Origin of the sequence: Streptomyces sp. NPDC007095, from assembly GCF_040634475.1 — a bacterium.
Lineage (GTDB): Bacteria > Actinomycetota > Actinomycetes > Streptomycetales > Streptomycetaceae > Streptomyces.
Genome location: NZ_JBEYFS010000062.1, coordinates 1 through 54,820, shown reverse-complemented (window position 1 = coordinate 54,820; position 54,820 = coordinate 1). Strand labels below are relative to the sequence as shown.

Below are 54,820 nucleotides of genomic sequence, written 5' to 3'. Positions count from 1 at the left end.
CACCAGCCCCGCCCCCCGACACCCCGTCGGCAAACACCAGCACAAAAAGGACACCCCTCGACCCGAAGAACCGAGGGGAAACCTTTAATTTCAAGTTTAAGAGGCGCGACGGTCGACGGCCGGAACCCACTGTGCGGGGGTTCCGGCCGTCTTGCTGTCTACCCGTCATGAACTGCAAAGACGTCCTGGATCTGGCTGAATTTCACAGGGCTATGGGAACACGGCGGGAACACCGGCGCTACATTCCGCGCATGGCGAGCGTAGTTCCACGGAATAACAAGGCCGGGAAGATCACCAGCTACCAGGTCAAGTGGCGAGACGGCGGCTCGAAAACCGGCGACTGGCAGACCGAGCGATTCGACGACGAGCCGTCAGCGACGGTCTTCAAAAAGGCCGTCGACGAGGCCGGCCAGAACTGGCCTCCCGGCTGGGTGAAGGGCAAGGGCTACATCGACCCGGCGACGGCCGACGAGTTGCGTTACCGCTTCGACCGCTGGGCGGTCGAGTCCGTCAAGAACCGCACAGCGAGCGAGCGGTACAAGAAGACGCGCATCCGGTCGCTGGAGATGTACCTTTTCCCGACCTTCGGTAACTGCGACATCCGGTCCGCCGACCACTTCTCCAAAGCCACGATCGGCGCGTGGATCAACAAGATGATGAAGACGAAGGTCAAGCGCGGATCGAAGGTGAAGGACATGTCACCGGAGACACTGCGCGGCCTGCACGGTCTGTTCTCCTCGGTGCTCAAGGAGGCGGTCGTCGCCGAGCCGCCGCTGCGGGACCGAAACCCGTGCGACTTGACCCGGCCCCCGAGCAACGACGACTGGGGCGTCGATGACGAAGAGTCCAGCGACGAGATGGAGTTCATGACTCCGGAGGAGATCGCCGGCCTCGTCGATTGCTTCCCGCGGCCCGAAGACCGGATGCTCGTGCGGATGACCTACGGAACTGGCATGCGCTGGGGGGAAGTTATCGCGCTCGCACGCAGGCACGCGCGCAACACGCAGGACGGTAAGTACGAGGCGCGTGTCACCCGGGCGTGGAAGATGAATCCGGGCGAGCCCTGGTTCCTGGGGCCGCCGAAGACCAAAGCTGGCCGACGCACGATCGAGTTCACGGCCGGACTGTGGCAGGAACTCCGGCCTTGGGGACCAATGGGGCAGTCAGTATCGGTGAGATTGACCTTGAACGGTCGCGGCGGCCCGGTAGCGCATCCACTGGCGTCGTGAGCCTCCGATTTTCCTCATCAAAGAGTGTGGTGCGGTTCTTGAACGGCTTTGGGACAGCGGTACAGCGGTTAACGCTAAGCCGGTGATCATGAGCTTGATGCAGGCGGGAGCGGGGCTACCGCAGCTCGGCGTTCGGGTGAGACTGGGCCTGGAGCCGTTCGCGCAACTCGATCTCCTCAGCGGTGAGCGGCTCTCCGGGCTGGCGGATGCGGACGGGCTTGGGCCGGAGCGGCAGGCCGTCGTCCACCGCGGCGGCCTCGGCTTCCGCGAGGGCGCGGTACAACGAGGCGACCGAGGGGGACCTGCCCGCATTCTTCCCGACCTTGATGGTGAGCTTCTTCGCGATGTCGGGGACGGCACATCGAGGGGGTCCTCGCCCAGGAACAGCCCCACGTACCGCGCCGTGCACATCTGGAGCGCGAACCCGAGCTGGTGATGCTGCGTACGCCGCAGCGCGATCAAATCCCGGTTCACGTCGTCGAGGAAGAAGAACCGCTCCAGCTCGGGCTGTGTCGGCTCCTCGGTGAACTTCCCGTACGCCTCGGCTTGCTCATCAGTCAAGAACTCCACTGGCATGCGCCGGACGTAACCACCTGCCCGCCAGTGACCGTGGATCTTTCAGCGAACATCCGTACGTAACAGATCGCTTGTGCTAGTGGATCACGACGAGCCAACCTTGATCGTTCTCACCGATACTGACTGTCCCGTTGGTCCCCAAGGCCGAGGTGGTCCTGGCCAAGATCAACCGACCGCCGCTGCGAGCACACGTCAAAACGACCCACGAAAACCGTTGGTACGGCGCTCGCAAGATCCTCTGGTGGCTCGAGACCTTCCCTGGAGTGACGTGGCAGGAGCGATGGCAAGCCAGCCCGGCGAGCATGCTGGGCCTGAAGTGGACCGACGTGGTGCTGCCCTGGGTGACCGAGCGCGGAGATAGCGCCCGGAAGGAGGGTCTGCGAAGTGGGTTGCTCTGCCTTTTCGTCGCGGATGTCATCCGCCCCGACCTGCCGTTCTTGCTGCGGATCGTCCAGACCCGCTACTGGCGCGAAGCCGTGGTCGTGCACCGCGACCCAGCGGGATTCGCTCGGATCGAGCACCCAGATCGCGATGATCCTCCTCGCAAAGGGCGGTGGAGTCAGTGACATCACCGTCGGTGACTGCATCGAACTGCGGCAGACCGAGACCGTCGCCCTGGCGAAGAGGGGCGGTGACAGCCGGTTCCTGTTCTACTCCCTGCTCAAGAACATGGGGCAGTTCCCGCCGGATGCCCCCGCCACCCTGCGGGCGCTGACTGTGTTCTCCGGGCAGTTCACCCCCGCTGAGCTGGTCGACCGCTATCAGCTCGAATGCCAGCCAGTCCGCGATCTCATCGTCGACTACCTCTCTGAACGCCAACCGGCCCTGGACTACGCCAGCTTCGAAGATCTCGCGCGCGTGCTCGCCCTGCACTTCTGGAGGAATCTGGAAACTCACCACCCCGGCATCTCCTCTCTCCACCTGGACCGCAGCGTCGCATCGGCCTGGAAAGAGCGGCTCCGGACCAAGACCGCCCGTCGTCGGATGCCTGACGGCAGCATGGTCGAGGTGACGTCCCCGCGGGCCAGCTATGCATCCCTATTGGGTTACGTCCGTGCCTTCTACCTCGACATCTCGCAGTGGGCGTTGGAAGAACCGACCAGGTGGGGAACGTGGGCGGCGCCCAGCCCGATCAGCGGGAATGAGATCACCTACAAGAAGGACATCCGACGCCGCAAGGCGCGGATGGACCAGCGCACCCGAGAACGTCTGACAGTGCTCCCCGCCCTGGTCGCCGCTGCGGAGAACCGTCTCCACAAAGCACGAACCCGGCTGGAAGCGATCCGCCAAACGCCAAGCGGCGGTGTTTTCACGGTCCTCGGCGAGACCTTCACCAAGGCCGGCAAGTCGACTCGGCTCGACGCCAGTGGTTCTGCCTGCGCTTATGACGCGTCGGGCCGCAGGCGCCACTTCGCCCTCGCCGAGCACCGCGCGTTCTGGGGCTGGGCCACGATCGAGTTCCTTCGGCACACGAGTGTCCGGATCGAGGAGATGCTGGAGAGCAGTCTCCACAGCATCACCCAGTACACCCTCCCCTCGACCGGCGAGCTCATCCCGCTTCTACAGATCGCCCCGTCCAAGACCGACGAGGAACGGCTCCTGGTTGTCAGCCCGGAACTCGCCGACGTCCTCAGCGCGATCGTCAGCCGGGTCCGTGGGGCCAGTGGGGCCATCCCCTTGATCCCCTTCTATGACGGCCTGGAGAAGATCTGGCATCCGCCAACTCCACTCCTCTTCCAGTGGTCCAGCGGAGGTCAGCTGCGGGCTGTCTCCTCCAAGACCATCCGGAAGGCACTCAACGAGATCCTCCAAGCCGCCAGCCTTACCAACGCCGCCGGGCAGCCTCTGAACTACCAGCCGCACGACTTCCGGAGGATCTTCACTACAGAAGCGATCATGAACGGGATGCCGCCCCACATCGCCCAGCTCATCCTCGGCCACAAAAACATCAACACCACTATTGGCTACAAGGCGGTCTATCCCGAGGAAGCGATCAACGGTCACCGGGCCTTCATCGCCCGCCGCCGGGCACTGCGTCCCAGTGAGGAATACCGCACGCCAACCGATGCAGAGTGGGAAGAGTTCCTCGGCCACTTCGAGCGGAGGAAGGTCGCTCTGGGTGACTGCGGTCGCGCCTATGGCACAAGTTGCCAGCATGAACACAGCTGCGTCCGCTGCCCACTTCTCCGCATCGACCCTGCTCAGCGGCTCCGTCTGGAAGAGATCCGCAGCAATCTGGACGAGCGGATCGCTGAGGCCGAACGCGAAGGCTGGCTCGGCGAGGCCGAAGGCCTGCGCGTCAGCCTTGTCGCCACGAAGAACAAGCTCGCTCAGCTCGACGACCGCCGACGCCGGGCTACGACCATCAACCTCGGGATTCCGACCTTCCGCGAGATCGCCGCACGAGCCACCTGATCCCGTCTCCGCCAGGCGACTGGCGGAGACGCTCAAGGCTGACGACGCGCGAGGATGATCCCTCCCAACTTGCTCTCGGCCGAGGTGAGAGTCTTGTGCGTCTCGACGGCGAAGCCAGCTTCGTTAAGCCACTCAATCGTCTGGTCATGCTGGCGGCGATGAACATAGACCTTCATCGGGTGCCCGCCATAGCCCTCAGTCTTCAACCGCGACTCATCGCCGACATGGAAGCTGAGCAGCAACGGCCCACCGGGCCGAAGCACTCGACGGAAATGCGCAAGAACCGAGCTGATCTCGTCGTCAGGAATGTGGATCAGTGAGTACCAGGCGACCAGGCCAGTCACCGAGGCGTCAGCCAAGGCGAGGTCCGTCATGGAACCGAGATCGAACCGCACCCCAGGGTGATGGCGACGGGCCACATCGATCATTCCGGGTGACAGATCGATGCCGAACGCGTCCAGGTCCAGCTCCCGCAGGTGGCCTGTGATCCTGCCTGTCCCACACCCCACGTCCGCGACCAGTCCGCCGCCTTGGGCACGCACCAGGTCGGCAAACAGGGCCAAGACCGCACGTTCTTCCGGTGATTCATCCAAGATGTGACGTGTCAGCTCTGCGTAACTTGCAGCGACGGTGTCATAAGACGTCCGCGTATCTGCCAGCCAGTCATCTGCATTCAGTCCCATTTCCACCGACCGCAGGCTACACAAGTCATCAAGCGGCGTGACGACTTAGTTCAGAGAAGGAACCTCTCCTGCCGGTCCCGGCCTGCCAGACCAAGACCGGCGGGCACCCGGAGAAGTGGCCACGGCGGGACATCGTCGACGGCATCCGCTACATCGTCGACAATGGTGCGAAGTGGCGTGCTCTGCCTGCGGATTTCCCCCCGTGGGAGAAGGTCTACGGGTTTTTCTGGAGGTGGAACGGGCCGGGGTGGTCACCTGCATCCGCGACCAGCTCCGCCGCCGGATCCGTACCGGCAGGGGCCGCTGCCCCCACCCGGTGACGCTGATCGTCGACTCCCAGTCGGTCAAGGCTGCCTCCACTGTCGGCCGGAACAGCCGTGGCTACGACGCCGCGAAAAAGATCAACGGCCGCAAACGACATATCACGGTCGACACGCTCGGCCTGCCCGTGATGATCACGGTGACGCCCGCCGACATTCAGGACCGCGACGCCGCCCGCGACGTGTTCTGGCGGCTCCGTCTTACCCAACCGCAGATCACGCAGATCTGGGCCGACCGCGGCTACGCCGGCGAACTCGTGGACTGGGCCCGTGAACGCCTCTGGCTCACCCTGCGCATCTTCTCCAGGCCGAAGGGCACCAAGGGCTTCGTCGTCCTGCCCCGCCGATGGAAAGTCGAACGCACGATCGGCTGGTGCATGAACGCTCGCCGTAACGCACGCGACTACGAACGCCTGCCCCAGCACTCCGGAGCCCACCTGAACTGGGCACTCATCACCCTCATGACCAGGCGCCTGACCCGGAAGAAGCCCGTACCCGGTTGGACGAAGGAGCAGACGCCTACCGGCTAAACCAGCCTATGAGGACGACAAACGTTGCACAGCTACGAGATCTCCAAGGTGCCTGACCAGACAGCATCATGTTCATGGGCAGGCGGCTTGCTTGAGCAACCAATTCTGGGCTGCTTCTAGGACTTCGTCCCGGTTACGTGCCACTGGGCGTGGGTCCTTGACGATCTCTTCATCCGGTGGGATCGCTGCGTCATACGTACGGCCCGTTCGGTCCGCGTCCTTGACTTCCGTGAGGATCAGCATGGCACCGTCAGACAGGCGGTACGCCTTGTTTCCCGTGGGGATACCGTCGGTCCGTTCGCCGAAGAAACGGGTGTCTGGACGCGCGCGGAAGGCCACCACGACCGCTTCGCCCGCACTGGCTGTTCGCTTGCCGGTCAGGACGGCGACCGGTGGGGTGCTCCTGGCGACGGGCTGACTGTTTCCCCAGCCGGCCGACTTGCCGTCTGCGTAGGGGGCACCCTTCTTTATCGACCAAATGGACTTCTTGCCGTCGGCATCCACGAACATGCCGACCTTGCCATCGCCCAGGATGGGCCCTACGACGGCCAGCATCGGCCACATGTTGCCGCCCGTATTCGAGCGTAGATCCACCACCCAGCCGCAGGCCCCAGTCCGGTCTGCCTTCGCCACGCCATCTCGGCCTTGCTCTATGTACTCTTCGTACGTCTTCTGAGATCCCTGCACTCCGGGGAGAGAAATGTACCCGATGCCGTTCTTCAGCGAACGGCCCTGCAGGTCATCGAGAGGGACCGCGGAGGAGCCCAGGTTCTCCTTGACTTGCTCCGGCTCCCAGAAAGTGCTGTGCCCGTCGCCCAGGGTTTGCAATGCCAAGCCGATCGCCCCGTAGGTGTCCGCTGGCTTCTGCGCACCGCGTGCCTGCGCGAAGGCTTTGCTACGCACGTCCGCCCAGTCAGCCTGGTGCCGAAGAAGAGAGTGTTCTTCCATGATGCTCAGAGCTTTCGACAGATACGTCCGCGCTTTGGGCGCCATGTCATTGCCTGATGAGTCCTGCGAATGGCTCGTGCATCCTGTCGCTGCGACGACTCCAACCAGCCCGGCGCAGGCCGACATACGCAGTGACCGTCCCCGCCCCATCCATCCCCCAGCCCCTTGGCACAAGAAGTAACCCTAACGTTGACGATCAGCTGCTGAGTAACTCCCAGATGAGAAACAGGTACTGAAGTCGCCGCGCGAGCTGTGGGACGAGATCGAGGCCGCCCGCCGCGCGGCCGAGCTCGCGCCGCCGCCGGAGGCGACGATCATCCCGATGCCCGAGTACCCGTACATGTGGCCGCACCCGCGCTGCGGCATCGTTCGCTTCCCATGCGCTCTCGGCTGCGGGTGGGCGCACGACGAAGACGCCTTCGAGGAGGACCGAGAGCCGATCGTCGTGCCGGTGGGGGCCAGCACGCAGGACATCAACCGGATCTTCAACGAGCGGTCACAGCAGCGCGCGGTCGTGCTGCGCGGGCGGATCGAGACCGGGATCCGGGACCACTTCGCTGCGGCTCACCCGGGCCGCGAGATCCCTGCGCGAGAAGCGCGATGAAGCCGTACAGCGACGTCAGGCCGCTTTGGTCACGTCGTCGCGCGAGAGGGCCGTCCACAGCGACAGTAGGCGCCGGTACTTCTCGGCGCGCTCGGTGGAGGCCGGTTCGTCCATCAGGCTGCGGATGCGGTCGTTGACCTCGTCAAGGGCGTGCGGCGCCTGGCCGTCAGGCCCGGGAGAGTTGGACATACCCTCACCGTACGGGGAGGGTCTGACAATCGAGACGCGTGTTCTATTCTTTGTTCGAGGCGATGAGTACTCGTCGCCTCGATGAGGACACAGACATGACGACCCAGTGTCCCCGATCACGGAGCCCGACCCCAGCACCATGATCTGCCCTGGCAGTCACGTCGACCTGTGCGCGGGATGCCAGCGGCAGACCTGGCGGTACGGCCCTGGCGGGCTCCTGCTGTGCACCTGGTGTTTTGCCGCGCAGCGGGAGAAGTGGGGCAGCGGGGTGCGGTTCACCAGCACCCGCGGGTAGCCCGGCCTTGCCCGAGATCGGCAAGACCGGACCGCGAGTCAGCCCTGCTTCTCGCCGAGCGCCGAGTGCAGCCAGTCCAGCGAGCCGGTTCCCAGGACCGCGTCCGCCAGGGCGTTCCCCGCCTTGGTGACGATGCGGCCGCGGCTGTTGTCGATCCAGCGCTGTGCGTTCTCGTAGCCCTGGGCCTTGTACTCGATGCCCTGGATCATGCACTCCAATTTGTCTGCGTCGCGGGCGCAGATCGCCTCCGGGGAGTCCTTGGCCTCATACTCGGCGACCAGCTCGGTAAGGGCCTCGGCCAGGATGCCCGGCATGCCGGCGACCTGGTCGGCGGTGATGTCGCGAGGGTCGGCCTCCCCGGCCGTGTACTTCTTGCCGAGGTGGTTCACGTCACCAGTACGCGTCTCTCCGGTGTCGTGCCACACGGCGAGGAACGCCGCCCGCGCCGGGTCCGCGCCTTCGAGCTTGGCAATGATCGTCGCGATCAGCGCAGTGCGCCAGGAGTGCTCTGCCACTGTCTCGGGCTGGCGTACACCCGCCATCCACCACCCGGTGCGAGCGGTGTGCTTGAGCGTCCCCGCCTCGTACAGGAAGTTCGCCACCGCTGACAGGTCCTCTGCCACCTCGGACTCCTCTCACGCCTCAGCGAGGCGGATTGCGTACTCGATGCTCTCCAGCTCCCGGCGAGCGCGCGCCGACAGCTCCCGGCTATCCAACATCACCGTGAGGCGTTCGCGTAGAGCGCGGCCTGCTGCACCGGATCGCAGCAGGTTGGGGCGGATCTGGAGAAGAGACCAGACGCTGTGGACGTTCAGGTCCACGTACCCGTGATGCGAGGCGAGGCCAGCAGAGAGGTGCGCGAGGAGCCGTTCGCCAGGCCATGGGCCGGGCGTGCGGCGTGCGATGAAGTCGTCAGACAACTCCAGGTGCGGGCTCTCCCCGAGCCAGTACGCCCAATAGTTGAGGTTCGCGGCCTCGCCCGCTTCGTCACCAGTGAGGTCGTTGTCGATGAAGTAGTTCATGCGGTCGCGGTCGCCCTGCCGGGCGGCGACTGCCGCGACGGAGCGGCTGTTGAGCCAGCGGGTGAGCCAGTCTTGGGGCCGCTCGATGCTCTGCTGGTAGGCGAGCCATTCCGAGGTGTCGGCCTGGTTGTCGTATCCGGAGAGGTAGAGGGCCTGGCGGCGGAGCAGGAACTGCTGCTGGCCGCGGGCCTGCTCGGCCGTACGGCGCATCTGCCGGAAGAACGTGGCCCGGTCGCCCGACGGCAGCTCAGGCCCGGCCGGCGCGGGGCCTCGGCGAGGCCGGGGAGGCGAGGGGAGCTCACGTACGGGCTGAGGCGCTACGCCGTTGAGGGGCCAGGCCAGCACCTCGACCAGGTCGCGTTGCATCACCCAGGCCCCGAGCGGGCTCTCTTCGACTGGGGCCTCGTCGTCTAACGCGCTCGCGAGGAGCACGTCTGCTTCCAGGGCGCGTTCAAGGGCTTGGAGGAGAGTGGGCGCGGTGCCCATCTGCATGAGCCGGTGGCGGTGCATGAGCATCTGCCCGGTAGGTACAGCGGTCAGGGGACGGCGTCCGGTTTCCCAGCCGGCGATCGTGTCCGCGCTGACTTTTAAGAGCTCGGCCGCCTCTTCTTGAGTGCGCCCCTGCTGCTCTCGTATCACGCGAAATACGTAGCCCGAGATGACGCCCGCGCGGGGGCGACTGGATGAACCCTGACTGCCGGTCAGGGTGGGTGGCGAACTCGGCCGCATGACTGCCCCAATCCCGGTGACTGACGGCAACTTACCTGTACTCCCGGTCACTTCTGCAGCTGAGCGAGGGTCTCTACCGTCGTAGCCATCACCAGACGAGCCTAGTAGGGAGGCTCTCCGCATGTGCTCCGATGCTGAAGCCCGCGCCCCGATGGAGGCGGCCTCCGGGGTGATGGTCCACCCCGGGCAAGACCGTGACCTGGCGGTGGAGCACTGGTTGTGCTGTGCCTCGCAGGCGCCGAAGGAGGCGCGTCAGGCCTGGCGGGATGAGGGAACGCCACTGCTGCGATGCGGCATCCTGTTCACCGCCGTCAGCCTCCCCGGCTACCTCATCCACAGTGTGGCCGGGAGCACGGAACCCGCCGAGGTGGACGCCTTCCTGGCCCAAGCCCTGGAGGGAGGTCCGGTCATCGCGTCGGGCGGCCTCATGCGGTACTGGGCGCTCGTGCCTCCCAGTGCCGTCGACGGGTGGACGGACCCGGCCAGCGAGTGCCTCGCACCCGGGACTTTCCTAGGGGTGCCACCTATCCATCGGAAAAGGCACCAGCCGGGTCTGTCGTACTGGTCGGTGGCCATAAACAGTCCAGCCATCCTCTGCTCTGCGGGTCTCGTCAGCCGGCTGTCCCGGATGGGGCAGACTCGCCACCGCGCCCAACTCGACTGTGAGGGCGCCTGATGAGCAGAGCCCGCCTCGTCGGCGCACCGGTAATGAGTGAGGTGCTGCCGCGCGAGCTGGAGTCCGTTCCCGTCGCGCGTTACGTCGTCCGCGACATCCTCGACCACTGGGATCTGCGCGAGCTCGCGGAGGACGCGGAAACCGTGATCTCCGAGCTCACCACCAACGCCATCCTCCACGCCCGAATGGCCGCGATCCGCATAACCGTCACCCGCGTCGACGAGCGCACCGTGCGCCTGGCCGTCATCGACAGAAGCCGCGTCCTGCCTGTGCTCCGGTCGCCGGACACAGATGACGTGCACGGGCGCGGCATGGGAATCGTGGATGCCCTCACCAGGTGCTGGGGCACGGACCGGCTCCCGTGGGGGAAGCGCGTGTGGGCCGAGCTCCGTGACCAGCGGTGAGGGGCGGCTACGGACGCCGATGGCGTAGGGGAGCGCAGATGCCCGCCCCAGCTTCCCCGGCCGGCCAGGTCCTCTACACGCTTTCCGTCGCCACGCTCCTTGCCGCACTCATCTACGGCATTGCCACGAGGTAGCAGCCACCCCGCCCGCCACTCCCCACGACGAGGACCCTCATGAAATCTCACCCCTCCAGCGGCAACCGCACCCCCGTACAGGTTGTAGCGATCAGCATTGGCGCCTCCGGCATCCGGGTCCGCGCCGACGGACGTACGGGGCGTGAGGCGTGGCGGGTTATCCGGCAGCGGCACCCCAGGGTGGTCTGGGTCGCCGCGGCGTACGCCACCGTCTTGGTGCTCGTGGCTTTCCTCGGCGTCACGTCCCTGTTCTGACCTTCCTGTTTTTGACTCCCGCCCTTGGCCGGTCGTGGCACCGGTCCCCAGCCCGGACCCGCAGCTTCCCTTGCAGGTCCCCGGCCAGGGGTGGGACCCACGTCCCGGCTGGCCCTCCGTGGGGGAGTGACGGCAGTCCGGGACAACGGGCCCCGGCCGTCACCGAGACCGGCGGTCGGGGCCCGGGCCCCTCACTTTCCGCCCCGGCCGAACGGAGCGGACCACCCCCGACGGGAGACCTCATGCACTCACTGATCGCGAGCCCGTTCCTGGAACAGCACATGCTCGTACGGCCGGGAAGCCGCGGCGGAGCCCTCCTGCCCGCGCCCCGCTACGAGGAGCTGCGCGCCCTCGACCCGGCCGAGTCGGCCCCGGCCTGGCTTGCGGACACCGTCCGTGACCAGTGGGACGACCTGGACGTGGCAGGCCGCCCGGCTGGTGAGTACCTGCTCGTCCGGCAGCCGTCCGCCTGGGGCTACTCAAAGGCCAGCTGGGAGGTGAACCTCGGCTGCAACTACGCCTGCAAGCACTGCTACCTCGGGCTCAAGGTGAACTCGGGCATGCCGCTGGACGAGAAGCTCCAGTGCCTGGAGGTCATGGCCGAGGCCGGGGCGCTGTGGCTCCAGATCACCGGCGGTGAGCCGACCATCGACAAGGACTTCATGCGGTCGTACCGCCGGGCGTTCGAGCTGGGCATGATGATCACGGTTTCCACCAACGGATCGCTCCTGTGGCGCGAGAACCTGCTCCGCCTCTTCGATGAGTGCCCGCCCTACCGCGTCACGGTCTCCATGTACGGCGCGACGAAGGCCAGTTACGACGAGCTGACGCAGCGGGACGGCGCCTGGGACCTGTTCGTCCAGGGCATGAACGCCGCCCGCCGGGCTCGGCTGCCGCTGCGCATGAGCATCATCGTCACCGAGGACAACGCGCCGGAAGAACAGGCGATGATCGACCTCTGCGAGCAGTGGGGCGTGGAGTACAACGTCTTCACCAACATGACCCCCACCATCTACGGGGGCGGTGAGGTCCTCACCGCGCAGTCCAAGGACCACTTGCGGATGCGGAAGCCGTTCACGGGCTGCAACGCCGGCCACACCTTCTTCCACACCGACCCGCACGGGCTGGTGTCCATCTGCAAGATCGGCCGCAACGACCAGATCAGCCTCCCCCGTGAGGGGATCCAGGGCCTTGCCCGGCTGGGTGCGATCGCGGACCGCCTCATGCTTCGCACCGGAGGCTGCTCAGGTTGCCAGCTCTCCGGTTCCTGCACCGTGTGCAGGCCCCTGGCCAAGCACTACCAGGAGGCGAAGGCACCACTCGCAAGTTACTGCCAGCACGGACAGAAGAAAGCAGGCTGAAATGACCGCTGTAGCAGTCGAGATCTCCCCGAGGCGCCCGCTGCCCGACGACGGGCCCACCCAGTCAGGAGGCCTGCCGTACTTCACGCGGCCCGTCCTCGCCGCCGCCCCGCCGGTCACCGAGATCACCGCCATCACCGACATGGACGAGGTCATGGACAGCGTGAAGTGCTCATGCAACGCGGGCGACGACAACCCTCACTGACCTGATCAGATCTGCGTCTGACCCGGTCCTGAATGCGCAGGCCCCGGCGTGTTGGCGCTGGGGCCTGTGGCAGGTGCGCGGCATGGGTAGCGTGCGAGCATGCGTTTTCACTGGGGCTGGATCGAGCCCGTGATGCCCGTGCCGTACGTGCCGACTCTCGGCCCTGTCCGTCGAGAGGACCCGCTCCCCGACCTGTTCGAGGCAGTCATGGAGGTCGCCGGAACCGGCCGCTTCCTCCCGTACGACAAAGACCGCCGCTGGTCCCACACCAAGGCTGAACGCGTCCTGGTCGACGCCATCGAGCATGACCACCGCCAGACCCTCGTGCCCACGCTGGTCGAGCGCCGCGCCGGTGTCGTGAAGGTCCACGTGTACGGGGCTGCCCCGGACAGCCTGTCCGCCGGCGCCGACCTGGCTCGGAAACTCGCTTCCGTCCACGGTGCCGCCGAGGCCCGGGTCGTCTGGTTCCTCGGCCCCGACCAGCCCGAGGCGTACGCCCAGGGCGCGGGAACCCGCGTTCAGCTCAAGGACTTCAATGACGGACCTGGCCAGGCTCCGGGCGTGCCGGTCCACGAGGACAAGCAGATTTCCGAGGAGGCCGGTTTCGGTGCCTTCGCCGAGCAGATGGCGGCTGACGGGTTCGCGTTCCTGCACGAACAGATGCGCGCCGGGACCGTTGGCCCTGTCCTCACGGTCCTGCATGACGGCCGCGTGGCCGGCGCCATCGGCCCGATGGAGACCATGGCCGACGCCAGCGGAGCCGCTCGCCTGCTGCCCCAGTACTTCGGCGTGCTGTCGCAGTTCCGCGGCTGCGGCTACGGGCGGGCCCTGTGGCGCGCGGCGATGCGCTGGGGGCACCAGCACAGCGCCGTGTACCAGCTGCTCCAGACCGAGGTGGGAGGCGCCTCTGACCGCCTGTGCGCGGCCGAGGGGCTGACGTCGCTGGGGTTCGTCAACCAGAGGGATGTATGACGCCAGCCGACCGGCTGGAGGAGGTCCGCGAGCGTCGTGAAGGCGGCCCAGTGACCGATCTGGAGTACACGACACGAGACCGCCGCGTGTTCTTGATGACTCTGCGGCGCCTGCCCCGCCCGCTGGCGCCGGACCGGGTCGCGTGAAGACCATTACTCAAGGAAGAGAAGCAGATGAACCGGGTTGCGGTGCTCTCGGCAGGCTCATGGGGCACGACGTTCGCGCTGGTGCTCGCGGATGCCGGCAACGATGTCGTCCTGCACGCTCGCAGGCGTGAGGTCGTCGACTCGATCAACACCCGCCACGAGAACCCCGCCTACCTGCCGGGCATCGCTCTGCCAGCCTCCTTGCGGGCCACCGTGGATGTCTCCGAGGCTCTGGACGGTGCCGACTACGTGGTGGTGTCGATCCCGGCGCAGACCCCGCGGGCCAACCTCACCGCCTGGGCGCCGCTGATCGGGGGACGCACGGTCGTCGTAAGCCTGATGAAGGGCATCGAGACCCGCAGCGGGCTGCGGATGAGCGAGGTCATCACCGAGGTGACCGGCGTGCCCAGCGAGCGGGTCGCGGTGGTCTCCGGTCCGAACCTCGCCCGGGAGATCGCAGCCCGTCAGCCCGCCGCGTCAGTGATTGCCTGCCGCGACGAGACCACGGCCAAGGCGCTGCAAGAGGCGTGCCTGACCCCCTACTTCCGCCCGTACACCAACACAGACGTGGTCGGCTGCGAACTCGGCGGCGCGCTGAAGAACGTCATCGCGCTCGCCGTCGGGCTCGCCGCCGGCATGGGCCTGGGCCACAACGCCCGCGCCCTGTTGATCACCCGTGGCCTGGCGGAGACCGCCCGCCTCGGCACGGTTCTGGGCGCCGACCCGCTCAGCTTCTCCGGCCTGGCTGGAGTGGGCGACCTCATCGCCACGTGTATGTCGCCGCTGTCCCGCAACCGCACGTTCGGTGAACACCTCGGCCAGGGCATGACCGTGGACGAGGCAGCCACGGCCACCAGCCAGACCGCCGAGGGCGTCAAGTCGTCCCAGTCCATCTTGGAACTCGCCCGACGGCACGGGGTGGACATGCCCATCACTGAAGTCGTCGTGGACGTCATCCGGGGCGCGGCCACCGTTGCCGAGGCGGCCAGCATGCTCATGAACAGGTCTCCCAAGCCCGAGCTCTACGGCATGTGCTGAGGGGCGCTCCATACCTAACTGCGCCTGAAAGGTTCAGACTTATGGTGACTTGTTCGTCCGGCCGGACGGATCATCTAGTCCGCGTGCACTAGTTCATCACGGTGATGTACAACCCTGTCTATATGTACAGACGATCGTCGTAGATTGATACATTCCGCTTGGGGTGGGGCGGAGTGGTCGAGGCACAATGAACATGCCGAAATCGGCCATGGTCGTTTTGTGTCGGTGCTCCCCCTTGTGCGATTCGCGGGAGGGGTGGGGCGGTTCCTGTCCTTACTCCGCAAAGTCGGGCGTGGAGCCGCAGGTGGGCCCGGCATACCCATTGCCGGGCCCACCGTTTGTCCGGAGACGTTGCCCTGCTGGATTGGGGTGCGCGCCCAAGCGTGCGCCCATGGGCGCACGCTTGGGCGGAGGCGGGGCGTCTGCCGTCATCGCGGATGGCTGGGGTCGCTGCTGTGCCCGGCGGCCAATGGGTGAGGCGGGTGGGCGACAGCTTTCGGGCAACTTGGCGGCCGGTGCGGACCCGTGGAAGCCGGAGCGGGACACTCGGAGGTCAGGGCATCTACGCGTTCGCGGTTCCCGGATGGTGTTCCCATGGGAACACCACGGCGGGCTGAAACGGTTTGATGCGGGCCGGAACGGGTCGACACGGGTCGAGGCGGTTGGGATTTCTGCAGGTCGGAGAAATCGCAGGTCAGGGGCGATGTCGGGGACCCACTGTGCGGGGGGTCCCGGCCGTCGGCGTCAGCATCGTCATCCGCCCGGCACGGCAGACCGTCGGCTACCGAGGCGTCAGGGTGAAGCGGTGAGCACCGGCGTGCAGAGCGGTGATCGTCACGTAGCCGTCGACGACCTCCACGTCACCACGTGCGGCGTGGTGTCCGTCCCACACCTTCTCCCCGTTGACGCGCACCACCACGTCCTTGGCCGGTTGCGGGAGGACGACCACACCGACGGTGTGCTTCGGAGCGTGGACGGTCAGACTGAACCGTGCGCGGGAGTTGGTCCACGCGATCCCCAGTGGACCGTGCGGGGTGGGCAGTTCACCTTGCGCCCAGGCAACGCTCCCCGGGTGGGGACGCACCTTCCACTCGGTGTATCCCGGCGAGGTCGGCCGGCCGCCCAGGAGCTCGTGTGTCAGAGCAGGCAGAACACCCGTCGACCACCCGTGGGCCATGCTGGTGAAACCGCCCTCGTAGAGCGACCCGTTGGGACCGATGCCCTCCCAGTTGGTGACGCCCGGGTCATGGCTGTCCATCCAGCCGTAGGTGCGCCGGATCTGGTCCAGTGCGGAGTCCGCGCGCCCGGTGAGGAAGCGGGCGACGATCTCCGGGTACGAGGTGAACGCGTACACGCGCTGCGAGGCGCCACCGAAAATGGTGTCGTTGTCCATGAACGCATTGCCGTAACGCAGCTGCGTGGTGGCATCGAGATGTGCGAGAGCGCTCGTGGCACGCTCGGAGTCGGCGACCCCAGCGGTGATGGCGATGGCATTGCCGTCCTGGGCGTGCCGGACCGGGCCGGTCGCGGAGTCGAGGTAGGCGCCCGCCGACTCGTCCCACAGACAGGTGTTGACAGCCTGGGTGACGTCGTCGGCGCGTCGCGCCCATCGTGTGGCGTCCGCGTCGTGCCCGAGCCACCGTGCCAGGCGTGCCGCGTCGTTGAGGGCCTGGACGTAGAGAGCGTTGTAGTAGGTGATCCGGCCGGTGCGGTCCAGGAAGGCGTAGTCGCCGTAGCCCGCGGTGTCGTTGAGCCCCTTGCTGAGCAGTCCGGCCGTGTCGGTGACGCCGGGATACCACGCGTCCAGGACTTTCAGCAGGTTCGGGTAGTAGTGGGCAGCGTAGGCCCGGTCCCCGGTGTACAGGACGTAGTCCCAGCTGCAGGTCACCCACCACAGGGGATAGTCGAACAGGTGAAGGTCGTAGTGGGCGATGGATGCCGGGGGGATCCAGCCGTCGGCCCGCTGGTGGTCGGCGAGGTCCGCCAGGACGTTGCGCGCCGCGACCGCGGCCTCGTCGTGCGTGAGGTAAAGGGTCCGCGCGGACACCGCGAGGTCGCCGACGTAGGGGTCGCGGTCCCGCTTGGCGCCGTCCTGCAGAACCAGCCTTCCCTCGAGCGACTCGCTCCAGGCGTTGCGAGGATCGACGTCGTCACGGCGGCACGTGTCGGTGACAAGCTCGTTGGTGTACGACGCGCCGTACCAGTAGCGGTTCAAGTCCTCCTCGGAGCACTCGAACCAGCCACGGTAGGTGTCCGGTGTCCCCAGATAGGCGCTGAACTCCAGGGCTACGGCATCGACCGCGACCGTGCCCCAGGGCTGCGCCGCGGGGGCGTCGGTGGCCAGGGCGTCCAGAGTGATCTTCAGGTACCGGAATCCGTGCAGTCCGTCCGCGTAGACCTTGTCCCCGGCCTGGAAGCCCTTGCGGTCGAGCCAGTCGGCGCCCAGGGCGGGAACGGCGAACTGGTCGGTTCCCTGGCCCGCTCCGCCGGCCTGGTCGGAGCGAGTGAAGTCGGAGCGGTCGCTCAAGAACTGCTTCGTCTCCGAAAAGGCCAGGCGCACCCCGGGAGAGTTGTCGGAGGCCGAGGCGAAGCGGAGACGCGGATACCCCACGACGACCTTGCCGAAGTCGAGCGTCACACTCGGCGCGGCGACCACCGCGATCGGCTCGGGCCACACCTCGTTGACACGGGTGAAAGCGCCGTGCGGCGTGTCCTGGACCGCGGTCACGGTGATACGGATCCGGGTGGTGGTCACCGTCGCCGCGAACGGCACCGCACACTGGACGACATCGTTGTCTGCGATCGTGGCGGCGGTCCGCCACTGCTCGTCCTGCCAGGCCTCGACAGTGAAGTCGGTCGGTACGCCGTCGCTGTTGGAGACGAGTGTGAGACCGGACAGCTCCTTCGGCGCAGGCAGCGTGATGGTCAGCGTGTCGGGTCCGGCGGCAATCGTGTCGTCGTTCCAGAACGTGTCCGGGTCTCCGTCGATGGCGTTGTCGGCCACGTAGGTGCGCGGCTTGCCGTCGTTGCCGTTGTTGCCGGCGTGTGCGGAGGACGCCTCGGCAACCGTTCCCTCGGGCCACCTGGGCGGGACCGCCGGCTTCTCACGGTGCAGGACGGTCGCGGCCCCGCCCGCTCGCAGCAGGGCGTCGGGCCGTCGTACATCGCCGGTGGTGGCGATGACCCGGACCGGCCGCACGGTGGGGGACGACGGCGCCTGCACGTAGCGGTGCCAGGATCTGCTCCCCCCGGCGGCTTTGGGCGCGGCCTTTCCCGGGGGAGTCGCGCCGACCGACGCAGCCGCCGTTCCGGAAACCGTGACGGACAGCGCCACGGCACTGGCTCCCGCCACCACCACTGCGCGTCGGCCGGGGCCTGGCCGCGAAGCCTGCTCGTCACTCGGGCTCATGCTGCCTCATCTCTCATCACCATTGATTGAAACGATTCAGTCCCAGGGGGTGACGTGAAGCTATCGCAGGGCGTTCCCGGCGTACAGAGGTTGCACAGGGTGGGCCGCTCTCCGTGCGGGAATGGGCGGAAATGGCCTACGACTCGCCCCGCGGAAGCCGCTGTGCGGCGTCGTCCAGGGAGGTGGCGAACAACCCCTTTCCCGTGCCCGCCACGCCCGCTGCCATCGTGAGCCGGACATTCGCCTCGGCCGGTGCGATGGCATGGAACACCGGATCACGGGCCGCCGCGGCGCGGGCACTCAAACGTTTCACGGGCTCGCTGGAACGGCGGTCGGCGGACGTTCCCCCCGCACGAAAGGCCCGGCACCGATGCCTTCCGGTGCCGGGCCCTTCCCTGGTGGTCGGCCTGTCCGGACCCTCAACCGGAGAAGTCGACCCGCGCGACCCGTAGTGGGCCGCGCAGCCTGAGACGCAGGTCGTGCACACCGTCGGCCGCGAACTCGGCGCCGGTGGTCGTGTAGTCGTACGGGCTCTTCGTCCCGCCGAAGGTGACCGTCGCGAGTGACGGGCCCCCGTCCAGCGACACCTCGACGACTCCTTCGCCGGATGCCTCGACATCGACCCGCGTGACGCCGCTTGCGAAGTTGCAGCCGCGGTAGGCGAGTTCGCCCGTCGCGTCGGCCCTCGGCGTCACCGCGTCGCCCGACACCTTCGTACGGTCGACGATCTCGACGTCCCGCTGTTCGTCGAAGTCGACTGCGTTCAGGCCGAGTTCGCGCACCGGACGGGGGGTGGCGGGCTCGCCTGCGAGGTCGGTCGTGGTGCGCAGACGGATGTCCTCGCTGGACGCGCCCGCGAGAAGTTCGTACGCGCCCGGCTCCAGACGGGTCCTGCCGACCGCCACGTCCCAGAACTCCAGCGCGGAGAGGGGGAGTTCGAAGGTCAGCCGCTCCGAGGTGCCGGGGGCGAGGTGGAGGCGCCGGTGGGCCAGCAGCTCGCGGCGGGGGCGCGGCACCGACGGGTCCACGGCGCGCCCGTAGAGCTGGGCCACCTCGTCCGCGGGCGCCTCGCCCGTGTTGGAGACCGTGAAGGAAACCTTCAGTACGGCTTCCGCCTCGGTGACCTCCAGATCCTCGTACGCGAACGTCGTGTACGCGAGACCGTGGCCGAACGGGAACAGCGGGGTGCCCTCGAAGTACAGATACGTCTGGCGGCCGCCGATCACGTCGTAGTCGAGCAGGTCGGGCAGGTCCGTGTCGGAGGCGTACCAGGTCTGCGGGAGGCGGCCCGCGGGGGAGACGTCGCCGGCCAGGACGCGGGCCAGGGCGGTGCCCGCCGCCTGGCCGCCGTGTGCGGTCCACATGACGGCGGGGAGGTCGCTGGGGTCCACCGCGTAGGGGTACGCCGAGACCAGGGCGAGGACGGTGTCCGGGTTCGCGGCGCGGGCGGCGCGCAGCAGGCGCTCCTGGTGGGCGGGGAGCCGGAGGGTGCTGCGGTCCTCCGTCTCGCGGCCGTTGATGTGCGGGTCGTTGCCCGCCACGACCACGACCACGTCGGCCGCCTGGGCCACGCGGGCCACGGCGTCCTCGCCGCGCTCGGTGAACTCCAGCTCGAAAATCTCCGGGGCGTCGTCGGCAACCCTGACGCCGTCGGCGGCGACACAGAGGTGTCCACCCGTCCCGACATGCCTCAGGAGGTGGCCGCTCCCATGGGATCCGGAGCGGGAATCCGCCGGTTCGAGGCGGAACGTCTCCTGGACGACCCAGCCACCCGGCTGGTCGGCGGACGCGCGGAGGTAGCCGTCCTCGGCGACCGAGAGGTAGCGGCCGTCGGGGGCCCGCAGGGTCAGCAGCCCCTCGCCCCAGTCGATCAGCGCGAGGTCGGTGCCGGTGGCGTCGGTGGTGAGGGGCGGCAGGTCCGTGCGGCCCGCGAGCAGGGCCGGGTCCAGCGCGCCCCCGGCGCCGCGCACCTCGTCGTCCGCGTCCCCGGCGAGGGGCACCGACAGATAGGTGCCGGAGGAGGTCCTCAGGCGTACGCGGTCCACGCCCTCGGCGAAGTCGACGTGCTCGGCGCCGAAGCGCTCGTACAGACCCTCCAGCGGTGTGGAGCGGTGGATGAGTGTGCCGCTGTACCAGTCGAGCTTGCACTCGTCGGCGAGGAGGCCCACGACGGCGACGCGCACGCCCGGGCCGAGTGGCAGCAGGCCGTCGTTCTTGAGGAGGACGATCGCCTGCTCGGCCGCCTCCCGGGCGAGCGCGCGGTGGGCCGGGGTGTCGAAGCCCGAGGCGCCGGCATGGGGGTCCGTGTGCGGGTCGAACTCGCCGAGCCGGAAGCGGATCGCGAGCTGGCGGCGGACGGCCGCGTCGATGTCCGTCTCGCTCAGCAGGCCCTTCCCCAAGGCCCCTCGGACCCGGTCCACGATCTTCGAACCGTCCGTTCCGTGGTCCGTGAAGCTGTCGACCCCGGCGAGGATCGCGGCGGCGGTCGCCTCCTCGTGGGTGTCGAAGTAGTGCTCGGAGTCGACCAGGTTGGAGGGGGCACCCGCGTCGGAGCACACCAGGAGGTCCTGGTCCGTCCAGGTGCGCAGGTGTTCCCGGAGGTACGGGGAGACGTGGTTGGGGCGGCCGTTGACCAGGTTGTACGCCGGCATCACGCCCGCCACCGCGCCCGCCTCGACGGTCGCGCGGAAGGCCCGCAGGTCGTACTCGTGCAGCACGCGAGGGCGGACCGAGGAGGAGGTGGTGTCCCTGTCCGTCTCGTTGTTGTGGGCGAGCCAGTGCTTGAGGACGGGGGCCGTGCGCCAGTGGTCGGGGTGGTCGCCGCGCAGGCCCCGGGTGTACGCAGTGGCGATCGCGGAGGTGAGCTTCGGGTCCTCCGAGTAGCCCTCCTCGTTGCGGCCCCACAGCGGGTGGCGCAGCAGATTGACCGTGGGGGACCAGACGTTGAGGCCCACCCGGTCGTCGCGGGCGCGCATCGCGCGGACCTCGGTCGAGACCGCCTCGCCGACGCGGCGTACGAGTTCGTCGTTCCAGGTCGCGCCGAGGCCGACGGCCTGGGGGAAGACCGTCGCCGGGCCCATCCAGGCCACACCGTGCAGCGCCTCCTGGCCGGTGCGGAACGCGGCCACCCCGAGTCGCTCCACGGCGGGCGCGAACTGGTGCAGGAACGCGATGCGCTCGTCGAGCGTGAGCCGCGCCAGCAGATCGTCGATGCGCTTCGCGAACGGCAGCCGCGGATCGCGAAAAGGCGGCGTAGGCGGCGTTTGTGCGGTCACGTGGTGATCCCTTTGCGGTGGAGCGACGGGGTGCTTTCGAAGCGCTTCGATGCTCGATCGCCCGAGGGGTGGGTGTCAAGACACCTCGACGCAACAACTCCGTTTCCTCATTGGCATTTCAAGCGCCGGATGAGTCCGGTCCAGTCCTTCACACCTCCGAGGAATCTTGGAATCGGCTCTTGTGCACCCCCAGGTGTTCACTTAACCTCGCAGCAACATCGAAGCGCTTCGACTAGTGGGGCGGCTCCCTCGGGAGTACGCAGTCCTCCACGTAGTCCTCCGAGGACCGCTTCGGCTCAGCCAGTTCCACTCAAGACACCGCAGCCGACGGCTCCACCGCCGGGTGTCCTGCTGTGCGCCATGAAGGGTTGACGCAATGACGCCGAACGCCGCCACCTCCGCCACCTCCGCTCCCAGCCGGAGAAGCTTCCTCGCCTCCACGGCGGTCGCCGCCGCGGCGGTCGCGGGAGGGATGCCGCTGCTCGCCGCCTGCGGGGGCTCGGACAGCGGCTCGGGCGGGGGCACGTCGGCGGGCAAGAACGCCAAGAAGCTGCTGCCGGCCTACGTCGCGACCAACGTCGTGACCCCTGACATCGCCGCCAAGAACGGCTCCGCGGTCGGCTTCACCAGCAAGCTCGACATCGCTTCCCTGAAGACCTCGGTGCCGAAGAAGCTCGGCAAGGGCGGCAAGGTCAGCATCATGTCGCCGTTCTGGGGTTCCCCGCCGAAGGGGGACAACGCCTACTACAAGGCGATGAACGACCTGATCGGTGTCGATGTCCAGTGGCAGAACCAGGACGGCAACACCTACGACCAGAAGCTCGGCGCGGTCCTGGCCTCCAGTGACATCCCGGACGTCGTGGTCATCCCCGGCTGGAACATGGGCGGCAAGATACCCAGCGCCATCATCGGCAAGTTCGCGGACCTCGGCCCGTACCTCTCCGGGGACGCGATCAAGGAGTACCCGAACCTCGCGGCGATCCCGACGGACGCCTGGCAGCGCTCCCTCTTCGGCGGCAAACTGCGCGGCCTGCCGCAGCCGGCCCCGTACGTCACCGGCATCGTGCCCCTGTACCGCAAGGACATCTTCGACAAGGAGGGGTACGAAATCCCCACCTCGGCCGACGAGTTCACGGCGCTGTGCAAGGAGATCACCAACGCCAAGGCCAAGCGGTGGGCCTGCCTCGACATGAAGTGGACCGCCTTCCAGTCCTTCGGTGTGCTCTCGGGCAGTGAGAAGCCGCTCGGCTGGAACCTCGTCGACGGCAAGATGGTCTACCGCATCGAGACCCAGGAGTACCTCGAAGCGCTGGAGTGGACCCGCAAGCTGTTCGCCGCCGGATACGTCCACCCGGACGCCAGACTGGGCAAGAGCGCGGCCACCGACCCGGGCCCCAAGTTCGCGGCCGGCGAGTTCCTCATCTACGCCCAGAACATCTCGCAGTGGTGGAGCCGCACCGCCGAACAGGCCACCCAGAACCCGGACTACAAGATCTGGGGCATGGACATCTTCGGCCACGACGGCGGTGCCCCGACCCTCTGGGCCGAGCAGCCGGCCGGCATCTTCGCCTTCGTCAGCAAGAAGGCCTCCGAGTCCGTGATCCGTGACGTGCTCGCCGTCGCGAACGTCACCGCCGCACCGTACGGCACCAAGGAGTACATGCTCACCAACTACGGCGTCGAGGGCACCCACTACACCGTCAAGAACGGCGTTCCCACCAAGACCGACCAGGGCAACAACGAGGTCATCAACGCCTACGTCATGGTCGCGAGCCCGACCGCGACCATCGCCCACCCCGACTTTCCCGAGGTCGCCAAGGCACAGGTCGAGTGGCAGCAGCGGATGGGCGCCTTCACCAAGAAGTCCTCCTTCTACGGCATGCAGATCACCGAGCCCTCCCGCTACACCAACCTCTCCAACGACTTCGAGCAGCTGGAGGACGACATCGTCCGCGGCCGCAAGAAGATCAGCGACATGCAGCAGGCCGTCTCCGACTGGAAGAGCAAGGGCGGCGACAAACTGCGCGACTGGTACAAGAAGCTGCTCGACGAGAACGGCTCGGCGACGAGCTGACCGGGTACCGAGGCAAGGAGAACGGCCGTGTCCCACAGCACGGTGCCTCGGAGCGGGACCGAGGCCGACACGACAGGGAAGACCCCGGTGGCGTCCGGCGGCGCCACCGGTTCCCGGGAGAAACGCCCCTCCGGGAAGGTGAGCCTGCGGCTCAGGTTCAGACGCGACCGCGTCCTGCTCCTGATGACGCTGCCGGCGGTCCTGCTGGTCCTGCTCTTCAACTACGTGCCGATCCTCGGCAACATCGTCGCCTTCCAGGACTACGACCCGTACATCAGCGACAACGGCATCGTCTCCATGCTGCACAGCCCCTGGGTGGGCATCGAGAACTTCCAGCGGGTCTTCGCGGACTCGGCGTTCTGGAGCGCCGTGCAGAACACCCTCGTGCTGTTCTTCCTCCAGCTCGTCCTGTACTTCCCGATCCCGATCGTGCTCGCGCTGCTCATCAACAGCGTGGTCAGGCCCAGGGTCCGGGCGCTCTCGCAGGCCATCCTCTACCTGCCGCACTTCTTCTCCTGGGTGCTGGTCATCGCCGTCTTCCAGCAGCTCTTCGGCGGCGCCGGAATCCTCTCGCAGTTGCTGCGGCAGCACGGGTACGACGGTCTCGACATCATGACCGACCCCAACACCTTCAAGTTCCTGATCACCGCGGAGAGCGTGTGGAAGGACGCCGGCTGGGGGATCATCGTCTTCCTCGCCGCGCTGTCCTCGGTCAGCCCGGACCTGTACGAGGCCGCCGCGATGGACGGCGCGGGTCGCTGGCGCCGCATGTGGCACGTCACGTTGCCCGCGCTGCGCCCGGTGATCGCCCTGCTGTTGGTGCTCCGCGTCGGTGACGCCCTCACCGTCGGCTTCGAACAGATCCTGCTCCAGCGCGACGCCGTCGGACCAGGAGCGGCGGAGGTCCTCGACACCTTCGTCTGGTGGAACGGCGTCCGCAACCAGGACTTCGGCTACGCGGCGGCCGCCGGACTGATCAAGGGCGTGGTCAGCCTCGGCCTGGTCCTCGCCGCGAACAAGGTGGCCCATCTCATGGGCGAGCAGGGGGTGTACAAGAAGTGACCGCAGTCATCGACAAACCCGTGCGCGGCCCCGGCCGCCTGGCCGCGCCGCCCCGGCCGGTGTGGGAGGAAGAGCCCAGCAAGGCAGGCCTCGCGGGCAAGGGACTCGTGCTGACCCTCGCCTGCCTGGGGATCTTCTTCCCGCTGTGGATCGTCATCGTCACCAGCCTCTCCTCACGGAAGACCATCGACGAGGCCGGAGGCCTGGTGATGGTGCCCAAGGGCATCACCTTCGTCGCCTACAAGGAACTCCTCAGCGGCGGCCAGGTCACCCGCGCCTCGGTCATCAGCATCCTGATCACCCTAGTCGGGACGCTGTTCTCCATGGCGGTGTCCGTCCTGTGTGCCTACGGCCTCTCCCGCATCGGCTCGCTCGGCCACCGCTGGATCCTGATGACGCTGCTGGCGACCATGTTCTTCAGCGCCGGTCTCATCCCGACCTATCTGCTGGTGCAGTCGCTGGGCCTGACCGACAGCTATCTCGCGCTGATCCTCCCGAGCGCGATCAGCGTCTTCAACATCCTGGTGCTGCGCGGCTTCTTCATGGGCATCTCGCAGGAACTCATCGACAGTGCCCGCATCGACGGCGCCGGTGACCTCCGCATTCTGTTGCGGATCGTCATGCCGCTCTCCCGCGCCGTCCTCGCGGTGATCACCCTCTTCTACGCCGTCGGGTACTGGAGCGCCTGGTTCAACGCCTCGCTCTACCTCAACGACCAGGACATGATGCCGCTGCAGAACGTCATGATCCAGCTCGTGCAGAAGCAGGAGGCCCCGGTGGGCCTCGGCCAGGCCATCAAGACCGGCCAACTGTCGGGCCTGGCCGTGCAGATGGCGGTCATGGTGATGGCGTTGCTTCCGGTGGCCGTGTTGTCGCCGTTCGTGCAGCGGCATTTCAGGAAGGGCATGTTGACGGGCGCGGTGAAGGGCTGACCGGCGCCTGTCGAAGAGGACTCTCCGGTTGCTCGGCGACCGCGGCTCGTTCGTGGCCGGCCGCGCCCACGCGGCGGAGCCGTATATCGATACGGCCCCGCGCCCCTCAGGTAACTCCCCTGACCGTCTCTCCGTAGAACGAGGTATGTCATGCACGCGTCCCGACTGAGCCGCCGTGCCGTTCTCGCCGGGAGTGCCGCCACCGCGCTCACCACCGTGGCGCTCCCGCAGGGCCGCGCGCACGCCGCCGAGGTCACCGCCGCCACCCCCTCCTACCGCTGGCGCAACGCCGTCATCGGCGGTACCGGGTTCATCACCGGGGTGCTGTTCCACCCGGCCGTACGAGGGCTCGCCTATGCCCGGACCGACATCGGCGGCGCCTACCGCTGGGACGAGCGCGCCGCCCGCTGGACCCCGCTCACCGACCACCTCGGCTGGGACGACTGGAACCTGCTCGGTGTCGAGTCGCTCGCCGTCGACCCCGCGCACCCGGACCGGCTCTACCTCGCCCTCGGCACGTACGCCCAGTCGTGGGCGGGCAACGGCGCGGTCCTGCGCTCCGACGACCGCGGTGCCACCTGGACCCGCACCGACCTGAACGTGAAGCTCGGCGCCAACGAGGACGGGCGAGGGGCCGGGGAGCGGCTCCTCGTCGACCCGCGCGACAACGACACCCTGTGGCTGGGGACCAGACACGACGGGCTGCTCAAGTCCACGGACCGGGGCGCCACCTGGGCGGGCGTGGGTACCTTCCCGGCGAACGCGAACTCCGCCGGGCAGGGCATCACCTTCCTCGTCGCGGCCGGGCGCGCCGTCTACGCCGGCTGGGGCGACGGCGACGGCACCACGGGCACGGCGAACCTGTACCGCACCTCCGACGGCACGACCTGGGAGGCCGTCCCCGGGCAGCCGTCCGGCACCGCCGCCAAGGTCCCGCTCCGCGCCGCGTACGACCGGCTCACCCGCGAGCTGTACGTGACGTACGGCGACGCGCCCGGCCCAGGCGGCCAGTCCGACGGCAGCGTGCACAAGCTGCGCACGGCGACCGGGAAGTGGACCGAGGTCACTCCGGTGAAGCCGGGTGGCACGACGGCTGGGAGCGCCGCCCACGCGTTGAGCGGTGGGAGCTCGGCGGACACCTTCGCCTATGGCGGTGTCGCCGTCGACGCCCGCCGCGCGGGCACCGTCGTCGTCTCCACCAACAACCGGTGGGCCGACGGCGACACCGTGTTCCGGTCCACCGACGGTGGCCGTACCTGGGCGTCCCTCAAGGACGTGGCTGTCTTCGACGTGTCCGAGACTCCTTTCCTCGACTGGGGAGACGACCAGCCGAAGTTCGGCTGGTGGATCCAGGCGCTCGCCCTTGACCCGTACGACTCGAAGCACCTCGTGTACGGGACCGGCGCGACCCTCTACGGCACCCGCGACCTCAGGCGCTGGGCGCCGCGGATCCGCGGTCTGGAGGAGACGGCCGTGCGCCAGCTGATCTCGCCCCCGGCCGGGGAGGCGCATCTGATCAGCGGACTCGGGGACATCGGCGTGATGTACCACGAGCGGCTCACGGCGTCTCCGTCACGCGGCATGGCGACGAATCCCGTGTTCGGGTCGGCGACGGGACTCGCGCAGGCCGCGGCCAAGCCGTCGTACGTCGTCCGGACGGGCTGGGGCGACCACGGCAACGGCGCGTACTCCCACGACGGCGGGCGGACCTGGGCACCCTTCACGGCCCAGCCCGACATCGCCAAGAACGCACCGGGGCCGATCGCCACCAGCGCCGACGGCGGTACGCTGCTGTGGTCCTTCGTGCACTGGGACGGCACGAAGTACGCGGCTCACCGCTCGGCGGACAACGGCGCGACCTGGTCCGAGGTCTCCTCCTTCCCGAAGGGCGCCACGCCGGTCGCCGACCCGGCCGACCCGACGCTCTTCTACGCGTACGACACCGACACGGGAACGCTGTACGCCAGCACTGACAGTGGCCGCTCCTTCACCGCCCGTGCCGGTGGACTGCCCTCCGGGGACAACCAGTTCAAGCTGGCCGCCGCCCCTGGGCGGAGCGGTGACCTGTGGCTGAGCGTGAAGTGGAACGGGCTCTACCGGTCCACCGACGGTGGCGTCACCTTCGCCAGGATCGCCGGTTGCTGGGCCTCGTACACCCTCGGCTTCGGCAAGGCGGCCGACGGCGCCGACTACCCGGCCGTCTACCAGGTCGGCTCCACGGAGACGATCACCGCCGTCTACCGCTCCGACGACGCGGCCGAGACCTGGGTGCGGATCAACGACGATGCCCACCAGTGGGGCTGGATCGGCGAGGTCATCACCGGAGACCCGCGTGTGTACGGCCGTGTGTACCTCGGTACGAACGGGCGCGGCATCCAGTACGGGGAGCCGGTCTGATGCCGACGCTCGCAGACGCCACCCGCGGCCGCATCCTCTTCGGCGGCGACTACAACCCCGAGCAGTGGCCGGAGGAACTCTGGCAGGAGGACATACGGCTCATGAAGGAGGCCGGCGTCAACTCCGTCACCGTCGGCGTCTTCTCCTGGGCCAAGCTCGAACCGACGCCCGGCGCACGGGAGTTCGGCTGGCTCGACCGACTCATGGACCTCCTGCACGAGAACGGCATCGGAGCCGTCCTCGCCACCCCCACCTCCTCGCCCCCGCCCTGGATGGGCCGGCTCCACCCGGAGACCCTGCCCCGCGACGCGGACGGCCGTGTCGAGTGGTGGGGAGGCCGCCAGCACTTCGCCCACTCCAGCGCCGTCTACCGGCGCCACGCCGCCGCCATCACCGAAGACCTCGCCGCCCGCTACGGCGGCCATCCCGCCCTCACGATGTGGCACATCAACAACGAGTACTGCACCTACGACTGGGGCGACGAGGCGGCCGCCGCCTTCCGGCGCTGGCTCCAGAGCAAGTACGGCACGCTCGACGCCCTCAACACCGCCTGGGGCACCGCCTTCTGGAGCCAGGGCTACGACGTCTGGGAAGGCGTCCTCCCGCCGCGCCACGCCCACTACATGAACAATCCGACCCAGGTCCTCGACTTCAAGCGCTTCACCTCCGACGCCCTCCTGGAGTGCTACCTCGCCGAACGCGACATCGTCGCCCGGCACACCCCGCACATCCCCGTGACCACCAACTTCATGCCGTTCTGGCAGGGCCAGGACGGCTGGGCGTGGGCCGAGCGGGAGGACGTGGTCTCCGTCGACATCTATCCGGACCCGCGCGACCCGCTCGGCGCCCAGTACGGCGCGCTCATCCACGACATGACCCGCTCGCAGGCCCGCGGCGGGCCCTGGATGGTCATGGAGCAGGCGGCGGGGCCCGTGAACTGGCGTGGTGTGAACCACCCGAAGCCCCGCGGGCTCAACCGGCTCTGGTCCCTCCAGGCCGTCGCCCGCGGCGCGGACGCCGTCTGCTATTTCCAGTGGCGGCAGTCCCGGCAGGGCGCCGAGAAATTCCACTCCGGCATGGTCAGCCACGCGGGGGAGCGCGGCCGCACCTTCCAGGAGGTCAAGCGGATCGGGTCCGAACTCGCCCTGCTGAGTGCCAAGGTGACGGATACACGGGTCGTCGGCGCCGACGTCGCCGTACTGCTGGACTGGAACGCCTGGTGGGCGAGTCAGCAGGACGGGCGGCTGTCCTCCGAGGTCGACCACCAGAGCGTCGTACGCGCCTGGCACCGCGCGCTGTGGGAGGCCGACATCACCGCCTCCTTCGCCCACCCCGAGCACGACCTGTCCGCGTACAAGCTGGTCGTCGTCCCGCAGCTGTATCTGCTGACGGACAGGGCGATCGACAACCTCGTCGGGTACGTACGCGGCGGTGGCACCCTCGTCTCCGGCTTCCTGACCGGTGTCGCCGACCAGGACGACCGGGTACGGCCCGGCGGCATGGACGAGCGGCTGCGCGAACTCTTCGGCATCCGCACCCTGCACGAGTGGTGGCCGCTGGACGCCGACGAGAAGGCCGAGGCCGAGGGCTTCCGGGGCACGCTGTGGTCCGAGGAGATCGAGGCCGCGGACGACACCTACGCGGTCGTCCCGTACAAGGGCGGTGAACTGGACGGTCTTCCGGCCGTGCTGCGCAAGGGCCGCGCCTGGTACCTCTCCACCCTCCCCGAGCCCGAGGCGCTGTGGCCGCTGCTCGCCGGGATCGCCGAGGACGCGGGCGTACGGCCGCCACTCGACCACCTCCCGGCGGACGTGGAGGCGGTACGCCGGGGCGAACTGCTCTTCCTGCTCCACCACGGGCGGGACACGGTGACCGTGCCGGTGCCGGGACGCCATCGCGACCTGCTGACCGGCCAGGACGTTGTCGATGCCGTGGAGCTGGGGCGGTACGGGGTCGTCGTACTGGAGGCAGCGCCATGAGCGAGCCCGTGGGCGGCCCCACGGACGATCCCGTCCACGGCTCCACCGACGCTCCCGTCCACGGCACCTGGGAGCCCGCCCCCGCCGCCCGCTGGGAAGACGCCTTCTTGAGCGGGAACGGCCGACACGGCGTCATGGTGTTCGGTGATCCGAACGACGACCGGGTCATCGTCAACCACCACTCCCTGGTCCGCCCGAACGGCAGTGCGGCCGCCCGGCCGCCCGAGCTGGCCGAACGGCTGAAGAGCGTCCAGGACCGGTTGCTGGCCGGTGACGTCGACGCCGGGGAGGACTTCACCGACGGGCGACCGCTGCTGTGGGTGCAGCCCTTCCATCCGGCCTTCCAGGTGCGGCTGCGCCGGGCGCCACGGGAGTCGCGCGCGTACCGGCGCGAGGCCGACTTCACCACCGGTGTCGTCCGCGCCGAGTGCGGGGACCGGCGCAGCGAGGTCTTCGTGTCGCGTGCGGACGACGTCATCGTCCAGCACGTGACCGAGGCCGACCTCACCGTCGACGTGACGCTCGACCACCGACTGCCGGGCGCCCCATCGGATCTGACGGTCGGCCACAGTTCCGTCCTCACCGCCGAGGGCGCTCTCCTCACCCTGCGGGCCCGCTATCCGGGCAGCGAGCGGGCGTACACCGGGGTGACGCTCGCCGTGGTCACCGGTGGCCGGACGCTCACCGCGCCGCCCGGGATACGGGTCGAGGGCGCGCGTTCGGTGCTGCTGCTCACGCGGGTACGGCGGCACAAGGGGGAGTGGGACGCACTCGCCGAGGCCCGTGAGCTGCGCGCCCTGCTGCCCGACGGCGACGAGGACGCGTACGGCCGTCTCCTCGCCCGGCACACCGCCCTGCACCGCCCCGCCTACCTGCGGGCGGGCCTGGAGCTGGGCGCCGACCCGGCCGAACGGGCGCTCCCCGGCTCGGAGTTGGTCCGCCGTCCGAAGAGCCCCGCCCTGCTCGAACGGCTCTTCGCGGCCGGTCGTCACCACCTGCTGTCCGCCGCTGGAACGCTGCCGCCACGGCTGACCGGGCTGTGGACCGGCGACTGGGACACCGCCTGGTCGGGAGCCTTCACCACCGACGCCAACGTCAATCTCCAGACGGCGTCGGCCGCCGCGGCGGCGCTTCCGGAGGTGTCCGAGGCCCATGCCGCCCTGATCCACGGCCAGTTGCCGCACTGGCGCGACAACGCCCGGGCGATCTTCGGCACCCGGGGTGTCGTCGCCCCCGCGCACACCGACGGCGAGTCCGGGCACGTCTACCACCTCAGCCGCGAGTACCCGCTGCATGTGTGGACGGCGGGCGCCGACTGGCTGCTGAAGCCCCTCGTGGACCACGACGAGACGCGCGGCGCACGCGATCCGCGCCTGTCCGCCGCGCTCGCCGAAGTGGCGTATTTCTACGAGGACTTCCTCACTCGGACCGACGAGAACGGCCACGTCGTGATCGTGCCGTCGTACTCGCCGGAGAACCGGCCCGCCACCGCGCGCTGGATCACGCTCAACGCCGCCATGGACCTCTCCGCGGCACGCCACGCCCTCCGCACGGCCGCCGACCACCACCCCGGACCCGACGCCGAGCGCTGGCGCGCGCTCGCCGACCGGCTGCCGCCGCACCGCGTCAACGCCGACGGGGCACTCGCCGAGTGGGCCTGGCCCGGCCTCGACGACACCTACGACCACCGGCACCTCAGCCACCTCTACGGCGTCTGGCCGCTCGACGAGATCAACCCGTACGACACCCCCGAGCTCGCCGCGGCGGCACACCGCGCCCTCGTACTGCGCGGCGCCGAGAACGACTCCGCGCACGGCCACCTGCACCACGCCCTCGTGGCGGCCCGGCTGCGGGACGCCCAGCGGGTGGCGGGAGCCCTCGACAACGTCCTGGCCGGGGACTTCTTCCATGTCTCCCTGATGAGCGGCCACTACCCGAACCGGCACGTCTACAACGCGGACGCCGCCCACACGCTCCCCGCCGTGCTCATCGAGATGCTCGTCCAGTCCACGCCCGGACGGCTGGTCCTCTTCCCCGCGCTCCCCACGGCGTACCCGAGCGGCCGGCTCCACGGCATCCGCACCCGGTTCGGCGCCGAGATCGACCTGACCTGGAGTCCCGAGGAGCGCACGGCCGTCATCCGCCCCACCCGCACCACGCGGATCGATCTCAGGACTTCCGCCGGCGCGCGACCGCTCTCCCTGAGCGCCGGAGAAGACTGCGTCCTCACCCTGGGGCCGCAGTAGCACCCGCAGTTCCCCCCACCCATGGAAGGGACACCATGGCAACACGGACACTCGGCAGGGCCGCCAAGGCCCTGCTGGCCCCCGCGCTCGCGCTCGGCGCCACCGTCGGTCTCGCCTCCGCCCCCGCTCAGGCGGCCGTCTGGAGCTCCTGCGAGCAGTACGGGAACACCAGCCTCAACGGGTACACGCTCTACAACAACATCTGGGGCTCCGGCGCGGGAAGCCAGTGCATCTGGGCCAACTCCGGTACCAATTGGGGAGTTTGGGCCAACCACCCCAACACCGGTGGCATCAAGTCGTACCCGAACGCCAAGAAGGTGATCAACAAGTCGATCACCTCGCTCGGCTCGCTCAGCAGCGGCTACAACGTCACGGTCCCGTCGTCCGGCGCGTACAACACGTCGTACGACATCTGGGACACCGGCTACAAGTACGAGGTCATGCTCTGGGTGAACAAGACCGGAGCCGTCGGCCCGCTCGGCACCTCGCAGGGCACCCTCACCCTCGGCGGCCACACCTGGACCGTCTACAAGGGCAACAACGGAGCCAACGACGTCTTCTCCTTCGTGCGCACCTCGAACTCCACCTCCGGCACCGTCGACGTCCTGCCGATCCTCAAGTGGATCAAGGACACCAAGGGATGGTTCGGCAACGTGACAATCGGCGACTTCCAGTTCGGCTTCGAGATCACGTCCTCGTCCGGCGGTCTGGACTTCGCGACCAACAGCCTCTCGGTCAGCAGTAGTTGACCGACACTCCAGGCGACATCAGCGGCCCGGTTCCCGCGTCGCGCGGGGGCCGGGCCGTCGCGATACGAGCCGCGCGGCACCGGCACACCCGGCGCCGGCCAGCGCGAAGCCCAGCACGCTGGGGTTCAGGTAGCCGGGAACGGCGTCGGTGACATAGCTGTCGCCGTCCCCCGTCTCGCAGACGAACCGGAGGGGCAGATAGCGCACCGTGTAGTCGACGATGCCGGGGTCCTGCGCCCACTCCTCCCAGCCCGGTGTGCGACAGGGCCGCAGCGGTGCCGAGTCGGTGCCGTTCTCCTCCGCGTCCATGACCGCGCCGACCAGATGGAGCAGGCCCCACACGTACAGGACGGCCGTGGCGGCCCCCATGAGGGCGGCGACGACGCGCAGCCACACCACGCGGTCGGCCTGCCGCAGGCCGATCCGGCCGAGGGTGCCGAAGCAGTACCCGACGAAGGCGAAGGCCGCGACCAGGCTCCCCGGGACGAGCGGCAGGAGCAGGTACACCATTCGGTGACTTCAGCAGCCCGAGATCGCCTCGGCTGTGATGGAGGCCACAGTTCCGGCAACGGTAGCGTCACAGATCATGCGGGGAGGCCCGCCCGGCCTCCCCGCATGCGAGCGGCTACTCCGCCACAGGCAGCCGCGCCCCGTCCCGCAGGAACAGCGGGATGCGGTCCAGAGGGGCGTCGACGGTGACGTTCGCGCCGCCTTCGTACGTCTCACCGGTCCACGCGTCGGTCCACCAGGCGCCCGCCGGAAGGTACGCCGTACGCACTGTCGCGCCCGCCGTGAGCACCGGCGCGACCAGGAGGTCGGAGCCGAAGAGATAGGAGTCGTCGACCGACCAGGCCGCGTGGTCCTCGGGGAACTCGAGGAACAGCGGGCGCATCACCGGCAGCCCCTCCTCGTGGGCCTCCCGCATGACGTCCAGCACATAGGGCTTCAGACGCTCGCGCAGCCGCAGGTACTTCTCCAGGACCGCGCCGGCCTCCTCGCCGTACGACCAGACCTCGTTCGGGCCGCCGGTCATGTCGGGGCCCAGCGGCATACCGGGATCGCGGAAGCCGTGCAGGCGCATCAGCGGGGAGAGCGCGCCGAACTGGAACCAGCGGACCATCACCTCGCGGTACGCCGGGTCGTCGGGATCGCCGCCGTGGAAGCCGCCGATGTCGGTGTTCCACCAGGGGATGCCGGAGAGCGCGGTGTTGAGGCCCGCGGCGATCTGGCGGCGCAGGGTCGCGAAGTCGGTGCCGATGTCGCCGGACCACAGGGCGGCGCCGTAGCGCTGACTGCCCGCCCACGCCGAGCGGTTGAGAGTGATGACCTCGGTCTCGCCGACAGCGAGCATGCCTTCGTAGAAGGTGCGGGCGTTCTCGCGGGGGTAGAGGTTGCCGACCTCCAGACCCGGGCCCGCGTGGTAACGCAGGTTCTCCTGGAAGCCCGGCTTCAGCTCCGGCTCGCAGGCGTCCAGCCAGAAGGCCGAAATGCCGTACGGGTCGAGGTAGTTGTCCTTCACGCGAGACCACAGGAAGTCACGGGCCCCGGGGTTCGTCGCGTCGTAGAAGGCCACCTGGACGGTGGAGGCGACCTCTTTGTCGGGCCAGTCGGCGTGGGCCATCGGGCCGTACTCGGTGCCGATGAAGTAGCCGTGCTGCTCCATGAGCGGGTGGTTCTCGGAGAGCGGGGAGACCGACGGCCAGACGGACACGACCAGCTTGACGCCGAGTTCGGCGAGCTCGCGCTGCATCGCCGCCGGGTCGGGCCACTCCGCCGGGTCGAACTTCCAGTCGCCCAGGTGGGTCCAGTGGAAGAAGTCGCAGACGATGGCGGACAGGGGCAGTCCCCGTCGCTTGTACTCCCGTGCCACGCCGAGGAGTTCGTCCTGCGTGCGGTAGCGCAGCTTGCACTGCCAGAAGCCGGCCGCCCACTCGGGCAGCATCGGCGTACGGCCGGTGGCGGCGCTGTAGCGGCGCTGGGCGTCGGCCGGGGTGCCCGCGGTGATCCAGTAGTCGAGCTGGCGGGCCGAGTCGGCGACCCAGCGGGTGCCGTTGCCCGCGAGCTCGACCCGCCCGATCGCGGGGGAGTTCCACAGGAACGTGTACCCGCGGCTGGACGTGAGCACCGGGACGGTGACCTCGGCGTTGCGCTGGACCAGGTCCAGGACCGTGCCCTTCTGGTCGAACAGTCCGTGCTGGTGCTGGCCGAGGCCGTACAGTTTCTCGCCCTCGTAGGCGGCGAAGCGCTGTTCCAGGCGGTGGTGGCCGTTGCCCGTCGGGGTGTACAGGCGCGGGCCGGGCCACCAGAAGTGAGCGCGTTCCTCGGCGAGGAGTTCCGCGCCGTCGGCCGAGCGGAGGAAGCGGAGCCCGCCCTCGGCGCTGACCTCGACGGTCAGTGCGCCGACCGTCAACTGGCCCTCACCGTCCTGGATCTTGACGGTGCTCTCGGTCACCTGCGGCTCGTCGAGGAGCGCGCCGGGGAGGCCTTCGAGCACGGGGCCGCCCAGGCGTGCGCGGACCCGGACCGCGTCCGGGCCCCAGGGCTCGATACGGACGGTCTCCTGACGTCCGCTCCACTCCAGCGCGCCGTCCCGCTCACGGAACGTGCCGACGGTCGGGGAGGACTGCGCGAGGCTGACCGCGCCTGACTGGGTCTGGTTTTCGGCAGGCTGATTCACGGGGGCGCTCCTGAAGGAATGCAGACATGAGGAATGCAGACATGCAGACATGGGGGTGCCCGGCGAGGAGGGCACAACGCTGGGGCTGGGGCTGGGGCTGGGGCTGGGGCTGGGGCAGTGCGGTGTGACGCGGTGGGGTGAAGGGTGGGACGGGGAGTGGCGCGGCCGGGCCCCGGTCAGGCGGCGGTCGGCGCCGGGCCCGTGCTCGCCCGTACCGTCAACTCGGGTGCGATGAGCGCGACTTCGTCCTCGCCGTGCCCTTCCAACTTGGCGATCAGATGCTCCACGGCGAGCCGGCCCATCTCCTGCGCAGGGATGGCGACCGAGGTCAGCCGCACCGAGGCCTGTGTCGCGACCTGGTCCGGGCAGATCGCGATCACCGACATGTCCTCGGGGACGGCCCGGCCCTGCTGGCGCAACAGCGCGAGCAGCGGCTCGACCGCGGACTCGTTCTGCACGACGAAGCCCGTGGTGCCTGGGCGCTCGTCGAGGATGCGGGCGAGGGTCAGGGCCATCGCGTCGTACCCGCCCTCGCAGGGGCGGTGCAGCACGCGCAGGCCCAGCTCCCTCGAACGGGACCGGAGTCCGTCGAGGGTGCGCTCGGCGAAGCCGGTGTGCCGCTCGTAGACCGCGGGAGCCTCGCCGATGACAGCGATGTCACGGTGGCCCAGCAGCGCGAGGTGCTCGGCGCACAGCGCGCCCGTCGCGCCGAAGTCGAGATCGACGCAGGTCAGGCCGGAGGTGTCGGCGGGCAGGCCGATCAGTACGGAGGGCTGGTCCGTCTGGCGCAGCAGCGGGAGCCGTTCGTCGTCGAGCTCCACGTCCATCAGGATCATCGCGTCGGCGAGCCCGCTGCCGGTGACGCGGTGCACGGCGTCGGGACCCTCCTCGCCGGTGAGCAGGAGCACGTCGTAGCCGTGCGTGCGGGCGTGGGTCGCCACCGCGATGGCGATCTCCATCATCACGGGTACGTACATGTCGGTACGGAGCGGAACCATCAGCGCGATGATGTTGGACCGGCTGCTCGCCAGGGCCCGGGCGCCCGCGTTCGGGTGGTAGCCGAGCTCCTGGATGCTCCGCTCGACCCGCTGTCGGGTGTTCGCGGAGATGGACCGCTTGCCGCTGAGGACATAGCTCACCGTGCTCGCCGAGACTCCGGCGTGCTGGGCGACCTCGGCGAGGGTGACCATCCAGCTCTCCAAGCATTGTGTGAAGCGCTTCGACAGTGCGCATTGCTGACAAGGGCGTGTGAGGGTGGCTCGACAGTAGCTCGACGGGTGGTGGGTGTCCATAGGTTGTCGAAGCGCTTCGACAGGATTCTTGCGGTGCGGGTCGGGAGTCGTCGTCGTGCCGCGCGACGGCATGTTCGCCGTGCGGTGCTCGGGCGTGTTTCCAGTGTCGTGCGCCGGTACGTTTCGCGCGCCGGACTTCGCCGTGCGGCGGCAACCTTTCGAGCGCTGGTGGTCACTGAGAAGGCGTACGCAGACCGTTTTCCGGAAGGACCTTCGATGCAACACCGCCGACCGCGCCTGTCCAAGAAGGCGAAGGCGATGCTCGCGGGAACGGTGGCGCTCGCGGCCGCCGCGGGCGCCACCGTCGCCCAGGCGGGCGAGGCCGGCAAGAAGTGCGGCGCCTTCGACACCGTCATGATGGGCAAGTACTACGTCAACAACAACCTCTGGGGGCAGGACGACGGCACGGGCACCCAGTGCGTCTGGGACACCTCGCGCTCCGGCGACACCATCGGCTGGGGCACGGACTACACCTGGACCAGCAAGGCCGGCAAGGAGAACAGCGTCAAGTCGTACGCCAGTACCGTGCTCGGCTGGCACTGGGGCTGGAAGACCGACAAGGCGGCCACCGAACTGCCCGTCCGGGTCGGCGACCGCAAGCCGGTCAAGACCAGCTGGGAGTTTTCGGTCAGTTCCAGCCCCGGCACCATGAACGTCGCGTACGACCTGTGGCTGCACGCCAAGAACGACGCGGACTGGCAGGACCAGCCCACCGACGAAATCATGGTCTGGCTCAACCGGCAGGGCGGTGCGGGCCCTCTCGGCACCAAGTACGGCAGCGTGAGCCTCGACGGCGCCATGTGGGACATCTACCAGGGCGACATCGGCTGGAAGGTGTACTCCTTCGTCCGCCGCACCAACACCACCAAGGCCTCCCTCGACCTCGACGACTTCACTCAGGCCCTGGTCCGCCGCAAGCTGCTCGGCAACGACAAGTACCTCTCCGGCATCGAGTCGGGCAGCGAGGTCTTCCGTGGTTCGGGACGGCTGGACACCAAGGCGTACTCCGTCGACATCGGCTGACATCCGCCGGCATCGGCCGGCATCGGCCCAAACCCATGGGGTACACGTTCACGCGAACGCGCGCGAGGACTGGTGGTCTCACCCGTATTCGGGTAAATACGATCGAGTAGAACCGATCGGTAACGAAGGTCCCCAAGATCCCTATGCGCGGCGAGGTGAGCCTCATGTCCGCAACACCCCACCAGCCCACCGTCACTGAACGTGAGGCACGTCAGGTCGCGGAGGCGGCCCGCGAACAGGACTGGCGCAAGCCCAGCTTCGCCAAGGAACTGTTCCTCGGCCGCTTCCGCCTCGACCTGATCCACCCGCACCCCATGCCGGCCGAGGACGACGTACAGCGCGGCGAGGAGTTCCTCGCCAAGCTGCGCGACTTCTGCGAGACGAAGATCGACGCGGCCCGCATCGAGCGCGAGGCGCAGATCCCTGACGAGGTCATCGACGGCCTCAAGGACCTCGGCGCCCTCGGAATGAAGATCGACACCAAGTACGGAGGCCTCGGCCTCACCCAGGTGTACTACAACAAGGCGCTCGCCCTCGTCGGCTCCGCGAACCCGGCGATCGGCGCCCTGCTGTCCGCGCACCAGTCGATCGGCGTACCGCAGCCGCTGAAGCTCTTCGGCACCCAGGAGCAGAAGGACGTCTTCCTGCCGCGCTGCGCCCGCACCGACATCTCGGCCTTCCTCCTCACCGAGCCGGACGTCGGCTCCGACCCGGCGCGGCTCGCCACGACCGCCGTCCCGGACGGCGACGAGTACGTCCTCGACGGGGTGAAGCTCTGGACGACCAACGGCGTCGTCGCGGACCTCCTGGTCGTCATGGCGCGCGTCCCGGAGTCCGAGGGCCACAAGGGCGGCATCACGGCGTTCGTGGTGGAGGCCGGCTCCGAGGGCGTCACCGTCGAGAACCGCAACGCCTTCATGGGCCTGCGCGGTCTGGAGAACGGCGTCACCCGCTTCCACCAGGTCCGCGTCCCGGCCGCGAACCGGATCGGCCCGGAGGGTGCGGGCCTGAAGATCGCCCTCACCACCCTCAACACCGGCCGCCTCTCACTGCCCGCCATGTGCGTCGGCGCGGGCAAGTGGTGTCTGAAGATCGCCCGCGAATGGTCGGCGGCCCGCGAGCAGTGGGGCAAGCCGGTCGCCTTCCACGAGGCCGTCGGCTCCAAGATCTCCTTCATCGCGGCCACCACCTTCGCCCTCGAAGCCGTCGTCGACCTGTCCTCCCAGATGGCCGACGAGAACCGCAACGACATCCGCATCGAGGCCGCCCTCGCCAAGCTGTACGGGTCCGAGATGGGCTGCCTGATGGCCGACGAACTGGTCCAGATCCGCGGTGGCCGCGGCTTCGAGACCGCCGAGTCGCTGGCGGCGCGCGGCGAGCGGGCGGTGCCCGCCGAGCAGATCCTGCGCGACCTGCGCATCAACCGGATCTTCGAGGGCTCCACGGAGATCATGCACCTGCTGATCGCCCGCGAGGCCGTCGACGCCCACCTGTCGGTCGCCGGTGACCTCATCGACCCCGACAAGTCCCTCTCGGACAAGGCGAAGGCAGGCGCGAACGCGGGTGTCTTCTACGCCAAGTGGCTGCCGAAACTGGTCGCGGGACCGGGGCAGCTCCCGCGCTCGTACGGCGAGTTCAACCGGCATGTGGATCTCTCCCCGCATCTGCGCTACGTCGAGCGCAACGCCCGCAAGCTCGCCCGCTCCACCTTCTACGCCATGTCCCGCTGGCAGGGCCGGATGGAGACCAAGCAGGGCTTCCTGGGCCGGATCGTCGACATCGGCGCCGAGCTCTTCGCGATGAGCGCGGCCTGCGTCCGCGCCGAACACCTGCGCCTCACCGGACAGCACGGCCGCCAGGCCTACCAGCTCGCCGACGCCTTCTGCCGCCAGTCCCGCATCCGCGTCGACGAACTCTTCGGCCGCCTGTGGAGCAACACCGACGACCTCGACCGCAAGGTCGTCAAGGGCGTACTGGCGGGCGCGTACGAATGGCTGGAGCAGGGCGTGATCGACCCGTCCGGGGAAGGCCCCTGGATCGCCGACGCGACACCCGGTCCGAGCCGGAAGGAAAACGTCCACCGCCCCATTCGCTGACCTTTTCCCCAGGAATTCACTGCCGTCCCGGTTCGCCATTCCGCTGCTTGCCGCACCGAATATGTGCGTCGACAATGAGGAGAATGGCGAACGGGGACGGCAGATGCGCCAAGGAATCGGGGAAGAACACGGTCACGGCCTTTCCGCGCAGCTGACGCGCGCCCGCGCCGAGGCCCGGTGTCAGCTCGACGAACCGGATCTCGTACGGGCCCTGCGGACCGTCCGCAAAGAAGTGCGGCCGCTGGCGCAGAAGCTGCGCGAAGCCGCGCCCGAGACCTTCGAGGCGCACCGCGACGCCCTCGCGGTTCTCCTCAACGACTGCGCGCTCGCCCTGGTCGACACGGAGCCGCGCCCGCCGGTGCCCTCCTTCGACGCCGTACGGATCCGGCGCATCGACCTCCGTGACGTCGACGGTCTGCTGGACGCCGGACGGCCGGGGGAACGGCCCGTCATCCAGCAACTCCTCCGCAGCGCACTCGACGTGGTCGACGATCCCGTCCTGCGCGAGGTGATCACAGCGAATCAGCAGGGCGTCCACATTCTGCAACGAGCCAATCACTGGATTCGGATGCTCGTGGACGCCGTTTAGTTCTGGGGGAATTCCTATGCCGGGCAAAGGTCTGGACGTCATCACCGGCAGGATCATGCGGGCCGGCGAGGGCCGTGTGCTGCGCAGGCTCCAGCGCGTCGTCGATCAGGTCAACTCCCTGGACGAGGAGTTCAGGGCCTTGTCGGACGAGGAACTCCAGTCCCTCACACCGGAGTTCAAACAGCGCCACGCCGACGGCGAGAGCCTGGACGACCTGCTGCCGGAGGCCTTCGCCGCGATGCGCGAGGCGGCCCGGCGCACCCTGGGCATGCGCCACTTCGACGTCCAGGTGATGGGCGGCGCGGCGCTCCACCTGGGCAACATCGCGGAGATGCAGACGGGGGAGGGCAAGACCCTCGTCGCCACGCTTCCCGTCTATCTGAACGCCCTGTCCGGCAAGGGAGTCCACCTCGTCACGGTCAACGACTACCTCGCCGAGCGCGACGCCGAGTGGATGGGCCGCGCCTACCGCTTCCTGGGCCTGACCGTCGGTGTCATCAAGTCCGAGTCGACACCCGCCGCGCGCCGCGCCCAGTACGCCTGCGACATCACCTACGGCACCAACACCGAGTTCGGCTTCGACTACCTGCGCGACAACATGGCCTGGTCGCGGGACGAACTCGTGCAGCGCGGCCACCACTTCGCGATCGTCGACGAGGCCGACTCCATCCTCATCGACGAGGCCCGCACCCCGCTGATCATCTCCGGTCCCGCCGACCAGCCCACCCGGTGGTACGAGGCGTTCGCGGGGCTCGTACGACGGATGAAGGGCGTCCGCGTCCAGGAGGAACTCTTCACCCGGCCGGCCGAGAAGGAGGAACTGGCGGCACTGCGGGGCACGTACGACTACGAGTACGACCCCAAGAAACGCACCGTCGCGATCCTGGACCGGGGCGTCGAGTACCTCCAGGACCAGCTCGGCATCGAGAGTCTGTACGAGTCCGACCACACCTCCCTCATCGGGCACCTCAACAACGCCCTGAAGGCCAAGGAGCACTTCAAGAGGGACAAGGACTACGTGGTGGTGGACGGCGAGGTGCTGATCGTCGACGAGCACACCGGCCGCATCCTCGCGGGCCGCCGCTACAACGAGGGGCTGCACCAGGCGATCGAGGCGAAGGAAGGGGTGACGATCAAGGACGAGAACCAGACCCTCGCCACGATCACCCTGCAGAACTTCTTCCGCCTCTACGAGAAGCTCGCCGGCATGACCGGCACGGCGATGACGGAGGCGGCCGAGTTCCACCAGATCTACCAGCTCCAGGTCGTGCCGATCCCGACCAACCGGCCCCCGAAGCGCGCCGACGACCCCGACCAGATCTACCGCACCGTGGACGCCAAGTACGCCGCGATCGTGGAGGACATCGTCGGGCGGCACACGCAGGGGCAGCCGATCCTCGTCGGCACCACGTCGGTGGAGAAGTCCGAACTGCTCTCCGCGCTGCTCAGGAAACGCGGTGTCCGGCACGAGGTGCTCAACGCCAAGAACCACCAGCGCGAGGCCCAGATCGTGGCCCAGGCGGGCCGCAAGGGCGCCGTCACCGTCGCCACCAACATGGCGGGCCGCGGTACCGACATCATGCTCGGCGGCAATCCCGAGTCCCTCATAGCCGCAGAGCTGGAGAAGCGTGCACTCACCGAGGAGGAGCACCCCGACGCCTGCCGCGAGGTGCGCGAGCGCGTCACCGCCGCGGTCGGGGCGGCGTACGAGGAGGTCAAGGAGCTCGGCGGGCTCTATGTGCTGGGCACCGAACGCCACGAGTCCCGCCGTATCGACAACCAGCTGCGCGGCCGCTCCGGACGCCAGGGCGACAACGGCGCCTCCCGCTTCTACCTCTCCCTGGAGGACGACCTGATGCGCCTGTTCCGCGCCCAGGTCGTGGACCGCGTGATGTCCATGGCGAACGTCCCCGACGACATCCCCATCGAGAACAAGATGGTCACCCGCGCCATAGCCTCCGCCCAGGCCCAGGTCGAACAGCAGCACTTCGAGTCCCGCAAGGACGTCCTGAAGTTCGACGAGGTGCTCAACCGGCAGCGCACCCTCATCTACGCCGAGCGCCGCCGCGTCCTGGCGGGGGAGGACCTGCGCGAACAGCTCCTGCACTTCATGGACGACACCGTGCGGGCGTACATCGAACAGGAGACCAGCGAGGGCTTCCCCGAGGAATGGGACCTGGAGCGGCTGTGGGGCGCCTTCGAACAGCTCTATCCGGTACGCGTCACGATCGAGGACCTGGAGGGCGCGGTCGGCGAGCGCGCGAACCTCACCGCCGAGGACCTGACCGAGGCCATGACCCGGGACATCCACGAACGCTACGAGGACCGCGAGACCGAACTCGGCGCCGATGCCCTGCGCGACCTCGAACGCCTCGTCGTCCTCAACGTCCTCGACCGCAAATGGCGAGAGCACCTCTACGAGATGGACTACCTCCGCGACGGCATCGGTCTGCGCTGGACGCTCGGCCGGGAACCCATCGTCGAGTACGAGCGCGAGGGCTTCGACATGTACGGCGCGATGACCGACGCCATCAAGGAGGAGTCCGTCGGCTACGTCTTCAACCTGGACGCCTCCGGCGGTGCGCCCGGGACCCTCGAACGCCGCGACCGGGTCGAGGACCTGCACTTCACGGCCCCCACCATGGACACGGCGGAGGGCGTGGTCGAGGGCGACTTCGCCCCGGCGGACGCCGACGCGCCCGCGACTGCTCCCGCGGCAGCCCCCGCGCCCGCCGCCGCGCCCTCACGCGGCGGCGCGCGCCCCGGCAGGTCCAAGGCGCGGCGCCGCCGCAAGCGGTGAGGACGCGGGGGCCGGCAGGGGAGGCAGGGGCTAGGCCCTGTCGTCAAATTCCCGTCTGCCCTGCGACGCCATGCACGCACTCTCACCGCACCAGGCACAGATCCAAGTACGTCCAGTACGGGGGCCTGTGCCCGGCACGCCGAGAGCACGCACCTGACGCCGCAGGGCCCGCCCTCCGGGCGGACGACGGGAATTTGACGACAGGCCCTAGCAGTACTTGTCGCTGGGGTCCCGCGTCGTCCACGAGCACGCGTCGACCTTGCCGCCGTTCGCCTTGGTGAGCGTGGCGGTGTCGCTGGTGTTGTTCCAGACGTACGCGCGGCGGTTCTGGTACTTGTCCCCCGCGGTGTCCCTGCCGCTGCCCGTGTGCACCTTCATGGTCTTGTGCGCCCCGATCTTCACGTTCGGGAAGGTGTACCTGTGGTTCGAGACGTCCTTCAGGATCCAGCCCTTGAGCGAGATCGATGTCGAACTGGTGTTCTTGATCTGCACCCACTCGGCGTTGAGGCTCGCGTTGGAGCGGTTGTCCGAACCGGGGCTGTCGAACCAGACGTGGTAGATGGTCACACCGCCGGCCGCCTGTGCCGGAGTGCTGAGAAGGAACGTGCCCGTCAGTGCCACGGCGCCCGCGAGCGCGGGCAGGGCAGCGCGTATCCGCATGAGAACCCCCCAGGGTGTCGCCCCCGGCCGGTCGTCCACCGGCCAGTGAGAGTGACGACGTGCATGCAGTGCTATCACATGATCTTCACGCTGGTTTCACAAAGGGTGATTTCGCTTCCTCCGGTACGTCGGGGTGCTAATGGGGCCAGAAGAGAGGAGAAGGGAGGAGAAGTGGGGAGCCCTGTCCTGCGCGGGTCGCGCAGCGGCCACAATGGGGGGATGAGCGACAGTCCAGCCCCCCTCGCTGATCCGCATCTCGTCTTCGACCCCGTGGACGGAGTCCGGGACGTCGTGATCCTCGGCTCCACCGGCTCGATCGGCACGCAGGCCATCGACCTCGTGCTGCGCAACCCCGACCGGTTCCGGGTCACCGCGCTCTCCGCCGCCGGCGGCAGGGTCGGACTGCTCGCGGAGCAGGCCCACCGGCTGCGCGTACGCACGGTCGCGGTCGCGCGCGAGGACGTCGTACCGGCGCTGCGGGAGGCGCTCACGGCCGAGTACGCACCCGGTGAGACCCTTCCCGAGATCCTGGCCGGCGCGGACGCCGCCACCCAACTCGCCGCCTCCGACTGCCACACCGTCCTCAACGGCATCACCGGCTCCATCGGCCTCGCCCCCACCCTCGCCGCCCTGGAAGCGGGCCGCACCCTCGCGCTCGCCAACAAGGAATCGCTCATCGTCGGCGGCCCGCTGGTGAAGGCGCTGGCCAAGCCCGGCCAGATCATCCCGGTCGACTCCGAGCACGCGGCGCTCTTCCAGGCACTGGCGGCCGGTACGCGCGCTGATGTGCGCAAGCTGGTCGTGACCGCCTCCGGCGGACCCTTCCGGGGGCGTACGAAGGCGGAGCTGGCGAACGTCACTCCCGCCGAGGCCCTCGCGCACCCGACCTGGGCCATGGGCCCGGTGATCACCATCAACTCCGCGACCTTGGTCAACAAGGGGCTGGAAGTCATCGAGGCGCACCTCCTCTACGACATTCCCTTCGATCGCATTGAGGTGGTCGTGCACCCGCAGTCGTATGTCCACTCGATGGTTGAGTACACGGACGGATCGACACTGGCCCAGGCGACGCCCCCCGACATGCGGGGACCGATCGCCATCGGTCTCGGCTGGCCCGAACGCGTCCCGGACGCGGCGCCCGCCTTCGACTGGACCAAGGCGTCGAGCTGGGAGTTCTTCCCGCTCGACAACGACGCCTTCCCCTCCGTCGGGCTCGCCCGGCACGTGGGGCAGCTCGCGGGCACGGCCCCGGCGGTGTTCAATGCCGCCAACGAGGAGTGCGTGGACGCGTTCCTGAACGGCGCCCTGCCGTTCAACGGGATCATGGACACCGTCACCCGGGTGGTCGAGGAACACGGCACACCCGGAACGGGAACTTCCCTGACCGTGGCGGACGTCCTCGAAGCGGAGACCTGGGCACGCGCCCGGGCCCGTGAACTGACCGCACAGACGGCACGGACAGCACCAATGGCACAGACGACAACCGCGGAGGCTCGTGCATGACGACCCTGATGATGATCCTCGGCATAGTCGTCTTCGCGGTCGGCCTGCTCATCTCGATCGCCTGGCACGAGCTGGGACATCTGTCGACGGCCAAGCTCTTCGGCATCCGTGTGCCGCAGTACATGGTCGGCTTCGGGCCGACCATCTGGTCGCGGAAGAAGGGCGACACCGAGTACGGGGTGAAGGCGGTCCCGCTCGGCGGCTACATCCGCATGATCGGGATGTTCCCGCCCGGCCCGGACGGCCGTATCGAGGCGCGCTCCACCTCCCCCTTCCGGGGCATGATCGAGGACGCCAGGTCGGCCGCCTTCGAGGAGCTCCAGCCCGGCGACGAGACCCGCCTCTTCTACACGCGCAAGCCGTGGAAGCGCGTGATCGTGATGTTCGCGGGCCCGTTCATGAACCTCGTCCTGGCCGTCGCGATCTTCCTCGGCGTGATGATGACGTTCGGGGTGCAGACCCAGACCACCACGGTCGGCAAGGTCTCGGACTGTGTCATCCAGCAGAGCGAGAACCGGTCGAAGTGCGCGGCGAGCGACCAGGCCGCGCCGGCCAAGGCCGCCGGCCTCAAGGGCGGCGACAAGATCGTCGCGTTCAACGGCAACGCGATCGACGACTGGGCGGCGCTGCAGTCCGACATCCGCTCCAACCCCGGCAAGGACGTCACGCTCACCGTTGAGCGGGGGGGTCAGAAGGTCGACCTGACCGCTCACCTGATCAAGAACCAGGTCAGCAAGACCGACGGCAACGGCGGCTATGTCGAGGGCAAGTACGTGTACGCCGGCTTCCTCGGCTTCACGCCCGCCTCCGGCATCGTCCAGCAGTCGTTCGGCCAGTCCGTGAACCGCATGGGCGACATGATGCAGAACGGCGTCGAGTCGCTCGTCTCGCTGCCCGGCAAGATCCCCGACCTGTGGAACGCGGCCTTCGGCGACGGCCCGCGCAAGGCGGACTCCCCGATGGGCGTGGTCGGCGCGGCACGTATCGGTGGTGATGTCTTCACCCTCGACATCCCGGCATCGCAGCAGGTCGCGATGATGCTGCTGCTGGTCGCGGGGTTCAACCTCTCCCTGTTCCTGTTCAACATGCTCCCGCTGCTCCCGCTCGACGGCGGGCACATCGCGGGCGCGCTGTGGGAGTCGCTGCGGCGGAACGCGGCGAAGGTGCTGAGGCGGCCCGACCCGGGCCCGTTCGACGTGGCGAAGCTGATGCCGGTGGCCTATGTGGTGGCCGGAATCTTCGTCTGCTTCACGATCCTCGTCCTGATCGCGGACGTCGTTAACCCGGTGAAAATCTCCTAGGCGGTCTCTTGGCAAGACACCGTTCGCGGCGGCCGGGCACCCTGGGTGTCCGGCCGCCATCCGTTGGGTGGGTTTAGGGGCGTGATGTGCTCGGGCGTGCGCCGGTGCCGTAATCTCGGAGCCTGGAGCCCACGATTCCGGGACCTTGATCCACAACTTGGGGTTGCACAGCAGATGACTGCGATTTCTCTCGGCATGCCGTCCGTTCCGACCAAGCTCGCCGAGCGTCGGAAGAGCCGGCAGATCCAGGTCGGAACCGTGGCTGTGGGTGGAGACGCACCCGTCTCGGTGCAGTCGATGACGACCACGCGTACGTCGGACATCGGCGCCACGCTGCAGCAGATCGCCGAGCTGACGGCCTCCGGCTGCCAGATCGTACGGGTGGCGTGCCCGACCCAGGACGACGCCGACGCCCTCGCCACGATCGCCCGCAAGTCGCAGATCCCGGTCATCGCGGACATCCACTTCCAGCCGAAGTACGTCTTCGCGGCGATCAACGCGGGCTGCGCGGCCGTCCGTGTGAACCCCGGCAACATCAAGCAGTTCGACGACCAGGTCAAGGAGATCGCGCGGGCCGCGAAGGACACCGGCACCCCGATCCGGATCGGCGTCAACGCGGGCTCGCTCGACAAGCGGCTCCTCCAGAAGTACGGCAAGGCGACCCCCGAGGCGCTCGTCGAGTCCGCCCTCTGGGAGGCGTCCCTCTTCGAGGAGCACGACTTCCGGGACATCAAGATCTCGGTCAAGCACAACGACCCGGTGGTCATGGTCAACGCCTACCGCCAGCTGGCGGCGGCGTGCGACTACCCCCTGCACCTCGGTGTGACGGAGGCGGGTCCCGCCTTCCAGGGCACGATCAAGTCGGCGGTGGCGTTCGGAGCGCTGCTCTCCGAGGGCATCGGCGACACGATCCGGGTGTCCCTGTCGGCGCCGCCCGCCGAGGAGGTCAAGGTCGGTCTCCAGATCCTGGAGTCGCTGAACCTCAAGCAGCGGGGCCTGGAGATCGTGTCCTGCCCGTCCTGCGGGCGTGCCCAGGTCGACGTGTACAAGTTGGCGGAAGAGGTCACCGCCGGTCTGACGGGCATGGAGGTCCCCCTCCGCGTCGCCGTCATGGGCTGCGTCGTGAACGGTCCGGGCGAGGCCCGCGAGGCCGACCTCGGTGTCGCCTCCGGCAACGGCAAGGGGCAGATCTTCGTCAAGGGCGAGGTCATCAAGACGGTCCCCGAGTCGAAGATCGTCGAGACGCTCATCGAGGAAGCGATGAAGCTTGCCGAGCAGATGGAGGCCGACGGTATCGCCTCCGGCGAGCCTTCGGTGTCGGTAGCGGGCTGACCCGCGGGCGGAACCACCGCGTCCCGACCCCGCCCCCGCCGCCCCTGCCCTCCCCCCAAGCTCTCGGCTTCGCTCGAGGAGGGGGACGCCCATCATCCCCAGGGGCTCCGCCCCTTGCACCCCGCAAGGGGCGCTGCGCCCCTGGACCCCCGCATCGGCCTGACGGCCTCGTCCTCGAACGCCGGACGGGCTGAAAGATGCGTGCCAGGGGCTTTTAGGGACGCGGGGAACTGCGCGACCGGCCCCCACCGGCCGTCGTCAGCCGAAGAACTTCGGGCGGCCGGGGGATGTGGGGCGAAGCCCCACCCTCAGGGGCGCGAGGAACTGCGCGACCGGCCCCCACGCACCCGCAGACAAACGACCCCGGACGAACGGGGATCCGGGGCGGAGCCCCGGTCCAGGGGGCGCGGGGAACTGCGCGCACCGCGCCCACCGGCCCGCGGCCGAAGCCCCGGCCGGTACAAGGGGCGGCGAGGCACAACCTCGCCAGGTACAGTGCGGAGATCAGCAGACCGTATGGTGAGGCCCCCGCACGTGTTGACCCAGACCACCACCAGGGTCCTCGAACCGAGTGACCTGGACGCCGCGCTCGCCGTCCTCGACCGCGACCCGGTCGCGAACGCGTTCGTCGCGTCCCGGGTACAGGTCGCGGGCCTCGACCCCTGGCGGCTCGGCGGCGAGATGTGGGGCTGGTACGAGGACGGCATGCTGCGGTCCCTCTGCTACGCGGGCGCCAACCTGGTCCCGATCTGTGCCACCCCCCGCGCCGTCCGCGGCTTCGCCGACCGGGCGAGAAGGGCCGGCCGCCGCTGTTCCTCGATCGTCGGCCCCGTCGAGGCAACCGCCCAGCTGTGGCGGCTGCTCGAACCCAGCTGGGGCCCGGCCCGCGAGGTCCGCGCCCACCAGCCCCTGATGGTCACCGACCGGCTCCCCGCCGACATCGCCCCGGATCCGTACGTCCGCCGCATCCGCAAGGACGAGATGGAAACGATCATGCCGGCGTGCGTGGCGATGTTCACCGAGGAGGTGGGCGTCTCACCGCTCGCCGGTGACGGCGGCCTGCTCTACCAGGCACGGGTGGCCGAACTCGTCGGCACCGGCCGTTCGTTCGCCCGTCTCGACCAGAACGGCAAGGTCGTCTTCAAGGCCGAGATCGGCGCCGCCACCCGGCAGGCCTGCCAGGTCCAAGGGGTGTGGGTCGCCCCCGAGTACCGGGGGCAGGGGCTGGCGGCCCCGGGCATGGCGGCGGTCATGCGCTACGCCCTCGCCGACGTCGCCCCGCTCGTCAGCCTCTACGTCAACGACTTCAACACCCCGGCCCGGGCGACGTACCACCGCGTCGGCTTCCAGGAGATCGGCGCGTTCATGAGCGTGCTGTTCTAGCGCTCGCAGGGACGCGGGGAACTCCTTTGACCGGCCCCAGACCGGTTCCCGACCGGCCCCAGACCGGTTCTCGGTCGGCCCCAGACCGGTTCTCGGTCGGCCCCAGACCGGTTCTCGGTCGGCCCCAGACCGGTTCTCGACCGCCCCCGACCGGGCCGCATCGGACACAACCTCCCGTAGTCCCGGCGCAATCCGGCGAAGCGCCCCGGTAGTCTCCCCGGCATGCTGCGCTTTCCCGGTCAGGGCCCCCGCAACCCCGACGACGTGGTCGTCGGCCCGCTGGATCTCGCGGCGCGCGTCGACGAGGCGCTCGCCGTGCAGGCCCTCGCCTTCGGGCTCGGCGCCGACGAGATCGCCGTACGCCGCCAGATCGTGCTGCGTCACCTCACCTACCCGGGAGCGCGCGCACTCGGCGCGACGACGGTCGACGGACGGCTCGTCGGGTTCGTCTACGGCATGCCCAACGACCGCACCCACTGGTGGTCCACCGTCGTGGAACCGTATCTGCGCGCCCAGGGACGCGACGCCTGGCTCGACCACTCCTTCGTGATCACCGAGCTGCACGTCCACCCGCACTACCAGAACCACGGCCTGGGCCGGTCCCTGATCACCGGCATCACGGACAGCGCCACCGAACCCCGCTCGATCCTCTCCGCCATCGACACCGACAGCCCGGCCCGCGGCCTGTACCGCTCCCTCGGGTACGAGGACCTCGCGCGGCAGGTTCTCTTCCCCAGCGCACCCAAGCCGTACGCCGTCATGGGCGCCCCGCTGCCCCTGCGCAGGCGCTGAGCGCCCGGGCCTGCCCTCCGGCCGGGGGACCAACCGATTTCCACCGGGATGGGCCGCCCGGCTAACCTCCTAGCCATCACCCTTACGCAGCAGGAGTCGAGAACCATGGCCCAGGTCCAGCGCATGTCCCGTTTGATGGTCAAGACACTGCGTGACGACCCGGCGGACGCCGAGGTGCTCAGCCACAAACTGCTGGTGCGCGCCGGTTATGTGCGCCGTACCGCCGCCGGCCTGTGGTCCTGGCTGCCGCTCGGCAAGAAGGTCCTGGCCAACGTGGAGCGGGTCGTCCGCGAGGAGATGGACGCCATCGGCGCCCAGGAGGTCACGCTGCCTGCCCTGCTGCCGAGGGAGCCGTACGAGGCGACCGGCCGTTGGGACGAGTACGGCCCCGAGCTGTTCCGCCTGAACGACCGCAAGGGCGGCGACTACCTTCTCGGCCCGACCCACGAGGAGATCTTCACCCTCCTGGTCAAGGACCAGTGCACGTCCTACAAGGATCTGCCGGTGACCCTCTACCAGATCCAGAACAAGTACCGCGACGAGGCCCGCCCCCGGGCCGGCATCCTGCGTGGCCGCGAGTTCCTGATGAAGGACTCGTATTCCTTCGACCTGGAGGACGAGGGCCTGGCCCAGTCCTACGCCCTGCACCGCGAGGCGTACCAGAAGATCTTCGCGCGCCTGGGCCTCGACTACCGCATCTGTGCGGCCACCGCGGGCGCCATGGGCGGCTCCAAGTCCGAGGAGTTCCTCGCTCCGGCCGCCGCCGGTGAGGACACCTTCGCCGACTGCCCGAACTGCGACTACGCCGCCAACACCGAGGCGATCACGTATCCCCTGAAGCCGGTCGACGGGTCCGCCGTTCCCGCGCTGGAGGAGATCCCCACCCCGGACACCCCGACGATCGAGACGCTCGCCGCGTACCTGAACGTGCCCGCGTCCGCCACCCTGAAGAACCTGCTGGTCAAGGTGGACGGCGAGATTGTTGCGGTCGGCGTTCCCGGTGACCGCGAGGTCGACATGGGCAAGGTCGAGGCCCACTTCGCCCCGGCCGCCGTGGAACTCGTCACGGCCGGGGACTTCGAGGGCCGCGACGACCTCGTACGCGGCTATGTCGGCCCGCAGGGACTGGAGAAGGTCCGCTACCTTGCCGACCCGCGTGTCGCCCCCGGCACCTCCTGGATCACCGGCGCCAACAAGGGGGGCCTGCACGCGAAGAACGTCGTCGCGGGCCGCGACTTCGAGGTCGACGAGTACGTGGACGCCGTCGTCGTGCAGGAGGGCGACCCCTGCCCGTCCTGCGGCACCGGCCTCAAGCTGGACCGCGCCATCGAGATCGGCCACATCTTCCAGCTCGGCCGCAAGTACGCCGACGCCCTTCAGCTCGACGTCCTTGGCCCGCAAGGCAAGCCGGTCCGGGTGACCATGGGCTCGTACGGCATCGGTGTCTCCCGCGCCGTCGCCGCGCTCGCCGAGCAGCACGCCGACGAGCAGGGCCTGTGCTGGCCCGCCGAGATCGCCCCGGCTGACGTCCACGTGGTCGCCGCGGGCAAGGCGCTGCAGACCGAGCTGGCCCTCGACGTGTCGGAGAAGCTGGGCGCGGCGGGCGTACGCGTCCTCGTGGACGACCGGGCCGGGGTCTCCCCGGGCGTGAAGTTCACGGACGCGGAGCTCATCGGCGTACCGAAGATCCTGGTGGCCGGGCGACGCTCGGCCGAGGGCGTCCTCGAGCTGAAGGACCGCCGTACCGGCGAGCGCGAGGAACTGACCGTGGACGAGGCGATCGCCCGCCTGACGGCGTAGCCGCACGACAGCCGGGAGGCGCTCAAGAGGTTCATCTCCGGAGCATGGGCGCCTCACGGACCTCTCTCAGGCCCACGGAGTTCATTGGGTACGCGCGGAGATTCGCTGTTTCTCGGCGTCACGCCCGGTGGCTGAGGCCGACGCCGTATGCGAGTGCGAGCATCGAATGCGTGACCTTTCCGTGAGGCGTGTCGTTCATCAGATGACGGCATCGCGGGCGGAAGGGGGTTCCAAGACCGGACCCACCCGGCGACACTCAGCATGTCCGACGCCCAGGCGACGCCGGACACCCTCTCCTACCAGGCCTTCGGGTCCGGCAGGCCAGCGTCCGGAGGGACACGCTCACACGGGCCGGACCCGGTTGCCTCGCGCAGCCGATCGGCACCAGGGCGTGACGGCGATCAGCACACCCACCGCCGGCCGCCACAAGCCACGAGGGGCAGCACTGGGCGCGGGCTTCCACCTGCACGCCCACGCGACTCCTCCGCGATGGGCGATCCCGTTGCCAGACACTACGTCTGATATGGGATCACTTGACTGATCAGAGACGCTGCTCCCCGACCGTAGGACGACGTGGGCGTCCTGGCCGCCCTGCCCGCCGACCGCTGCGGCCTCGCCGACACCGATCCGCGCCTCGACGTCGACTGGACCGCCTGCCAGGGCCACGGCCTGTGCGCGGAACTCCTCCCCGAACACATCACGCTCGACGAGTGGGGCTACCCGCTCCTGGGCGAGGCCCCCCCTCCGCCCACGACCTTGGAACGCGCCCGCAGAGCCGCCGCCGACTGCCCGGTACTGGTCCTCGAACTCGCCACCACACAGGGAAGTCAGGGCTAGGCAGGGGCGGTCAGAGCCAGCCCGCGAACTCCAGCAGCAGCTCCGCGTCCTGCGGACGCCCGACCCGCCCCGCCCGTACGCCGGACTCGACCGCCCGGAACAACGTCCAGCCCCGCAGCCGCTCCTGGTCCACCTCCAGGGACTCGGCGAGCCGCTTGACCCGTCGCCGTGTGATCGACGATCCGGAAGGGGACGCGATCAGGTCCTCCACCCGGTCCCGGACCAGCCGGGCCAGGTCGAAGGCGCATTCGCCGACCACCGGGTCCGGGCCCACGGCCAGCCAGGGCATGCGCTCACCGGCGAGCACCTTGCTCTGCCGGAAGGTGCCGTGCAGCAGCCTCTCCTCGGGCGGGGCGGCGAGGAGCTCCTCGCGGGCCGCGAGCGCCGCCTCGACCAGGGGCGCGACCTCGGTGTCGGCGCCCGCCGCCGCCCGCATCGCCTCGGCCTGCCGCCCGGTCCGCTCGGCGACGGTCTCGAAGACATGGGTGGCGGGCGGTTCGACCCACAGCCGCCGCAGCGTCCCGGCCGCCTCCAGCAGAGCCTTCGCCTCCGGCAGCGAACGCACGGACAGATCGGGACGCAGGCGCTCCAACAGCAGTACGCCGTGGGTGTCGCCCTGCGCGTCGGCGAGGTTGAGGAGCTGTACGGCGCCGCGTCCGTCCCAGTGGGCGAGCGCGGCTCGCTCGCTCTCCGGACGGGCCCGCGGCGGCGCCAGTTTCAGCACGGCGGGCGTCCCGTCGGCCTGCCGGACGAGCAGGACAAGGCTGCTGCGGCCGCCAGGTGCCTGCACCCGCTCCACGGTCAACTCGCGTAGACCGACCGCCTGTTGCGCCAGCACGGGCAGCTTGTCCAGCCATTCGCCCGTCCCGTCGGACCCGCCGGAGCCGTTGGACCCGCTCCGCTGCGTCTCGCCGAGTGCCCGCACCAGGCGCCGTGGCGGTTCGAAGGCCATGCGCGAGTCCATTGCGCGAGGTGTTCCTTTCCAGCTGGTCCAGGTCGTCCAGGTCGTCTCGTCCGGGCCGTCAGGGGCGCGTCACGAGGGCGACGGCGTCGCCGCGGCAGGGGTGGCCGAGGGGGCCGCCCGCTCGGCGAGACCAGGGAAGGCTACGCTCTCCCCGCGCCAGCGCACCGCCCGCACCGCCGCCTCCCGCAGCGCCTCGGCGGCCGTGCGCCGCCGATCGCCCGAGGAGGCGCGTACGAGGTCGGAGTACGCCCCGGCCACGCGTTCCTCCAAGTCGGCCGCGAGCTGCACGGCCGCGGCGGAGTCCTTCACGGCGAACGGCAGCGCGTACGCCGCCGCGGAGGCCTCCGGCCTGCCGCCCAGGTCCCGTACGGCGCGCGCGAGTTCGTCGCGCCGGGCCCGATGGGCGTCGTACGCCGAGCGGGCCTCGCCCCGGCGTCCCTCGTCGATCCTGCCGCCGACGACTCCGTACCCGTAGACGACGGCGTGCTCGGCGGCGAGCGCGGCCTGCAACGCGCCGAGCTCGGCTTGCTCGGCCTTCTTGGTGCTCTTTGTGTCCTCGGTCGTGCTCACTTGGCACCCTCCGTCAGCAGGAACGCGTGTGCGGCGCCGGCCGCGGCCACCGAGGCCAGCAGCCTGGCCAGCTCACCCGGGACCGTCAGCAGGGCCTTCGTCCGCTGGTCGGCCAAGGTGCGCTCGGCGGTGGCGAGGTCGGCGAGGGCGTCCTTCTCCTGGGCGGGCACGGTGGGTGAGGGGCTGGGGTGCGCCGAGGCGGAAGCCGACGGCGAGCCGGTGGCGGAGGGCCGGCTGCCGGCGGTTCCGCCGCTCCCGAACGCCTTCGCGTGGCGTACACCACCAAGGTCACGCAGAACAACAAGGCGCTGACCGCACCCGAGCGCCAGACCTTCCACTCCACCGGC

45 protein-coding genes and 3 pseudogenes are annotated in these 54,820 nt (G+C 69.0%); 31 read left to right on the top strand and 17 right to left on the bottom strand.

Annotation, left to right across the window (positions count from 1 at the left end; all coding sequences use genetic code 11):
* The first annotated feature begins 167 nt into the window (after window positions 1-167).
* Window positions 168-1,229, top strand: coding sequence for a hypothetical protein (locus ABZ656_RS22345; RefSeq protein ID WP_360270012.1), 1,062 nt, complete (start codon window positions 168-170; stop codon window positions 1,227-1,229).
* 115 nt (window positions 1,230-1,344) lie between these two features.
* Here ABZ656_RS22345 and ABZ656_RS22340 read toward each other — a convergent pair whose 3' ends face one another.
* Both ABZ656_RS22340 and ABZ656_RS22335 read right to left on the bottom strand, forming a co-directional pair.
* Window positions 1,345-1,512, bottom strand: a complete 168-nt coding sequence (locus tag ABZ656_RS22340) for a hypothetical protein (protein ID WP_360270018.1) — start codon at window positions 1,510-1,512, stop codon at window positions 1,345-1,347.
* 71 nt (window positions 1,513-1,583) lie between these two features.
* Window positions 1,584-1,805, bottom strand: a pseudogene (locus ABZ656_RS22335) (DUF4158 domain-containing protein); the annotation flags it as partial.
* Window positions 1,806-1,936: 131 nt separating this feature from the next.
* Here ABZ656_RS22335 and ABZ656_RS22330 point away from each other — a divergent pair.
* Complete coding sequence (locus ABZ656_RS22330; RefSeq protein ID WP_360270010.1) at window positions 1,937-2,371, top strand: hypothetical protein; 435 nt, start codon at window positions 1,937-1,939, stop codon at window positions 2,369-2,371.
* Window positions 2,337-4,220: a site-specific integrase gene (locus ABZ656_RS22325; protein WP_360270008.1), complete on the top strand. Its 1,884-nt coding sequence runs from the start codon at window positions 2,337-2,339 to the stop codon at window positions 4,218-4,220. The genes ABZ656_RS22330 and ABZ656_RS22325 overlap by 35 nt, the downstream gene beginning before the upstream one ends.
* Window positions 4,221-4,252: 32 nt before the next feature.
* Here the strand turns inward: ABZ656_RS22325 and ABZ656_RS22320 are convergent, their stop codons facing one another.
* Window positions 4,253-4,897: a class I SAM-dependent methyltransferase gene (locus ABZ656_RS22320; RefSeq protein ID WP_360270016.1), complete on the bottom strand. Its 645-nt coding sequence runs from the start codon at window positions 4,895-4,897 to the stop codon at window positions 4,253-4,255.
* 65 nt (window positions 4,898-4,962) lie between these two features.
* Here ABZ656_RS22320 and ABZ656_RS22315 point away from each other — a divergent pair.
* A pseudogene (locus tag ABZ656_RS22315) lies at window positions 4,963-5,735 on the top strand (IS5 family transposase); the annotation flags it as partial.
* A gap of 90 nt (window positions 5,736-5,825) precedes the next feature.
* Here ABZ656_RS22315 and ABZ656_RS22310 read toward each other — a convergent pair.
* Window positions 5,826-6,746 carry a S41 family peptidase gene (locus ABZ656_RS22310; RefSeq protein WP_360270006.1) on the bottom strand — a complete coding sequence of 307 codons (921 nt, stop codon included), beginning with the start codon at window positions 6,744-6,746 and terminating at the stop codon, window positions 5,826-5,828.
* A gap of 277 nt (window positions 6,747-7,023) precedes the next feature.
* Between ABZ656_RS22310 and ABZ656_RS22305 the strand changes: the two genes are divergently transcribed.
* Window positions 7,024-7,305: a hypothetical protein gene (locus ABZ656_RS22305; RefSeq protein WP_360270004.1), complete on the top strand. Its 282-nt coding sequence runs from the start codon at window positions 7,024-7,026 to the stop codon at window positions 7,303-7,305.
* A gap of 15 nt (window positions 7,306-7,320) precedes the next feature.
* Here the strand turns inward: ABZ656_RS22305 and ABZ656_RS22300 are convergent, their stop codons facing one another.
* Entirely contained in the window at window positions 7,321-7,494 is a 174-nt protein-coding gene (locus ABZ656_RS22300; RefSeq protein ID WP_360270002.1) for a hypothetical protein, read from the bottom strand.
* 106 nt (window positions 7,495-7,600) lie between these two features.
* Between ABZ656_RS22300 and ABZ656_RS22295 the strand changes: the two genes are divergently transcribed.
* Window positions 7,601-7,789: a hypothetical protein gene (locus ABZ656_RS22295; RefSeq protein ID WP_360270000.1), complete on the top strand. Its 189-nt coding sequence runs from the start codon at window positions 7,601-7,603 to the stop codon at window positions 7,787-7,789.
* A 38-nt stretch (window positions 7,790-7,827) separates the two neighbouring features.
* Here the strand turns inward: ABZ656_RS22295 and ABZ656_RS22290 are convergent, their stop codons facing one another.
* Together ABZ656_RS22290 and ABZ656_RS22285 are read right to left on the bottom strand one after the other, a co-directional pair.
* Window positions 7,828-8,412, bottom strand: a complete 585-nt coding sequence (locus tag ABZ656_RS22290; RefSeq protein WP_360269998.1) for an HD domain-containing protein — start codon at window positions 8,410-8,412, stop codon at window positions 7,828-7,830.
* Between the two features lie 12 nt (window positions 8,413-8,424).
* A complete protein-coding gene (locus ABZ656_RS22285; protein WP_360270014.1) occupies window positions 8,425-9,552 on the bottom strand; it encodes a helix-turn-helix transcriptional regulator in 1,128 nt (375 codons plus the stop codon).
* A gap of 109 nt (window positions 9,553-9,661) precedes the next feature.
* Between ABZ656_RS22285 and ABZ656_RS22280 the strand changes: the two genes are divergently transcribed.
* From ABZ656_RS22280 to ABZ656_RS22250, 7 genes are all read left to right on the top strand, one after another.
* The gene (locus tag ABZ656_RS22280) at window positions 9,662-10,216 is read left to right on the top strand and encodes a hypothetical protein (protein WP_360269996.1); all 555 of its coding nucleotides are present in this window, start codon (window positions 9,662-9,664) and stop codon (window positions 10,214-10,216) included.
* Window positions 10,216-10,620, top strand: a complete 405-nt coding sequence (locus ABZ656_RS22275; protein ID WP_360269994.1) for an ATP-binding protein — start codon at window positions 10,216-10,218, stop codon at window positions 10,618-10,620. The genes ABZ656_RS22280 and ABZ656_RS22275 overlap by 1 nt, the downstream gene beginning before the upstream one ends.
* A 173-nt stretch (window positions 10,621-10,793) precedes the next feature.
* On the top strand, window positions 10,794-11,009 hold the full coding sequence (locus ABZ656_RS22270) for a hypothetical protein (RefSeq protein WP_360269992.1): 216 nt from the start codon (window positions 10,794-10,796) through the stop codon (window positions 11,007-11,009).
* Window positions 11,010-11,251: 242 nt separating this feature from the next.
* Window positions 11,252-12,370, top strand: a complete 1,119-nt coding sequence (locus tag ABZ656_RS22265; protein WP_360269990.1) for a radical SAM protein — start codon at window positions 11,252-11,254, stop codon at window positions 12,368-12,370.
* Between the two features lies 1 nt (window position 12,371).
* On the top strand, window positions 12,372-12,575 hold the full coding sequence (locus tag ABZ656_RS22260; RefSeq protein ID WP_181653094.1) for a hypothetical protein: 204 nt from the start codon (window positions 12,372-12,374) through the stop codon (window positions 12,573-12,575).
* 99 nt (window positions 12,576-12,674) lie between these two features.
* Entirely contained in the window at window positions 12,675-13,547 is an 873-nt protein-coding gene (locus ABZ656_RS22255; RefSeq protein ID WP_360269987.1) for a GNAT family N-acetyltransferase, read from the top strand.
* A gap of 173 nt (window positions 13,548-13,720) precedes the next feature.
* Window positions 13,721-14,731: an NAD(P)H-dependent glycerol-3-phosphate dehydrogenase gene (locus ABZ656_RS22250; protein ID WP_360269985.1), complete on the top strand. Its 1,011-nt coding sequence runs from the start codon at window positions 13,721-13,723 to the stop codon at window positions 14,729-14,731.
* A gap of 781 nt (window positions 14,732-15,512) precedes the next feature.
* Here the strand turns inward: ABZ656_RS22250 and ABZ656_RS22245 are convergent.
* The 3 genes from ABZ656_RS22245 to ABZ656_RS22235 form a co-directional block, all read right to left on the bottom strand.
* A complete protein-coding gene (locus tag ABZ656_RS22245; protein ID WP_360269983.1) occupies window positions 15,513-18,140 on the bottom strand; it encodes an alpha-L-rhamnosidase C-terminal domain-containing protein in 2,628 nt (875 codons plus the stop codon).
* Between the two features lie 136 nt (window positions 18,141-18,276).
* A complete protein-coding gene (locus ABZ656_RS22240; protein WP_180362088.1) occupies window positions 18,277-18,453 on the bottom strand; it encodes a hypothetical protein in 177 nt (58 codons plus the stop codon).
* Window positions 18,454-18,559: 106 nt separating this feature from the next.
* Window positions 18,560-21,415 carry a glycoside hydrolase family 3 C-terminal domain-containing protein gene (locus ABZ656_RS22235; protein WP_360269981.1) on the bottom strand — a complete coding sequence of 952 codons (2,856 nt, stop codon included), beginning with the start codon at window positions 21,413-21,415 and terminating at the stop codon, window positions 18,560-18,562.
* A 376-nt stretch (window positions 21,416-21,791) separates the two neighbouring features.
* On the opposite strand from ABZ656_RS22235, the gene ABZ656_RS22230 reads away from it, so the two are divergent.
* The 7 genes from ABZ656_RS22230 (at window position 21,792) to ABZ656_RS22200 (ending at window position 32,854) form a co-directional block, all read left to right on the top strand.
* Window positions 21,792-23,489 carry an extracellular solute-binding protein gene (locus ABZ656_RS22230; RefSeq protein ID WP_101400960.1) on the top strand — a complete coding sequence of 566 codons (1,698 nt, stop codon included), beginning with the start codon at window positions 21,792-21,794 and terminating at the stop codon, window positions 23,487-23,489.
* A gap of 27 nt (window positions 23,490-23,516) precedes the next feature.
* Window positions 23,517-24,551 (top strand): ABC transporter permease subunit, encoded by a 1,035-nt coding sequence (locus ABZ656_RS22225; protein WP_101400961.1) that lies wholly within the window; start codon window positions 23,517-23,519, stop codon window positions 24,549-24,551.
* On the top strand, window positions 24,548-25,483 hold the full coding sequence (locus ABZ656_RS22220) for a carbohydrate ABC transporter permease (RefSeq protein WP_101400962.1): 936 nt from the start codon (window positions 24,548-24,550) through the stop codon (window positions 25,481-25,483). The genes ABZ656_RS22225 and ABZ656_RS22220 overlap by 4 nt, the downstream gene beginning before the upstream one ends.
* 150 nt (window positions 25,484-25,633) lie before the next feature.
* On the top strand, window positions 25,634-27,880 hold the full coding sequence (locus ABZ656_RS22215; protein ID WP_360269978.1) for a 1,4-beta-glucanase: 2,247 nt from the start codon (window positions 25,634-25,636) through the stop codon (window positions 27,878-27,880).
* Window positions 27,880-29,859, top strand: coding sequence for a beta-galactosidase (locus ABZ656_RS22210; RefSeq protein ID WP_360269976.1), 1,980 nt, complete (start codon window positions 27,880-27,882; stop codon window positions 29,857-29,859). Before ABZ656_RS22215 ends, ABZ656_RS22210 begins: the two co-directional genes overlap by 1 nt.
* Complete coding sequence (locus ABZ656_RS22205; protein ID WP_360269974.1) at window positions 29,856-32,105, top strand: glycoside hydrolase N-terminal domain-containing protein; 2,250 nt, start codon at window positions 29,856-29,858, stop codon at window positions 32,103-32,105. Before ABZ656_RS22210 ends, ABZ656_RS22205 begins: the two co-directional genes overlap by 4 nt.
* A gap of 35 nt (window positions 32,106-32,140) precedes the next feature.
* The gene (locus ABZ656_RS22200) at window positions 32,141-32,854 is read left to right on the top strand and encodes a hypothetical protein (protein WP_101400966.1); all 714 of its coding nucleotides are present in this window, start codon (window positions 32,141-32,143) and stop codon (window positions 32,852-32,854) included.
* Between the two features lie 18 nt (window positions 32,855-32,872).
* On the opposite strand, the gene ABZ656_RS22195 is transcribed toward ABZ656_RS22200, so the two are convergent.
* The 3 genes from ABZ656_RS22195 to ABZ656_RS22185 form a co-directional block, all read right to left on the bottom strand.
* The gene (locus ABZ656_RS22195) at window positions 32,873-33,364 is read right to left on the bottom strand and encodes a hypothetical protein (RefSeq protein ID WP_101400967.1); all 492 of its coding nucleotides are present in this window, start codon (window positions 33,362-33,364) and stop codon (window positions 32,873-32,875) included.
* A 115-nt stretch (window positions 33,365-33,479) separates the two neighbouring features.
* Window positions 33,480-35,531, bottom strand: coding sequence for a glycoside hydrolase family 31 protein (locus ABZ656_RS22190; protein ID WP_360269972.1), 2,052 nt, complete (start codon window positions 35,529-35,531; stop codon window positions 33,480-33,482).
* Window positions 35,532-35,707: 176 nt separating this feature from the next.
* Window positions 35,708-36,721: a LacI family DNA-binding transcriptional regulator gene (locus tag ABZ656_RS22185; protein ID WP_360269970.1), complete on the bottom strand. Its 1,014-nt coding sequence runs from the start codon at window positions 36,719-36,721 to the stop codon at window positions 35,708-35,710.
* Window positions 36,722-37,039: 318 nt separating this feature from the next.
* Here ABZ656_RS22185 and ABZ656_RS22180 point away from each other — a divergent pair, with 318 nt between their 5' ends.
* The 4 genes from ABZ656_RS22180 to secA all read left to right on the top strand — a co-directional run bounded on the left by ABZ656_RS22180 (window position 37,040) and on the right by secA (window position 43,331).
* Window positions 37,040-37,846, top strand: coding sequence for an endo-1,4-beta-glucanase (locus ABZ656_RS22180; RefSeq protein WP_360269968.1), 807 nt, complete (start codon window positions 37,040-37,042; stop codon window positions 37,844-37,846).
* A 164-nt stretch (window positions 37,847-38,010) separates the two neighbouring features.
* Window positions 38,011-39,942 carry an acyl-CoA dehydrogenase family protein gene (locus tag ABZ656_RS22175; protein WP_101403786.1) on the top strand — a complete coding sequence of 644 codons (1,932 nt, stop codon included), beginning with the start codon at window positions 38,011-38,013 and terminating at the stop codon, window positions 39,940-39,942.
* A 103-nt stretch (window positions 39,943-40,045) separates the two neighbouring features.
* Complete coding sequence (locus ABZ656_RS22170; protein WP_101400971.1) at window positions 40,046-40,531, top strand: hypothetical protein; 486 nt, start codon at window positions 40,046-40,048, stop codon at window positions 40,529-40,531.
* A 16-nt stretch (window positions 40,532-40,547) separates the two neighbouring features.
* Window positions 40,548-43,331: a preprotein translocase subunit SecA gene (secA, locus tag ABZ656_RS22165; RefSeq protein ID WP_101400972.1), complete on the top strand. Its 2,784-nt coding sequence runs from the start codon at window positions 40,548-40,550 to the stop codon at window positions 43,329-43,331.
* A 207-nt stretch (window positions 43,332-43,538) separates the two neighbouring features.
* Here secA and ABZ656_RS22160 read toward each other — a convergent pair whose 3' ends face one another.
* Window positions 43,539-43,991 (bottom strand): lamin tail domain-containing protein, encoded by a 453-nt coding sequence (locus ABZ656_RS22160; protein ID WP_101400973.1) that lies wholly within the window; start codon window positions 43,989-43,991, stop codon window positions 43,539-43,541.
* 219 nt (window positions 43,992-44,210) lie between these two features.
* Here ABZ656_RS22160 and dxr point away from each other — a divergent pair, with 219 nt between their 5' ends.
* The 7 genes from dxr to ABZ656_RS22125 all read left to right on the top strand — a co-directional run bounded on the left by dxr (window position 44,211) and on the right by ABZ656_RS22125 (window position 52,939).
* Complete coding sequence (dxr, locus tag ABZ656_RS22155) at window positions 44,211-45,494, top strand: 1-deoxy-D-xylulose-5-phosphate reductoisomerase (RefSeq protein ID WP_101400974.1); 1,284 nt, start codon at window positions 44,211-44,213, stop codon at window positions 45,492-45,494.
* Window positions 45,491-46,795, top strand: a complete 1,305-nt coding sequence (locus ABZ656_RS22150) for a site-2 protease family protein (protein ID WP_360269964.1) — start codon at window positions 45,491-45,493, stop codon at window positions 46,793-46,795. Before dxr ends, ABZ656_RS22150 begins: the two co-directional genes overlap by 4 nt.
* A gap of 174 nt (window positions 46,796-46,969) precedes the next feature.
* A complete protein-coding gene (gene ispG, locus ABZ656_RS22145; RefSeq protein ID WP_095852303.1) occupies window positions 46,970-48,127 on the top strand; it encodes a flavodoxin-dependent (E)-4-hydroxy-3-methylbut-2-enyl-diphosphate synthase in 1,158 nt (385 codons plus the stop codon).
* Window positions 48,128-48,661: 534 nt separating this feature from the next.
* Complete coding sequence (locus ABZ656_RS22140) at window positions 48,662-49,510, top strand: GNAT family N-acetyltransferase (protein ID WP_075031337.1); 849 nt, start codon at window positions 48,662-48,664, stop codon at window positions 49,508-49,510.
* A gap of 222 nt (window positions 49,511-49,732) precedes the next feature.
* Window positions 49,733-50,302, top strand: coding sequence for a GNAT family N-acetyltransferase (locus tag ABZ656_RS22135; RefSeq protein ID WP_101400976.1), 570 nt, complete (start codon window positions 49,733-49,735; stop codon window positions 50,300-50,302).
* Between the two features lie 105 nt (window positions 50,303-50,407).
* Window positions 50,408-52,102: a proline--tRNA ligase gene (locus tag ABZ656_RS22130; protein ID WP_101400977.1), complete on the top strand. Its 1,695-nt coding sequence runs from the start codon at window positions 50,408-50,410 to the stop codon at window positions 52,100-52,102.
* A gap of 573 nt (window positions 52,103-52,675) precedes the next feature.
* Window positions 52,676-52,939, top strand: coding sequence for a ferredoxin (locus ABZ656_RS22125; protein ID WP_218977856.1), 264 nt, complete (start codon window positions 52,676-52,678; stop codon window positions 52,937-52,939).
* Window positions 52,940-52,949: 10 nt separating this feature from the next.
* Here ABZ656_RS22125 and ABZ656_RS22120 read toward each other — a convergent pair whose 3' ends face one another.
* The 3 genes and pseudogenes from ABZ656_RS22120 to ABZ656_RS22110 form a co-directional block, all read right to left on the bottom strand.
* Window positions 52,950-53,891 carry an aminoglycoside phosphotransferase family protein gene (locus tag ABZ656_RS22120; RefSeq protein WP_101403788.1) on the bottom strand — a complete coding sequence of 314 codons (942 nt, stop codon included), beginning with the start codon at window positions 53,889-53,891 and terminating at the stop codon, window positions 52,950-52,952.
* Between the two features lie 81 nt (window positions 53,892-53,972).
* Window positions 53,973-54,473: a ferritin-like domain-containing protein gene (locus tag ABZ656_RS22115; protein WP_101400978.1), complete on the bottom strand. Its 501-nt coding sequence runs from the start codon at window positions 54,471-54,473 to the stop codon at window positions 53,973-53,975.
* Window positions 54,470-54,820, bottom strand: a pseudogene (locus ABZ656_RS22110) (hypothetical protein); the annotation flags it as partial. The pseudogene ABZ656_RS22110 and the gene ABZ656_RS22115, both read right to left, overlap by 4 nt.

Coding starts and splice junctions, on each gene's coding strand:
- ABZ656_RS22345 (WP_360270012.1), top strand. CDS start 168: ATGAACTGCAAAGACGTCCTGGATCTGGCTGAATTTCACAGGGCTATG.
- ABZ656_RS22325 (WP_360270008.1), top strand. CDS start 2,337: ATGATCCTCCTCGCAAAGGGCGGTGGAGTCAGTGACATCACCGTCGGT.
- ABZ656_RS22310 (WP_360270006.1), bottom strand. CDS start 6,746: ATGGCGCCCAAAGCGCGGACGTATCTGTCGAAAGCTCTGAGCATCATG.
- ABZ656_RS22305 (WP_360270004.1), top strand. CDS start 7,024: ATGCCCGAGTACCCGTACATGTGGCCGCACCCGCGCTGCGGCATCGTT.
- ABZ656_RS22300 (WP_360270002.1), bottom strand. CDS start 7,494: ATGTCCAACTCTCCCGGGCCTGACGGCCAGGCGCCGCACGCCCTTGAC.
- ABZ656_RS22280 (WP_360269996.1), top strand. CDS start 9,662: ATGTGCTCCGATGCTGAAGCCCGCGCCCCGATGGAGGCGGCCTCCGGG.
- ABZ656_RS22275 (WP_360269994.1), top strand. CDS start 10,216: ATGAGCAGAGCCCGCCTCGTCGGCGCACCGGTAATGAGTGAGGTGCTG.
- ABZ656_RS22270 (WP_360269992.1), top strand. CDS start 10,794: ATGAAATCTCACCCCTCCAGCGGCAACCGCACCCCCGTACAGGTTGTA.
- ABZ656_RS22265 (WP_360269990.1), top strand. CDS start 11,252: ATGCACTCACTGATCGCGAGCCCGTTCCTGGAACAGCACATGCTCGTA.
- ABZ656_RS22260 (WP_181653094.1), top strand. CDS start 12,372: ATGACCGCTGTAGCAGTCGAGATCTCCCCGAGGCGCCCGCTGCCCGAC.
- ABZ656_RS22255 (WP_360269987.1), top strand. CDS start 12,675: ATGCGTTTTCACTGGGGCTGGATCGAGCCCGTGATGCCCGTGCCGTAC.
- ABZ656_RS22250 (WP_360269985.1), top strand. CDS start 13,721: ATGAACCGGGTTGCGGTGCTCTCGGCAGGCTCATGGGGCACGACGTTC.
- ABZ656_RS22245 (WP_360269983.1), bottom strand. CDS start 18,140: ATGAGCCCGAGTGACGAGCAGGCTTCGCGGCCAGGCCCCGGCCGACGC.
- ABZ656_RS22230 (WP_101400960.1), top strand. CDS start 21,792: ATGACGCCGAACGCCGCCACCTCCGCCACCTCCGCTCCCAGCCGGAGA.
- ABZ656_RS22215 (WP_360269978.1), top strand. CDS start 25,634: ATGCACGCGTCCCGACTGAGCCGCCGTGCCGTTCTCGCCGGGAGTGCC.
- ABZ656_RS22210 (WP_360269976.1), top strand. CDS start 27,880: ATGCCGACGCTCGCAGACGCCACCCGCGGCCGCATCCTCTTCGGCGGC.
- ABZ656_RS22205 (WP_360269974.1), top strand. CDS start 29,856: ATGAGCGAGCCCGTGGGCGGCCCCACGGACGATCCCGTCCACGGCTCC.
- ABZ656_RS22200 (WP_101400966.1), top strand. CDS start 32,141: ATGGCAACACGGACACTCGGCAGGGCCGCCAAGGCCCTGCTGGCCCCC.
- ABZ656_RS22195 (WP_101400967.1), bottom strand. CDS start 33,364: ATGGTGTACCTGCTCCTGCCGCTCGTCCCGGGGAGCCTGGTCGCGGCC.
- ABZ656_RS22185 (WP_360269970.1), bottom strand. CDS start 36,721: ATGGTCACCCTCGCCGAGGTCGCCCAGCACGCCGGAGTCTCGGCGAGC.
- ABZ656_RS22180 (WP_360269968.1), top strand. CDS start 37,040: ATGCAACACCGCCGACCGCGCCTGTCCAAGAAGGCGAAGGCGATGCTC.
- ABZ656_RS22175 (WP_101403786.1), top strand. CDS start 38,011: ATGTCCGCAACACCCCACCAGCCCACCGTCACTGAACGTGAGGCACGT.
- ABZ656_RS22170 (WP_101400971.1), top strand. CDS start 40,046: ATGCGCCAAGGAATCGGGGAAGAACACGGTCACGGCCTTTCCGCGCAG.
- secA (WP_101400972.1), top strand. CDS start 40,548: ATGCCGGGCAAAGGTCTGGACGTCATCACCGGCAGGATCATGCGGGCC.
- ABZ656_RS22160 (WP_101400973.1), bottom strand. CDS start 43,991: ATGCGGATACGCGCTGCCCTGCCCGCGCTCGCGGGCGCCGTGGCACTG.
- dxr (WP_101400974.1), top strand. CDS start 44,211: ATGAGCGACAGTCCAGCCCCCCTCGCTGATCCGCATCTCGTCTTCGAC.
- ABZ656_RS22150 (WP_360269964.1), top strand. CDS start 45,491: ATGACGACCCTGATGATGATCCTCGGCATAGTCGTCTTCGCGGTCGGC.
- ispG (WP_095852303.1), top strand. CDS start 46,970: ATGACTGCGATTTCTCTCGGCATGCCGTCCGTTCCGACCAAGCTCGCC.
- ABZ656_RS22135 (WP_101400976.1), top strand. CDS start 49,733: ATGCTGCGCTTTCCCGGTCAGGGCCCCCGCAACCCCGACGACGTGGTC.
- ABZ656_RS22130 (WP_101400977.1), top strand. CDS start 50,408: ATGGCCCAGGTCCAGCGCATGTCCCGTTTGATGGTCAAGACACTGCGT.
- ABZ656_RS22120 (WP_101403788.1), bottom strand. CDS start 53,891: ATGGCCTTCGAACCGCCACGGCGCCTGGTGCGGGCACTCGGCGAGACG.